General features: G+C 55.2%; 39 protein-coding genes, 1 tRNA gene and 3 pseudogenes. 22 read left to right on the top strand and 21 right to left on the bottom strand.

Annotation, left to right across the window (positions count from 1 at the left end; all coding sequences use genetic code 11):
- Nucleotides 1-82: 82 nt before the first annotated feature.
- Nucleotides 83-460 carry a winged helix-turn-helix transcriptional regulator gene (locus HPC62_RS15965; RefSeq protein ID WP_172357267.1) on the bottom strand — a complete coding sequence of 126 codons (378 nt, stop codon included), beginning with the start codon at nt 458-460 and terminating at the stop codon, nt 83-85.
- A 353-nt stretch (nt 461-813) separates the two neighbouring features.
- Between HPC62_RS15965 and HPC62_RS15960 the strand changes: the two are divergent.
- From HPC62_RS15960 to HPC62_RS15945, 4 genes and pseudogenes are all read left to right on the top strand, one after another.
- Nucleotides 814-1051: pseudogene (locus tag HPC62_RS15960) on the top strand (CDGSH iron-sulfur domain-containing protein).
- A 145-nt stretch (nt 1052-1196) separates the two neighbouring features.
- Entirely contained in the window at nt 1197-1895 is a 699-nt protein-coding gene (locus HPC62_RS15955; protein ID WP_172357265.1) for a pirin family protein, read from the top strand.
- Between the two features lie 370 nt (nt 1896-2265).
- Nucleotides 2266-2718: pseudogene (locus HPC62_RS15950) on the top strand (Uma2 family endonuclease); the annotation flags it as partial.
- Between the two features lie 89 nt (nt 2719-2807).
- Entirely contained in the window at nt 2808-4121 is a 1314-nt protein-coding gene (locus HPC62_RS15945) for an NF041680 family putative transposase (RefSeq protein ID WP_172353244.1), read from the top strand.
- A 274-nt stretch (nt 4122-4395) separates the two neighbouring features.
- Here HPC62_RS15945 and recQ read toward each other — a convergent pair whose 3' ends face one another.
- The gene (gene recQ / locus HPC62_RS15940; protein ID WP_172357261.1) at nt 4396-6687 is read right to left on the bottom strand and encodes a DNA helicase RecQ; all 2292 of its coding nucleotides are present in this window, start codon (nt 6685-6687) and stop codon (nt 4396-4398) included.
- 302 nt (nt 6688-6989) lie between these two features.
- Between recQ and HPC62_RS15935 the strand changes: the two genes are divergently transcribed.
- The 4 genes from HPC62_RS15935 to HPC62_RS15920 all read left to right on the top strand — a co-directional run bounded on the left by HPC62_RS15935 (nt 6990) and on the right by HPC62_RS15920 (nt 11000).
- On the top strand, nt 6990-7820 hold the full coding sequence (locus HPC62_RS15935; protein WP_228721764.1) for a prohibitin family protein: 831 nt from the start codon (nt 6990-6992) through the stop codon (nt 7818-7820).
- 199 nt (nt 7821-8019) lie between these two features.
- A complete protein-coding gene (gene crcB / locus HPC62_RS15930) occupies nt 8020-8436 on the top strand; it encodes a fluoride efflux transporter CrcB (RefSeq protein ID WP_172357257.1) in 417 nt (138 codons plus the stop codon).
- Between the two features lie 22 nt (nt 8437-8458).
- On the top strand, nt 8459-8872 hold the full coding sequence (gene crcB / locus HPC62_RS15925; RefSeq protein ID WP_172357255.1) for a fluoride efflux transporter CrcB: 414 nt from the start codon (nt 8459-8461) through the stop codon (nt 8870-8872).
- Between the two features lie 34 nt (nt 8873-8906).
- Nucleotides 8907-11000: a cation:proton antiporter domain-containing protein gene (locus HPC62_RS15920; protein WP_172357253.1), complete on the top strand. Its 2094-nt coding sequence runs from the start codon at nt 8907-8909 to the stop codon at nt 10998-11000.
- 74 nt (nt 11001-11074) lie between these two features.
- Here HPC62_RS15920 and HPC62_RS15915 read toward each other — a convergent pair whose 3' ends face one another.
- On the bottom strand, nt 11075-11743 hold the full coding sequence (locus HPC62_RS15915; protein ID WP_172357251.1) for a Uma2 family endonuclease: 669 nt from the start codon (nt 11741-11743) through the stop codon (nt 11075-11077).
- Nucleotides 11744-12316: 573 nt separating this feature from the next.
- On the opposite strand from HPC62_RS15915, the gene HPC62_RS15910 reads away from it, so the two are divergent.
- The 5 genes from HPC62_RS15910 to HPC62_RS15890 all read left to right on the top strand — a co-directional run bounded on the left by HPC62_RS15910 (nt 12317) and on the right by HPC62_RS15890 (nt 25410).
- Nucleotides 12317-14290, top strand: a complete 1974-nt coding sequence (locus HPC62_RS15910; RefSeq protein ID WP_225906680.1) for a PAS domain S-box protein — start codon at nt 12317-12319, stop codon at nt 14288-14290.
- Nucleotides 14291-14514: 224 nt separating this feature from the next.
- Nucleotides 14515-15957, top strand: a complete 1443-nt coding sequence (locus HPC62_RS15905; protein WP_225906679.1) for a GAF domain-containing protein — start codon at nt 14515-14517, stop codon at nt 15955-15957.
- A 454-nt stretch (nt 15958-16411) separates the two neighbouring features.
- Nucleotides 16412-22726 carry a PAS domain S-box protein gene (locus HPC62_RS15900; protein ID WP_172357249.1) on the top strand — a complete coding sequence of 2105 codons (6315 nt, stop codon included), beginning with the start codon at nt 16412-16414 and terminating at the stop codon, nt 22724-22726.
- 329 nt (nt 22727-23055) lie between these two features.
- The gene (locus tag HPC62_RS15895) at nt 23056-24690 is read left to right on the top strand and encodes a bifunctional pantoate--beta-alanine ligase/(d)CMP kinase (protein WP_172357247.1); all 1635 of its coding nucleotides are present in this window, start codon (nt 23056-23058) and stop codon (nt 24688-24690) included.
- A gap of 51 nt (nt 24691-24741) precedes the next feature.
- Nucleotides 24742-25410: a type I restriction endonuclease subunit R gene (locus tag HPC62_RS15890; protein WP_172357245.1), complete on the top strand. Its 669-nt coding sequence runs from the start codon at nt 24742-24744 to the stop codon at nt 25408-25410.
- Nucleotides 25411-25636: 226 nt separating this feature from the next.
- Here HPC62_RS15890 and HPC62_RS15885 read toward each other — a convergent pair whose 3' ends face one another.
- The 5 genes from HPC62_RS15885 to HPC62_RS15865 all read right to left on the bottom strand — a co-directional run bounded on the left by HPC62_RS15885 (nt 25637) and on the right by HPC62_RS15865 (nt 33671).
- Nucleotides 25637-25852, bottom strand: a complete 216-nt coding sequence (locus tag HPC62_RS15885; RefSeq protein WP_172357243.1) for a hypothetical protein — start codon at nt 25850-25852, stop codon at nt 25637-25639.
- A gap of 204 nt (nt 25853-26056) precedes the next feature.
- A complete protein-coding gene (locus HPC62_RS15880) occupies nt 26057-26809 on the bottom strand; it encodes a GerMN domain-containing protein (RefSeq protein ID WP_172357241.1) in 753 nt (250 codons plus the stop codon).
- Between the two features lie 541 nt (nt 26810-27350).
- Nucleotides 27351-28004 carry a Uma2 family endonuclease gene (locus HPC62_RS15875; RefSeq protein ID WP_172357239.1) on the bottom strand — a complete coding sequence of 218 codons (654 nt, stop codon included), beginning with the start codon at nt 28002-28004 and terminating at the stop codon, nt 27351-27353.
- A 30-nt stretch (nt 28005-28034) separates the two neighbouring features.
- Nucleotides 28035-29843 (bottom strand): proline--tRNA ligase, encoded by a 1809-nt coding sequence (locus HPC62_RS15870; protein ID WP_172357237.1) that lies wholly within the window; start codon nt 29841-29843, stop codon nt 28035-28037.
- 228 nt (nt 29844-30071) lie between these two features.
- The gene (locus HPC62_RS15865) at nt 30072-33671 is read right to left on the bottom strand and encodes a bifunctional diguanylate cyclase/phosphodiesterase (RefSeq protein ID WP_172357235.1); all 3600 of its coding nucleotides are present in this window, start codon (nt 33669-33671) and stop codon (nt 30072-30074) included.
- A gap of 266 nt (nt 33672-33937) precedes the next feature.
- Between HPC62_RS15865 and HPC62_RS15860 the strand changes: the two genes are divergently transcribed.
- Nucleotides 33938-34276: a hypothetical protein gene (locus HPC62_RS15860; protein ID WP_172357233.1), complete on the top strand. Its 339-nt coding sequence runs from the start codon at nt 33938-33940 to the stop codon at nt 34274-34276.
- 217 nt (nt 34277-34493) lie between these two features.
- Nucleotides 34494-34564: transfer RNA gene (locus HPC62_RS15855), tRNA-Gly, on the top strand.
- Between the two features lie 99 nt (nt 34565-34663).
- Here the strand turns inward: HPC62_RS15855 and HPC62_RS15850 are convergent.
- The 3 genes from HPC62_RS15850 to HPC62_RS15840 form a co-directional block, all read right to left on the bottom strand.
- On the bottom strand, nt 34664-35014 hold the full coding sequence (locus tag HPC62_RS15850; RefSeq protein WP_172357231.1) for a hypothetical protein: 351 nt from the start codon (nt 35012-35014) through the stop codon (nt 34664-34666).
- Nucleotides 35015-35183: 169 nt separating this feature from the next.
- Complete coding sequence (locus HPC62_RS15845; RefSeq protein WP_172357229.1) at nt 35184-36905, bottom strand: B12-binding domain-containing radical SAM protein; 1722 nt, start codon at nt 36903-36905, stop codon at nt 35184-35186.
- The gene (locus tag HPC62_RS15840; protein ID WP_172353197.1) at nt 36836-37027 is read right to left on the bottom strand and encodes a hypothetical protein; all 192 of its coding nucleotides are present in this window, start codon (nt 37025-37027) and stop codon (nt 36836-36838) included. Before HPC62_RS15840 ends, HPC62_RS15845 begins: the two co-directional genes overlap by 70 nt.
- Before the next feature lie 494 nt (nt 37028-37521).
- Between HPC62_RS15840 and HPC62_RS15835 the strand changes: the two genes are divergently transcribed.
- Nucleotides 37522-38544, top strand: coding sequence for a tetratricopeptide repeat protein (locus HPC62_RS15835; protein WP_172357227.1), 1023 nt, complete (start codon nt 37522-37524; stop codon nt 38542-38544).
- A gap of 246 nt (nt 38545-38790) precedes the next feature.
- On the opposite strand, the gene HPC62_RS15830 is transcribed toward HPC62_RS15835, so the two are convergent.
- Entirely contained in the window at nt 38791-39147 is a 357-nt protein-coding gene (locus HPC62_RS15830; protein ID WP_068511691.1) for a hypothetical protein, read from the bottom strand.
- Nucleotides 39148-39499: 352 nt separating this feature from the next.
- Between HPC62_RS15830 and HPC62_RS15825 the strand changes: the two genes are divergently transcribed.
- Nucleotides 39500-40783, top strand: a complete 1284-nt coding sequence (locus HPC62_RS15825; protein WP_172357225.1) for an endonuclease/exonuclease/phosphatase family protein — start codon at nt 39500-39502, stop codon at nt 40781-40783.
- Between the two features lie 3 nt (nt 40784-40786).
- On the opposite strand, the gene ribBA is transcribed toward HPC62_RS15825, so the two are convergent.
- Entirely contained in the window at nt 40787-42517 is a 1731-nt protein-coding gene (gene ribBA / locus HPC62_RS15820) for a bifunctional 3,4-dihydroxy-2-butanone-4-phosphate synthase/GTP cyclohydrolase II (RefSeq protein WP_172357223.1), read from the bottom strand.
- A 733-nt stretch (nt 42518-43250) separates the two neighbouring features.
- Here ribBA and argC point away from each other — a divergent pair.
- The 3 genes from argC to HPC62_RS15805 all read left to right on the top strand — a co-directional run bounded on the left by argC (nt 43251) and on the right by HPC62_RS15805 (nt 45665).
- Nucleotides 43251-44315 carry an N-acetyl-gamma-glutamyl-phosphate reductase gene (gene argC / locus HPC62_RS15815; protein ID WP_172357221.1) on the top strand — a complete coding sequence of 355 codons (1065 nt, stop codon included), beginning with the start codon at nt 43251-43253 and terminating at the stop codon, nt 44313-44315.
- A 54-nt stretch (nt 44316-44369) separates the two neighbouring features.
- Complete coding sequence (locus tag HPC62_RS15810; RefSeq protein WP_172357219.1) at nt 44370-44606, top strand: hypothetical protein; 237 nt, start codon at nt 44370-44372, stop codon at nt 44604-44606.
- Nucleotides 44607-44729: 123 nt separating this feature from the next.
- Nucleotides 44730-45665: a transposase gene (locus HPC62_RS15805; protein ID WP_172357217.1), complete on the top strand. Its 936-nt coding sequence runs from the start codon at nt 44730-44732 to the stop codon at nt 45663-45665.
- Nucleotides 45666-45704: 39 nt separating this feature from the next.
- On the opposite strand, the gene HPC62_RS15800 is transcribed toward HPC62_RS15805, so the two are convergent.
- Nucleotides 45705-47018, bottom strand: coding sequence for an NF041680 family putative transposase (locus HPC62_RS15800; RefSeq protein ID WP_172353244.1), 1314 nt, complete (start codon nt 47016-47018; stop codon nt 45705-45707).
- Between the two features lie 84 nt (nt 47019-47102).
- Between HPC62_RS15800 and HPC62_RS15795 the strand changes: the two are divergent.
- Nucleotides 47103-47567 (top strand): annotated as a pseudogene (locus HPC62_RS15795) (NF041680 family putative transposase); the annotation flags it as partial.
- Nucleotides 47568-48190: 623 nt separating this feature from the next.
- On the opposite strand, the gene pstB reads toward HPC62_RS15795, so the two are convergent.
- The 6 genes from pstB to HPC62_RS15765 all read right to left on the bottom strand — a co-directional run bounded on the left by pstB (nt 48191) and on the right by HPC62_RS15765 (nt 54915).
- Nucleotides 48191-48991 (bottom strand): phosphate ABC transporter ATP-binding protein PstB, encoded by an 801-nt coding sequence (pstB, locus tag HPC62_RS15790; RefSeq protein ID WP_172357215.1) that lies wholly within the window; start codon nt 48989-48991, stop codon nt 48191-48193.
- 88 nt (nt 48992-49079) lie between these two features.
- A complete protein-coding gene (pstA, locus tag HPC62_RS15785; protein WP_172357213.1) occupies nt 49080-50000 on the bottom strand; it encodes a phosphate ABC transporter permease PstA in 921 nt (306 codons plus the stop codon).
- Nucleotides 49997-50932, bottom strand: a complete 936-nt coding sequence (pstC, locus tag HPC62_RS15780) for a phosphate ABC transporter permease subunit PstC (RefSeq protein ID WP_172357211.1) — start codon at nt 50930-50932, stop codon at nt 49997-49999. Before pstC ends, pstA begins: the two co-directional genes overlap by 4 nt.
- Nucleotides 50933-51330: 398 nt before the next feature.
- The gene (locus HPC62_RS15775) at nt 51331-52398 is read right to left on the bottom strand and encodes a PstS family phosphate ABC transporter substrate-binding protein (protein ID WP_172357209.1); all 1068 of its coding nucleotides are present in this window, start codon (nt 52396-52398) and stop codon (nt 51331-51333) included.
- Between the two features lie 328 nt (nt 52399-52726).
- The gene (locus tag HPC62_RS15770; protein WP_172357207.1) at nt 52727-53296 is read right to left on the bottom strand and encodes a DUF4126 domain-containing protein; all 570 of its coding nucleotides are present in this window, start codon (nt 53294-53296) and stop codon (nt 52727-52729) included.
- 443 nt (nt 53297-53739) lie between these two features.
- Nucleotides 53740-54915, bottom strand: coding sequence for a bifunctional sterol desaturase/short chain dehydrogenase (locus HPC62_RS15765; RefSeq protein WP_172357205.1), 1176 nt, complete (start codon nt 54913-54915; stop codon nt 53740-53742).
- A 630-nt stretch (nt 54916-55545) separates the two neighbouring features.
- Between HPC62_RS15765 and HPC62_RS15760 the strand changes: the two genes are divergently transcribed.
- Complete coding sequence (locus HPC62_RS15760) at nt 55546-56430, top strand: SDR family oxidoreductase (protein WP_172357203.1); 885 nt, start codon at nt 55546-55548, stop codon at nt 56428-56430.
- 290 nt (nt 56431-56720) lie between these two features.
- Here the strand turns inward: HPC62_RS15760 and HPC62_RS15755 are convergent, their stop codons facing one another.
- Nucleotides 56721-57119 (bottom strand): hypothetical protein, encoded by a 399-nt coding sequence (locus HPC62_RS15755; protein ID WP_172357201.1) that lies wholly within the window; start codon nt 57117-57119, stop codon nt 56721-56723.
- Between the last annotated feature and the right edge of the window lie 552 nt (nt 57120-57671).

Raw genomic sequence — 57671 nt, 5'->3', positions numbered from 1 at the left:
GTCACCGCCACTCAAATTCTTGTAGGCAAACGGTAGCCTTCCAAATCCAAACTCCCCAATCCAAAATCCAAAATCCCCAACTCTATCGCTCTCCCTGCTCTGCCAAATATCGCTCTCCCCATTCGTGCATGATCGCCAGGATCGGCTCCAGGCTTTGTCCCAGCGGCGTAAGGGAATATTCCACCTTGGGCGGCACCTGCTGATAGACCTCGCGATGCACGATGCCGTCGTCTTCCATTTCGCGGAGTTGCTGCGTCAGCATCTTTTGGGTAATGCCCGTGAGCGATCGATGCAGTTCATTAAACCGCTTCACGCCGCCCAGCAGTTCCCGCAAGATCAGCACCTTCCAACGGCCGCCGATGATGGCGATGGTGGTTTCTACCGCGCAGCTTGGGCGCTCCAGTCCGCTGGGCGAAGGGGCAGGTTGCAGGGTTTTGGGATCGGCGTTTTGGAGTGACATTGCCTAACGAGGTTCCAATGCAGGGATATTTTCTATAGCCATATTTTCTATGGCCATACCTTCTATAGCCATACCTTCAGTCTCTCATAGTTTCCTTTTGGGAAGTACCTTACCAAAAAGTGCATACTTCCCAAACCTATTGTATCTACTATAAACTCAAAGTAGTTCCGAGTACGACTTTGAGTTTAAACCGCTCAACACCTTGATTCAAGTCTGCTCGAACGTTTCGCAAGCACTTTGAGAACACACGAGCGCCGACTAGCACGCCAGTTGATCCGTACATGGGTCAGGTCAACATACACAGGTCAACTCGTACATAGCTCGTACATAGCTCGTACATAGGGAGAACACCAATGAGCGAACCCGTAATTGCAGATACGAAACCCGTGGTAATGGAGCTAGAACCGGGCACCTACTACTGGTGTCGCTGTGGGCGATCGCAGGGGCAGCCGTTTTGCGACGGTTCCCACCAGGGCACGGACTTTACGCCCCTTGCCTTTGAAATCACCGAAACCCAGAAAGTGGCGTTCTGCCTCTGCAAGCACGGGTAATGAACCCTTCTGCGATGGGTCGCACGCCGGGTTGAAGTGATGAGGGCTGGCGTGATGGGGCTTTGGAGCAGAGCCGCGCTACCAACCTATCGCGCCGATACCCCGCCATTTCGTCTTTCTTACTCGACTGCTTATCCACATTTTGTACTCAAGTTTTCACTAGTTTTCACTCAAGGAGACTCTCCATGATTACTGTCCGTCCGTCTCAAGAGCGCGGTCACGCCAACCACGGCTGGCTGGATAGCTACCATACGTTTTCCTTTGCCAACTACTATGACCCTGACCACATGGGCTTTCGCGCCCTGCGCGTGATCAATGAAGACCGGGTTGCGCCGGGTCGCGGCTTTGGCACGCATCCGCACCGCGACATGGAAATTATTTCCTACGTGTTGTCGGGGTCGCTGGCGCACAAAGACAGCATGGGCAACGCCGCCACGATTGGCGCGGGCGAAGTGCAAAAAATTACGGCGGGTACGGGCATTGCCCACAGCGAATTCAACCCGTCGCAAACGGAGGGCGTGCATTTTCTGCAAATCTGGATTTTGCCAGAGGAAGCAGGATTAACGCCCAATTACGAAGAGAAGGTGTTTCCCACTGAGGCCAAGCAGGGGCAGTGGCGACGTATTGCCAGCCGCACGGGGGCCGATGGCGCGGTGCAAATTAATCAGGATGTGGAACTGTATGCCACGGTGCTGAAGGCCGGTGAAGGGCGATCGCTCGAATTGCGTCCTGGCCGCTATGCCTGGGTGCAGGTGGCGCAGGGCAAGATCAGCCTCAACGGGGTGTCGCTGGAAGCGGGCGACGGCGCGGCCATCAGCGACGAAACGCTGCTGGAGGTGCAAGCCATCAGCGATGCGGAAGTGCTGCTGTTTGACTTGGCGTAGATCCAGAGAAGCGGGAGGTCGCATCGATTCTCGATCTCCCGCCTGTCTCTTCCCTGCTGCTGCCGATCTGCGAAATTGCCCTTGACCCAGCAGATCGGCCAGGTGAGCCGTGATTTCTGGGAAACGAGTGTCGGGCGATCGCCATCCATTAAGGCGATCGCCCTTTTCTGCAAGCACCCGCACCTGGGCGATCGCCCTTTGCTCCATTTGATCACGCTCTCACTGTTACACTTGGGGCAGCCAATACCTACACTTAGGGCAGCCAACACCCAATTTTCAGCCCATCTGGCGCACCGTCTCGTACCATTTGGCATTGTCTATCAGATGCTTCTGGTAACTAACCATTTCAAATCTTGGAGGTAAGCCTGTCATGATGGCTCAAACTGAGACAAAACGCTATACCGCTGAAGAATATTTGGAGCTTGAAGTTGCGTCGGAAACCCGCAACGAATATCGCGATGGAGAAATTGTTCCGATGATGGGCGGCACCCCAAACCACAATGACATCGCAGGAAACTTATATATTCTGCTTAAATCTGCCCTCAAAGGAAAAGACTATCGGATCTTCTATGCTGATCAGCAGCTCTGGATTCCTGGTGCAAGTCTCTACACGTATCCTGATGTGATGGTGTTGCCAAAGCCGCTAGAGTTGCAAGCTGGGCGAAAAGACACGGTGATGAACCCCTGTTTTATTGCTGAGGTGTTGTCCAAATCAACCCGCAGCTATGACCGGAGTGATAAGTTTGCGGCTTATCGTACTATCTCTAGCTTTCAGGAATACCTGCTCATTGATCAGGATGAAATCCACGTTGAGCATCATGTCTTTAGTTTGGACTAATGGTGAAGAGGAAGGCAGTCAATGAGAAGCACCGACTGCCGTAAGGTCAATGAAGTACAACCAACATTGACCCCATGATTTTCAACGAACTTCAGCAATTTCGCCAAACGTTGTATGCCAGCTTGGGAAACGCCAGAGATGCCCTGTTTGATCTGATGGATGCCGTGTTAGTGAGTGCGTGCATCGTGTCGTTTGTGAGGCTATCGCAGAGTCCTGTCTTTCGTCGCCAGTGGTCGAGCACCTATGAAGCGTTGCGCGATAGCCGCCTACCCCGATCAAAGGTGCTGAAGCTGTTGGTGCAGCAGATACCGACTCAGCAGCAACCGTTGTTGGCAGGTGATGCGAGTCGGTGGAACCGTCCTGCTGCCAGGCGTTTGAAAGACCGCACCTTATCAGGCAGAACAGGACATGCCCCGATAGCCGGACAAAACTACAGTACCTTAGCCTGGATTGCTGAAGACAGGGGCAGTTGGGCATTACCATTGCGGCATGAGCGCATCACCAGCTTTGAAACACCCGCCAGTAAAGCGGCATTCCAACTCAAACAAGTGACTCGGCAGTTAGCGGTGCGTCCGTTGGCGATCTACGACCGAGGGTACGGCAATGCCAGTTTTGTCAACCAAACGGCAGGGATTGAGGCAGACTTGCTGCTGCGGGTTACATCCAATCGATGTGTCTATGGCGCGCCCCCAGCGTATCGAGGGCGAGGCGCACCTGCCAAGCATGGACATAAGATGAAACTCAATGACCCTGACACTTGGAGTGTCCCGGTCGAAACCGTTGAAGTCGATGATCCCAACTGGGGACGAGTGCGGGTCAGTCGTTGGAGTGCATACCATTTCCGCAAATCCCCCAAACGGGCAATGGAAGTGTTGCGCGTGGAGGTGCTGGAGACACAGAGCAGCACGCGACGCTTGGCTCCTTTGTGGTTAGTTTGGCTGGGTGAGCAGATGCCTCCGTTAGAAACCCTGTGGTTGCACTACCTCCGTCGCTTTGCCATTGAACACTGGTATCGCTTTGCCAAGCAGAGGCTATATTGGACACATCCCCAGTTCAGTTCTGTATCGGCAACCGAACAGTGGAGCAGCCTGATGCCGTTGCTCAGTTGGCAGTTGTGGTTAGCGCGAAAGGACTGTACTGACCACCCCTTGCCCTGGCAGGCACCGCAAGAAACGTTGACTCCGGGTCGGGTCGCACAAGCGTTTGCAGGCATTTTGGCAGCGATTGGCACCCCTGCTCCTGCGCCTAAACCTCGTGGTAAATCGCCAGGACGAGGCAAGGGGCACAAGCCAACTCCTCGTCCCTGCTATCCGATGGTCAAAAAACGAGCCTCGAAACGCAAGACATCCGAACAATCCCTGAACAGTCCGGTTGCAACAGCAGCTTAACTGCGAGCAGGATTGTATCCAATTCCTTAAGTTCAACTGTTATGAACGGTTGAGCAGATTCTTTATGGCATCCTGTTGAGCATTATTGTGATGCCAGTTAGTCCAAACTAAAGTCATGTAAAAGTTGCAGAAAATCAGTGGCTTTTTTCTGAATATAAAGATCCAGAATTTAACCTTTCACTTCGCACATTGGACTTGCAAATTCAAATTGCAGATCTCTACGAAAATATTGAGTTTTCTGAAAGTTAAATAGAGGCTAAATGTTCGCTGTTTTCTAGCTATCTGGGCGATTGGTATGTCGCCATTTGGCACGGACGAGGCGAATAGAGTCGTAGTCAATCGTTTCGCCCAGCGTGTTTTGGATGTGTTCGTAGATCGCCTTGAGCGACGCAGTGCCTACCGCTTCGATCGCCCGTTCAATTTTTGCCTGGCGATCGCCCTCTACCAGCTTTCCCAGATCCACCGCCTGCCCCGCTTCTAATAACTTATCCAGGTGGTTGTAAATCGTATGGATGCCGCAGCCGCGCTTTTCGGCAATCTCTGCGGGTGACAAGCCCTGCTGATGCAGTTCTAGCGTATAGAACACAGTGCGAGACACAGATTTAAGACGCAGCGCCGAACGAGATTCACTACGATCGCGCGGTGGTTTGGCATAGGCGAGTGTAGGATCAAATGAATCATCATCGGAATTGCTGGGGATGGTTCCCAGACTGGGCGATCGCAGGGGAATGTCATTCTCTGTGCAAAAGTCGCGGATTTCGGTAACGAACGTTTCACCGTATTGCTCTAGCTTGCGGCTGCCCACGCCAGAGATCCGCGCAAACTCACGCAGCGTGTGCGGCTGTTTCTCCGCCATTTGCCGCAGGCTGACATCAGAAAAGACCACGTAGGGCGGAACGTTTTGCGCGTCGGCGAGGCGCTTTCGCAACTGGCGCAGGCGCTCAAACAGGCTGTCGGCTTTGGGCCCGGTTTGTTTCAAGAAGCGATCGCCCACGGGGGCAGGTTCATCGAGCGATCGCGCAGGCAGGGCAATCATCACCGTCCGCTGACCCCGCATCACCTCCCAACTTTGGGCATTCAGCTTGGGGATGGAATAGCCATCGGTGGTTTCGTCCATCAAGCCTTGGTGCAAGAGCGATCGCCCCAGATGTTTCCAGGCTTCGGCGCTGCGGTCTTTGCCAATGCCGTAGGTGGAAAGCTGATCGTGCCCATGTTGTAGCACTTTTGGGCTGCGAGAGCCGCGCAGCACGTCGATGATGTGGTTCATGCCAAAACGCTCTTTGCAGCGGGCAATACAGGACAGCAACTTTTGCGCGTCGATGGTCCAGTCTTCCACGGGGCGCGGATGCAGGCAGTTGTCGCAGTTGCCGCACTGCCCTGCAAAGCTTTCGCCAAAGTAGGCCAACTGAATCTTGCGGCGGCACTCTGTCCCTTCGGCATAGTCCACCACGCGGCGCAACTGCTGGCGGGCGATGCGCTGCTCGTCTTCTAGCGGCGCTCCGGTCGTTGGATCGACCTTCTGGGCAATCAGAAACTCGACCGTGTTCAAATCGCCATAGCCGAAGAACAGCGTGCATTTTGCCGGATCGCCATCGCGCCCGGCCCGCCCTGCCTCCTGATAGTAGTTTTCCAGGCTGCGCGGCAGGTCATAGTGAATCACAAACCGCACGTCGGGCTTGTTGATGCCCATGCCAAAGGCGACCGTCGCCACCATCACGCGCACGTCGTCGCGAATAAAGCGCGTTTGATTCGCAGCGCGGGTTTCGTCCTCCAGTCCCGCATGATAGGGCAGCGCCTCAATGCCGTCTTGCTGGAGTCGGAAGGCGAGTTCGTCTACTTTTTTGCGGCTGAGGCAATAGACAATGCCAGCGCCGGGGGCTTGGCGAATTAGTTGCAGCAGGTGGCGATACACATCGCGCTGCTTGGGACGCACTTCGTAATACAGGTTCGTGCGGTTGAAGCTGGCGATGTGGATGCGCGGGTCGCGCAGGGCAAGCTGAGCAACGATATCTTCCTGGACGCGGTGGGTGGCGGTGGCCGTCAGCGCTGTCATGGGCACGGCGGGATAGCGCTGGCGCAGGGTTTTGAGCTGGCGATATTCAGGACGAAAGTCATGCCCCCATTCCGACAGGCAGTGGGCTTCGTCGATGGCAAAGGCGGCAATGCCCACTTCGGCATCGATGCGTTCCAAAAACGGCAAAAAGCGATCGCCCATCAGTCGCTCTGGCGCGACATACAGCAGCTTGATCTGGCCCGCCAGCACGGCCTGTTCCGTCGATCGCAGCTCCGTCGGCCCCAGGCTGCTATTCAAAAACGCCGCCCCAATGCCGTTGTCCTGCAATGCCTGAACCTGATCCTGCATCAGCGCAATCAGCGGCGACACGACGATCGTCACCCCGTCCATCAGCAGCGCCGGAAGCTGGTAGCAAATCGACTTGCCGCCGCCTGTGGGCATGATTACAAGCTGATCCCGCTGGGCGATCGCCGCTTCGACGATCTCCCGCTGTCCGGGGCGAAAGGCATCATAACCGAAGTAGAATTTGAGGGCTTCTTCGGGGGTGGGCATGGAGAGTGATGGGAGTTTTGGACGAGGGAATGATGGGGGATGCAAGATCAGCCGTCTCGGACGGTTTGCTGCATCTCTTCCAGAGTACCCAAACTAGCTAGCTGTCCTTTGCTCTGGATGCAAGACGATTTAAGTAGGGTGACATTAGAATACTCCGTCACTTGTCTTGGCTCGCCGCCTTTGACCTCTGCAAAATCTGGAATCTGTCTGGCGCATATTGAAAGCAGAGTATAAGAGCGTTTTGGAGCGTATAGGGACTCATGAAATCGATAACAGGCAATGCGTTTCGGGGACTGCTGATTATGGGGGCGATCGCCCTCTTTTTGGCATTCAATTCCTTTGTGGTGATTAATCCCGGTCAGGCCGGCGTGCTAAGCATTCTCGGCAAGGCCCAGGACGGCACACTGCTAGAGGGCATTCACCTAAAGCCGCCGTTCGTGTCCCAGGTGGATATTTACGATGTCACAGTGCAAAAGTTTGAGGTGCCTGCCCAAAGTTCCACCAAGGATTTGCAGTACCTTTCCGCCAGTTTTGCGATTAACTTCCGGCTTGACCCCATGCGAATTGTAGAGATTCGCCGCAAGCAGGGCACGCTGGCCAACATTGTGTCCAAGGTGATTGCGCCCCAAACCCAGGAAGCCTTCAAAATCGCCGCTGCCCGCCGCACGGCCGAAGAGTCCATTACCCAGCGAGAGGAGTTGAGGCAGGATTTTGACATCGCCCTCAGCCAGCGGCTAGAGAAATATGGCATTGTGCTGCTGGATACCAGCGTGGTGGATGTGAAGTTTTCCGATGAATTTGCCCATGCAGTGGAAGACAAGCAAATTGCCGAACAGCAGGCCCAGCGGGCGGTTTACATTGCCCAACAGGCACAGCAAGAGGCCCAGGCAGAAATCAACCGCGCCAAGGGCAAGGCAGAGGCCCAGCGGCTATTGGCAGAAACGCTGAAAAGCGCAGGCGGGCAACTGGTGCTGCAAAAGGAGGCGATCGAGGCGTGGCGCGAGGGAGGCGCTCAGATGCCTCGCGTGCTGGTGATGGGCAAGGATGCTGGGAGTGTGCCCTTTTTGTTTAATCTGGGAGAGCCGGATGCGGAGTCAGCTACAGAGCCAATGTCCTCGAAGGGCGCTCGATAAACTCGGCCGCAAGGCATCCGTGAGGGTAAGCGGCGAGTCCAAACAGCACAAACGAGTGGCAAAGATCTATGATGCTTCGTGATTGCTTTTGCCAGGCGATTTGTACTGCGACTGGTACTCAGTGGCTTGTGAGTGGCTTGTGAGTGACTCGTGAGTGACTCGCGCTAGGGCGATCGCCCCTCTCTCCTTCTGCAAACCCATGCTGCAAAATCCCGCTTTCCGAACCCCAATGGCGATCGCCCTGGGTGCTATCCTGGGTGCCCTCAGCCGCCATTTCCTCAGCAGTTGGATTTCCCACTGGGTCGGCTCTGACTTGCCCATCGGCACGCTGCTGATAAACCTGACGGGCTGTTTTGGCATGGGGCTATTGGCGACGCTGTTTGGCCAGCGGGTGCTGGGTCATGCGCCCGAACTCCAGCTCATGCTAACGACGGGGTTTCTCGGCTCCTACACTACCTTTTCCAGCTACGAGCTAGACTTGGCACGGCTGGCTTATCAGCGAGAACTGGCAGCCGATGGGCTGTATTGGGGCGCGAGTACCTTGCTGGGGTTTGGCAGCCTGCTGCTGGGGGTGTGGGTTGCTAGGGCGATCGCCCCGCCTGTCACCCTGGATTGATCCAAACTACCCCTCCCTCATCATGTCTGCTGGATCAGATTCGCTACCGCTAACTGTGCTGCTCATTTCTCTGGGTGCGGTGCTGGGCGCATGGAGCCGCTACTACGTCACCCGGTTTTGCTCCCGGCGGTTTGGGCTGGACTTTCCGGTGGGGACGCTGCTGGTGAACCTGTCTGGGTCGCTGCTGATGGGCATGGCAGCGGGGCTGTTTCGCATTCGCTTTTCGCTGCCCAATCTGGATCACCTGTTTATGGTTGGTTTTTTCGGCTCCTATACGACCTTTTCCACATATGCGCTGGATGTGTATTCCCTGTTCCGACGAAAGGCGATCGCCCCAGCGCTGCTCTTTTGGCTGGGCAGCCCGCTGGCGGGGTTTCTGTGCGTAGAACTGGGCATCGTGCTGGCGCTCTGGCTCACGAGAGGAATTTCCTCCTAAGAGCAGGGTGAAGAATTCCAACAGGCAGATTAGGATGATGCTGACACGTTTGCACATCCAAGGGTTGCCTGTGGTTCTTCAACCTGCCCTCGTGGCGTTCATTTTCCGGCCGATTACCGACCCAGTGGCAGTGTTTTTGGTGATCATCGCCATCATGCTGGTGTCGCCGCTGGTGTTTGAGCGGATTCGACTGCCGGGGATTGTGGGGCTGATTTTGGCTGGGCTGATTGTGGGGCCCTACGGGCTGAACATTTTGGAGCGCGACAGCACGATTGTCCTGCTGGGCACGGTGGGGCTGCTGTTTCTCATGTTTATGGCGGGGCTGGAAACCAGCCTGGATGATTTGAAAACCAATGCCAGGGGCGCAATTTCCTTCGGACTGGCCACGTTTCTGATTCCCATGCTGATGGGCACAGTGGCTATGCTGCTGTTGGGCTACTCGTTTTTGGCGGCGATCCTGGTTGCATCGTGCTTCGCGTCGCACACGCTGCTGTCTCTGCCCATTGCTAGCAAGCTAGGCATCATGCGGACGCAGACGGTCACCATTACGCTGGGCGGCACGCTGATTACCAACGTGCTGGCGCTGCTGGTGCTGGCGGTGGTGGTGAAGGCGCACCAGGGCGATTTGACGCTGAGCTTTTGGCTGTTTCTGATTCCGTCGCTGGCAATCTATACCTTCGCAACCCTGTGGGGAGTGCCGCGCATCGGGCGCTGGTTTTTTCAGCGGTTTGGACACGACGAAGGGGCCGAATTTACCTTTGTGGTGGCGGCGCTGTTTTTAGTGTCCTACGTGGCGCGGCTGATCGAGATTGAGCCGATTATTGGCGCGTTTTTGGCGGGCGTGGCGATCGCCCCCCTGATCCCCCAGTTCAGCCCGCTGATGAATCGGATTCAGTTCATCGGCAACAGCCTGTTTGTGCCGTTTTTTCTGATTTCGGTGGGGATGTTGGTGAACCCGCTGATTCTGCTTCAGGAACCCAAGTCGATTGCGGTGGCGGCGGTGATGGTGGGCGTGGCAATTGTGGCAAAGTATCTACCCGCCTGGATGACGAGCAAGTGGTTTCGCCTCAGCACCCCCAGCATGATGGTCATGTTTGGGCTGTCGGTGGCGCAGGCGGCTTCCACCCTGGCGGCGATCACTGTTGCCTACAATATCGAACTCGTGGATCAGCCGACCGTGAATGGCACGATCATGATGATTTTGGTGACCTGCATCGCGTCGCCGTGGATTACCTCGCGCTGGGGCGATCGCATCCCCCTTGCCTCCGACACCGCGACCGAACCCGCCTCGACGCTGGTTGCCGATTCGCAAAAAGAACTGAAAACTGTGCCGCTCCGAGTGCTAGTGCCTGTGGCAAATCCCGATACCGAAGCAAACCTGCTGCAACTGGCGCTGATTTTGGTCTGCTCGACGGAGGGGACGCTGCTGCCACTGCACGTCCTGCCCGATTCGCAAGACTGGCTGACAGCGGCAGATCGCAGCCAGCAAGCCATGCTATTGGGCGCGGCCGAAACCCTGGCCAACGCCGCCGCCGCAGAGGTGGAACCGATTGGACGGATCGACGACTCTATCGATCGGGGCATCTTGCGGACGGCGCAGGAGCGGGAGGCAAACCTGATCGTCTGCGGCTGGAAGGGCTTTTCCACCTACCGCGACCACCTGTTTGGCAGCGTGATCGACAACGTGGTGCGGCGGGCGGGCATTCCTGTCTTGGTGACGCGGCTGATGCAGCCGATGAACACGGTAAAGCGGGTGCTGCTGGTGGTGACGGCGGAAGACTTTGCCTCGCCCCAGTTTGCCGACGCGCTGGCGCTGGTGAAGGGGCTGGCGACGGGGCTAAAGGCGACCTTTGTGCTGGGACTGGCGATGTCGGATGAGGCGATCGCCACTAATCAACTCGATTCCCTCAAAAGCGAACTGAAGGATTCGGTCTATCCGCTGCACGGCGACATCGTTCGCAGCCTGTCGTATATCCTCGACCCAAACGATTTGCTGATACTGCTGCACGAAACGCGGTCCTACGCCCCCTACGCCTTCGGCCAGCCGACGCTGGGCGTGACTCCAGAGGCGATCGCCCGCCAATATCGCGCCGTCTCAATGGCGATCGTCAACCTGCCTAGCAGCTAAACCCGCCTGCAAACGCAGCCCGCAAACCATCCGCCAATTGCGTCACGTCAGTTCAATTGCGTCAGTTCTGAGTGTTAACGAAGCGCACTCAAAAACGCCTGGTGTTCTGGGCTGCTAATGCCAGCTTGAAGAACCTGCAGCACCAAGCTGAGATCGCCAGAGAGCAGGGCTTCGCTTGCTAACCACAGGCCCGGAAACTCCTGACTGCACAGAATACCCGACGCATTCGCGGCGAGCGATCGATATTCTCCAGCCTCCAGGCAGAACCAATCAATCTGCTGGCTGTAGGTGCGCCAGACCATGTACTCTCGAATCCCATTGCGGCGATAGACTCGAAGCTTGTCGTGTAAGTCGTAGGATGCGCTACTGGCGGCAACTTCAACAACTAATTCGGGGGAACCTTCGATATAGTCCTCTTCATTAATCCAGGAGCCTCCCCCTTCCTTGAGCCGCAATATCGCATCAGGCTGAGGTTCGTTGTCTGCATCTAGGCGCACCGTGGGATTATCGTAAAGCTCAATGCCCGGAGTAGCGGCTTTATACGTCCACAGCCAGCCCATGATGTCGCCGTGCGGCTTGCCGTGAGCTTCGGCACGCAACGGGGATGCCACGTAAACCACTCCTTCAATCAGTTCAGCTTTTTTGAGGTTGGGCATGGCCCGATAGCGCCGCTCGAACTCATCACGGGTCAGGCGATCGCCGCTCTCTAAAGGAGGAATTTTGATGAGTCGTTCCGCCGTCATGCTGGAGAGGTTAGGCTATCTCTGCAATTTACGGTTCTTCGCAACTTGCGTTCATTTTAAGCATCTTACAGTCACGTTACGGTCATTTTAGCAAAGCAACTTGGGTTAGCCGCCTCTCTTAGCGCGACGGAAGGATTCACTGCCAACCCAGCAGCAGCGAATGAGAATCTCTGACTGCGCAAGGACAACGCCACTTGAGTAAAGGACGCTTATAGAGATATAGAGAGCGTATAGAGAAATTTAGATTGTATAAATTGCAACTCCGGGGCTGTCCTCAGTGTTCAGAATTCCCTCGAATAGGGAATTTTTAAACCAGTCATAAGTAGGTGGACATTAATAAATATAAAACCCAAAGACCCTGCGCCGCCCGCGCAGCGGGCGGCGCAGGGTTCAGGATCTGTTTTTTAATCTGGTCTATCTACTTAAAAGCCAATTTCAATTTCTGTAGGACTTACGTAGTTGGACGATTTCTCGCGGGTGCAGCCCATGAGAAATCGTCCAAAACTCAAAAAACTCATCGCAAGTGCGTAAGTCCTGTTCTGGTTAGCGTTGATCGTGAATCTACCGGTAAATATGCCTGAACAAATTTATCAAGCCTCGGAGTGGGAAACCTTGCAGCAGCGGAATCAAGAGCTAGAGCAGAAGCTGCAACACCTGACGCAAGCCAATCGTGCCCTCATCCAGGAGGTTGAGCAACTCAGGCAGGCGGAAGTACGCCATCGGCAGGTCGAAGCGTCCCTCCAGCAATACGCCAATGAAATTGCCGATTTGTACAATCAAGTGCCCTGCGGCTATCACTCGATCGATCCAGACGGCATGATTATCCAGATCAACGACACAGAACTGGCGTGGCTGGGCTATCGCCGCGAGCAGGTTGTGGGTAAGATGCATGTCACCCAGTTGCTAACGCCAGAGGGGATTGCCCATTTTAAGGCGGGGTTTGAGGAGTTTAAGCAGCGGGGCGAAGCGAAAGATGTGGAGTTTGACCTGGTGTGTGCCGATGGCTCTATCTTACCTGTGCTATTGAATAGCACTGCAATCTATGACGCAGACGGCAACTACGTGATGAGCCGCTCTACGAGTGTGGATATCCGCGATCGCAAACAGTCTGAGGTGCAGTTGCGGAAGGCAAAAGCTGCGCTGGAATCAGTCGTCAGGGAACGCACACTGGAACTTCAGGCGACGGTGCTGCAACTCCGGCGAGAGCAGGAATTTACTCAGGTAGTCGTGGAAAATGTATCGGATGGCGTGGTGGCCTGCGATGCGGAGGGACGGCTGAAGTTGTTTAACCGAGCGGCCCGCGAGTGGCATGGCTGCGACCCGCGAGAGGTGCCGCCGGAACTGTGGGCGACGCTGTATGACCTGTACGAAGCAGATGGCATTACGCCGCTGGCGACCGAACGGATTCCGCTGCTGCGGGCGTTTCAGGGCGAGTCTGTGCGGCAGGCGGGCATGGCGATCGCCGCTCAGGGTCAGGAAACCCGCTACATTCTAGCCAGCGGCGATCCGCTGTTTGACGCGGCAGGGCAAAAAATTGGCGCAGTGGTGGCGATGCATGACATCACGGAGCGTCGGAAGTCAGAAGCCGCGCTGCGCCAGTCGGAAGCCCAACTGAGACAGCGAACCCAGGAGCTAGAAGCAGCGCTGAAAGAGCTACAGCGGACCCAATCGCAACTGGTGCAGAGCGAAAAAATGTCTTCCCTGGGGCAACTGGTGGCAGGCGTGGCCCATGAGATTAATAACCCCGTGAATTTTATCTACGGCAACCTGGCCCATGCCAACGCCTATATACAGGATTTGCTGAACTTGGTTTGGCTCTATCAGCAACACTATCCCAACCCGGTGCCTGCGGTTCAGCAAGAGATTCAGCACGTCGATTTAGATTTCTTACTCGCAGATTTGCCCAAGCTGCTGTCGTCGATGCGGGTGGGGGCCGAGCGGATTCAGAAGATTGTGGCTTCGCTGCGGACGTTTTCCCGCATGGACGAGGCAGAGTGCAAGGCGGTGGATATTCACGAAGGCATCGACAGCACGCTGATGATTCTGCAAAATTGCCTGAAGGCCAAGGGCGATCGCCCAGAAATTCAGGTCAATAAGCACTATGGCATCTTACCTTTGGTGGAATGCTACGCCGGTCAACTGAATCAGGTGTTTATGAACATTCTGGCGAATGCCATCGATGCGCTAGAGGAATCCTACGCGCTCGGCCGCTGGAACCCAAACATGCTGCCAAGCTTGGGCGATCGCCCCATAGACTCTCCCAGTGGGCCGATGATCACGATCCAGACTGAGCAGGTTAGCCCCAGTTCGATTGCGATTCGCATTGTCGACAACGGCATCGGCATGTCTGCTGCCGTCCAACAGCGCCTATTCGATCCGTTCTTTACCACCAAACCCGTCGGCAAGGGGACGGGCATGGGCCTCTCGATTAGCTACCAAATCATCACAGAGCGGCATCAGGGTACGCTACGTTGCTGCTCAGAAGTGGGCCAGGGCACTGAGTTTATGATTCAGATTCCGGTGATTCAGATTCCGGTGAGTCAGTAAGGGCGATCGCCACCTTCTTTTTTTGTTCAAGGGCGGCTCGATCGGGGGCGCGACAGCCTTTGGGTGAGGAGTAGGATACGGTAGCCAGTGATACAGAGCATCCGGGGCGATCGCAGGCTCAATGGTATAGAGAATTGCTAATGATATAGATAATTGATATAGGAAGAAGGTGAGCAGCCTGTTCAGGTCGTACCCCCCTTTTTTGGAGCGATTGCGAAACGTCGGTGTCCGAATCGTCTGCCAATTTTGTCGATGCAACGCGCCTGCTGATGGGCTTGCAGCAGGTCAGTTCGCTGGTGCAGCAGTTTGGGGACTGTCGAGAGCCAGAAGAAATGGTGCGCCGGGCCACAGACGGACTGGTGGAGGCGTTTGATTGTGCGTTTGCCCGCATCTGGCTGATGGAACCGGACGGGCAGTTTTTGCGGCTGGTGGCTTCGTCGGGATTATATACCCGGCTGGATGGCTCCTTTGCGCGAGTGCCCCTGGGGGCGTTTAAGGTGGGTAAAATTGCCCAAAATCGCATTCCGTTTTTGAGCAATAATCTCGCCAATGAAGCCTGGGTCAAGGATCGCGACTGGGCGATCGCCAACCAGATTACGGGCTTTGCGGGCTACCCGCTGGCGATTGGCGATCGCGTGATTGGCGTGCTGGCGGTCTTCAGCCATCGCCCACTGTCGCCAGAGTTTTTGGAGGTGCTGCAAAGCCTCTGCACCACGCTGGCCGTGATGATCAATGCGGGGCAGCGGCAGCGGCAGGAAGAAAGGGCGATCGCCGCTCTGCGTTCTGGCTCTCCCACGCCGCTGCTTTCGGAACAAATTGCCCAGTGGCTGCCGCCGACGCGCCTCAGCTTGGTGGGGACAGAGCGGGTGCTGTCTCCGGCGATCGCCTGTCTGTTTTTGCGGCTGGCGGAGGTGCTGCACGGGCTGTCTTGCACCTACTGCCGCCTCAGCTACGAGCCGCACCAGGTCATTCTAGAAGCGATGATTGCGCCGCCCAGCTTTGCAGCCCATCGCCTGCAAGACTGGAGTGAAGAAGCGTTTGGCGAGTTTCCGCTGGCGGCGGCCTGTTTGCGGGGCACGCTGCAACTCTTGCCCAACCTATCGCAGAACGTGCTGCAAGTGGTGTTGCAACTGCCCGACGCAGGGGCAGCAGCAGGGCCCGCCGTGCGCGTCGTTTGCACCCGTGCTATCGTGCAGCTTGCCCTGACGCAACTGGCTGTCCTGGCTGGACTCTCCGTCGTTCCATCTACAAGTCTGGCAGATGGCGCAGATCTGCCGCTCCTCACTGACGACCTAGCCGCCGCAGCCCAAGCCCGTCGGGTGCTGTGGCTGCAAACCCAGGCTCAGCCGTTGCCCACGCTGCCAGCCGCCGTTTTGGGACGGATTGACCTAGACATTACCCCAACGCAGTTGCGTCAGGCTGTTGAAACCGTGCTGCAAGACCGGCCCTGGCCGCCGACGCTGGGCGAAGAACTGAAGGGGCTATCGGAGCGAGAGCGCGAAATTTTGGGGCTGCTGGTGCAGGGATTGCGCGATCGCGACATTGCCGATCGGCTGATCCTCAGCGAAAGCACGATCAAGTTTCACCTCAACAACGTCCTGTCCAAGCTTCAGGTGCAGACTCGCTATCAGGCGATTTATCAGGCCACGCGCAATGGCTGGATTTAAAACCTTTGCGGAAGAGTGCAGCGATATTCGCGCCAGCAACTCTACTGAAGCAAGACTGCCATTCGGCATAGAAAATTCTCGACAATGAACATTCGATAAGTTTAATGAGATGAAGTATGGCTAATCGCAATGTTGCCGAGCCACAGCATCACCAAAATACGTAACGATAAAACAAGTAATAATCGCCCTGTATTCAGGACGCATAGGAATCGGCTCCATCCATTGATTTTTCGTAGATACAGCCCCATCAAATCCTTCCATTACAAATCAGCCTGAGTCGTTTTACGTCAGGCGAATAGGTCAATATCTTTCAATTCTTAAGGATTTCATTTTGCTAAAAGCGAAATGAAGATTTGCGTAGATTTGTCGGGTATTCTGGAACACTAGAAGCAAAAAACCATTTCTTAATAAATTCCTGTTGCCCTCGCTGCTAAACGCTCCACAGTTCATGTTTATGCATCTTTTCAAAAATCGCGCTTCGGATCAGCAAGCGGAAATGCAGGCTTGCTGTAAGTCAGTATTCCGCGAGGTTTTTCAGGCAACTCCGGCGGCGAGTCTGCTGCTGTCTTTTCCCGAAGGGCGGATTCTGGAAATCAACGAGGCGTTTTGTGAACTGGTGGGATGGAGCGCCAGCGAGATGGCGGGACGGCAGATTGCTAAGACGGGCATCTGGGCAGAGAAGGGCAGCTACACACGGCTTGTTCAGCAGATCCAGGCAGAGGGGAAAGTGAGCGCGATCGCCGATGTTTTTTGCACCCGCGCTGGCAGTCGCCGGCCGGTGCTGCTGTCGGCCCGTGCTATGTCGTTTGGCGACGAGCCGAGCCTCTGGATTACGGCGATCGCCCAGCCCACTGAACCCGTCGAATCTTCTCAGCCCGCGCCTCCGCACCTTGCCAGCCAGATTCTCGATCAGGCGGCGGCATCGATCGGGCAGATTCGCCTGTATCCCGATCGCCGCTGGCAGTATGACTATTGCTCCGCAGGCTGCGAGCGGGTGTTTGGCTTTACAAATGCAGAACTGATGGACGGCGCATGGCTGGAGCGGGTGCTGCCGGAAGATCGAGAAACGATGCCTTCTCAGGAAGTGGACACGCTTTTGGCTGGGCGATCGCAATGGAGAGAGTACCAATTTCTGCACAAAGATGGCAATCTGCGGTGGATTTCCAGCCACCTGTCGCCCCGCTGGGATGCCGCAGAAAACTGCTGGCGAGTTGTTTTTGTGGATACAGACATCACCGAGCAAAAGCGGCTAGAAGCGGAACTGCGAAACACTGCGACAGCCCTGCGCCAGAGTGAGGAACGGTTTCACCAAATTGCCAACAGCATCAAGCAATTTATCCTAATCCGCGATGCCCAGTCGAGGCAGTGTTTGTATGCCAGTCCGGGCTATGAAGCAATCTGGGGCCGCAGTTGCGAAAGCCTGTATCAAGACCGTGACTCTTGGATAGAGTCGGTGCATCCAGAGGATCGTCTAGAGGTAGAAGAAGTCGTAGAGCGCCAGTTTCAGGGCGATCGCATCCATCACGAATACCGAATCTTCCGACCCGACGGCACGCTCCGCTGGGTGCAGGCCGAGTTTTTTCCCGTCCTAGACGAAACGGGCGCATTTACTCGCTGTGCAGGCATTATCGAAGACATTACCGAGCGCAAACAGCTAGAAGCCGAGCGGCGGACCGCTGAGGAATCGCTGCGCCAGAGCGAAGAGAGATTCCAGCAAATCGCCAACCATGTCAACCAGCTTTTTCTGGTGTGCGATGCCAAAACGGGTGAATCCCTTTACGTTAGCCCGGCCTACGAGCGAATCTGGGGCCGCAGTTGCGAAAGCTTGTACCGCAATCCCCAGTCTTGGCTAGAGGCAGTGCATCCGGGCGATCGCCCCACGGTTCTCGCTTCCATTGCCAACCAACATCAGGGTGAAGCCGCGCATCGGGAATATCGCATCGTTCGCCCCGATGGAAGCATTCGCTGGGTGCGGGCAGATGTCTTCCCTGTTCGGGATGAGGCAGGCAGCATCATTCGCTTCGTGGGCTTTGCAGAAGATTTCACCGAGCGCAAACGGGCCGAACTAGCCCGCGACCTGGCCGAAGCCGCCCTGCGAGACTCAGAGAAGCGCTATGCGTCCTTTTTCCGCTGTAGCCCAGCGGCGATCGTCGTCTCCTGCCTGCCGACGGGGCAGTATATCGAGGTCAATCCCGCCTTCGAGCAATACACAGGCTATACCCGTGATGAAGTCATCGGACGCACTGCCGCCGAACTTGACCTGTGGGTAAATCTGCCCCAGCGAGAACAACTGCTGCAACAGGTGCAAACCAAGGGCGGCGCGACGGACATTGAGTTTCAACTGCGCCGCAAAGATGGCGAGATTCGCACGGTCTTGATGACGGCGGAGCGCTATGAAATCGACGGCTACGAGTATCTGATGACAGTTGGTGTGGATATTACTGACCGCAAGCAAGCCGAAGCCGCGCTGCAAGCCAGCGAGCAACACCGACGGCAGGCGCTAGAGCTAAGCCAGACGGGCAGTTGGGCGTTTGACGTGGCCACGGGCGAGGCAGTCTGGAGCGAGAGCCACTTCCGCCTAATGGGGCTGCGGCCGGGAGAGTATCCCAGCAACTACTATACCTGGCGCGATCGCGTCCATCCAGAAGATCTAGAGCGGGTAGAGCAGGCATTTCAGCAGGCGCTCGAACAGCACACGCTGCTAGAAGTCGAGTATCGCGTGGTGCATCCCGACGGCACCGAGCACTGGGTGCTGACCAAGGGCCAGGGGATTTATGACGAGCGCGGACAGCCCCTCCGCATGACGGGCGTAATGATAGACATCAGCGATCGCAAAGCGGCAAAACTTGCCCTCAAGCGGAAGGTACAGCGGGAACGGGCACTTAACCGAGTGATTCAGGCAATTCGTCAATCTCTAGACCTGGATGCGATCTTCAACACTGCAACCCAGGAAATTACACAACTGCTGGGCGCAGATCAGACCAACGTTATACAGCTTTTCTCCGAGCGCGGCTATTGGCAGATTGTAGCGAGCTACTGCGCCCACCCCGATTTGCCGGATGTGAAAGGGCTGCAAGTTCCGGATGCCGACAATCTCATCGCGGCCCGGCTCCGGCGTATGGAAATTGTCAAAATTGATGATGCTAGCCTGCTTGAAGACGACGTAAATCGCCAACTTGCAGAGCTTTTTCCAGGCTCTTGGCTGATCGCCCCAATGGCAATAGACGGCCGGGTTTGGGGCTGTCTCGCCGTAACCAAGAATCCAAGGACTGTTTGGACTGAGGAGCAATTTAGCTTAATTCATGCGCTGGTGGATCAACTGGCGATCGCCATTCAGCAGTCCGCCCTCTACCAGCGGTTGCAAGAGTCAGAGGCCAGCCTGAAGGACGTGCTAAACAATGCGATCGCCGCCGTGTGCAGCTTCCGCGTCTTTGGTGATCACGACTGGGTGTATGACTACTATTCCGCAGGGAGCCGAGCCGTCTATGGCTATGAACCCGAAGAACTCATGGCCGACAAGCATCTGTGGATGTCGCGAGTCCACCCTGATGACCTAGAACCCGTCATCCTGCCGCTTTACGACGTGATTTTTCAGGAGGGCACCTGCACCTACGAATATCGGTTCTACTGCAAAGACGGATCGCTGCGCTGGCACCTGGCCACGCTCACGGCCCGCCGAGATGCGATCGCCGACTGCTGGATTGCGACCGTGATTACTGTCGATATTACTGGGCGCAAACAGGCCGAAGAAGAATTGGTCGCCAGCCAGAAGCTATACAAATCTCTGACTGATGTGCTGCCGCTGTATCTCTATCGCAAAGATCGGCACGATCGCATTACGTTCGCCAACCCCGCCTATCTTAATTTCTTAGGCATGACCCTAGAAGAGTGCCTAGGCAAGACCACCCCCGACATTGTGCCGCATGATTTGGCCACGCATTGCCTTGCGGCAGATGAGCAAATCCTGCAAACCGGAGAACCTGTCAGCCGTGTTGAAATGTCGGAAGCCACGGGCGATCGCCAATACTTCCAAAGCATGAAAAGCCCGGTGTTTGACGCTGACGGGCAAATCGTAGAAATTCAAGGACTCTGCTGGGAGATCACCGACCGCATCAAAACTGAGAAATCTCTGGAAATGCACAGCCTGATCGTGCAGAACATGGCCGAAGGCGTGTGCTTGGTGCGGGCGAGCGACGGCATCATCGTCTACGCCAACCCCAAATTCGAGGCCATGTTTGGCTACGAAAGTGGCGGACTCAACGGCAAACACGCCTCCGTCGTGAACTACGAAGACGACACACTGGATGCCCAGGAAGTCCATCGCAACATCACCTATCACCTTGATACCTACGGCGAATATACCTACACCATCTGCAACCGCAAAAAAGACGGCACACCCTTTTGGTGCCGAGCTACCACCGTTCGGTTCGACCATCCCGACTATGGCATGGTCTATGTCGCCGTCCACGAAGACATCACCGAGCGGCGGCAGGCAGAATTGGCGCTTCAGGAAATGAGCGCCGCCATGAGCAACGCTATCGAGGGCATTGCGCGGCTCGACCCACAGGGACAATATCTGTCTGTCAACCGAGCCTACGCTCGGATCATGGGCTATGAGCCAGCAGACATGATCGGGATGAATTGGCGGCAAACCGTTCACCCCGAAGAACTGGCGACGGCGATCGCAGGCTATGAGTCTATGCTGCAACATGGCAAGGCCGAGCTAGAACTGCGGGGACTCCGCAAGGATGGCTCTATCTTCTATAAGCAGGCCATTATGGTGGCTGCCTACAACCAGGAAGGGCAGTTCACCGGACATCACTGTTTTATGAGAGATATCAGCGATCGCAAACAGGCAGAAGCCGCCCTCGCCAGAGAATTAGCCCGCAGCAAAGCCCTGTTTGAGGCATCCGTAGATGGCATCGTGGTGATGTCCCAGGGGCGAGTGATAGAAGCCAATCCCAGCTTTGCCCGGATGCTGGGCTATTCGCTAGAGGAAGTCCAGTCCCTGACGGTCGCCGATTGGGAAGCGAAGTGGACCGCAGAGGAACTGGTGCAAATCAAGGCCGAGTTTAAAGACCGGAGCCATCGGTTTGAAACGCGCCATCGCCGCAAAGATGGCTCGATCTACGAAGTTGAAATTAGCGCCAATCCGGTCAATTGGGATGGGCAAACGGTGCAGCTTTGTATTTGTCGGGATGTGAGCGATCGCAAACGCACCGAGCTAGAGCTAAAGCAGGCCAAAGAAACCGCTGAGGCTGCCAATTCTGCCAAGAGTACATTCCTGGCCAACATGAGCCACGAACTCCGCACCCCGCTCAACGCCATCCTTGGATTTAGCCAGCTTCTAGCCTACGATCCCCTGCTCAACGACAGCCAGCGAGAGCAGTTAGAAATTATTAACCACAGCGGCGAACATTTGCTGAGTTTGATCAACGACATTTTAGAAGTCTCGAAGATCGAAGCCGGTCGAATTAAGCTCAACACTAGTAGCTTTGACTTGTATCAACTGCTGGATGGACTGATGCAACTGTTGCGCTTCAAGGCATCCGAGAAAAGTATTTCACTGGTGCTAGATCGCGCCCCAAACCTGCCGCAGTATATCGTGACGGATGAAGGCAAGCTGCGACAAATCTTACTCAACTTACTCAGCAATGCCATCAAGTTTACCAAGGCGGGTAGCGTGACTTTGCGGGCTTTGGTTGCCGAAGCACCTGACCACTTGCCCAATGACTCTTCGCAGCCGAACACCCCCCAAACCCAGCGACTCCAGTTTGAAGTCATCGACACGGGCTGTGGCATTGCGGCGGAGGAAATTGAAGACTTGTTTAATGCCTTTGTCCAGGCGAAGCATAGTCAACAAGCCAGTGAGGGCACAGGGTTGGGGCTGACGATTAGCCGTCACTTTGTAAACTTGATGGGTGGCGATATCCGCGTTCAAAGCGTCTTGGGGCAGGGCAGCACTTTCGCCTTTGAAATTCAGGTGCAGGTGAAAGACGCTGCGGCTGTGTTGCTGCCTGTCGAAACTCGCCGCGTGCTGACGCTGGCGCAAGATCAGGGCCCCTGCCGGATTCTGATTGTCGAAGACCAATGGCAGAATCGGCAGTTTTTGGTGGAGATGCTTGCGTCCATTGGGTTTGAGCTAAAGGAAGCAACCAATGGCTATGAGGCGATCGCCTGCTGGTCTACCTGGCAACCCGATCTAATCCTGATGGATTTGCGAATGCCAGGAATGAATGGGTTCGACGCGGTTCGACAAATCCGCCAGGATGAACAGACACTCAGATCTCAAATTCAAACGCGAAGCAACACAGATTATCCCCCAATTAAGACCGCTAAAATTATTGCGCTGACGGCGGATGCGTTTGAAGAAACCAAGGTCACAGCGCTGGCGGCCGGTTGCGACGATTTTATTCGCAAGCCCGTACAAGAGAGCCTGCTGCTGACCAAGATTGCTGAACATTTGGGCGTTCAATATGTCTATGAAATGGCTGAAACGCGGCAACCGGAAGCGAATGAATCTGCGGAAAATTTAGACAAAAATTTAGACAACGATCTATCGTTCATGCCTGTGGAATGGATCGCCGAATTGCATCAGGCTGCAACAGAAGGATTTGACGATCGCGTTTTGCAACTGGTGCGGCAAATTCCGCCAGATTATTCCCGCTTGGCTAGCGCTTTAACCCACTGGGCAACAAACTTCCAGTTCGAGTCTATTACTCAACTGACGCAGCCGCTCATCGAATACGAGGCAGACTCAGCACCCTAGAGCCAGAGATTCAGCCCCGGAAGGGCTGTGATTGGCGTGCTGTGGATTGAAAACAGCGCCGATGCAGAATTTTTCGCAGGCTGTACTCGCGAGAAATCGTTCGATCGGGGCTGGATCGAGGCGCGACTTGGCAGCCTCCAGATTTGCCCATCGGGAAACTCTGATTAGAATCTTGAGTGTGGGGATCGGGCGCGATCGCCCCAAAAACTCCCAAACACTTATCCCAAACACTTATTAGGCACGGATTAAATTTTGCGGAACATTCCCCATGAATAGGACAGAATCATCGAAACCAGACATGCTATGCAAGAGCCTTGCAGGGGGACGGAGTGCGGCTGTTTAAGACCATTGCAGGACTGCGCTCCTATCTTGCGTCGTGTCGTCAGGGGGCAGACGGTGCAGCAACCACGCAGGCCGGGCGATCGCTCGGTCTAGTGCCCACGATGGGCGCACTGCACGAGGGACACCTCAGCCTGATTCGCCGCGCCCGCCAGGAAAACGCCGTGGTTGCTGTCAGCATTTTCGTCAACCCGCTGCAATTTGGCCCGCAAGAAGATTTTCACAAGTATCCCAAAATGCTGGAGCAAGACAGCCAGTTCTGCGAAACAGCAGGGGTAGATGTAATTTTTGCCCCCAGCGCCGAGGAACTGTATGGCGGACGCAGCGGCTCCAGAAAGGATATACTGACGCAGGTGATTCCGCCGCAGGCGATGATGGCGGTGCTGTGTGGGCCGCATCGGCCGGGGCACTTTGAAGGCGTGGCGACGGTGGTGGCAAAGTTGCTCAACATCGTGCAGCCCGATCGCGCCTATTTTGGGCAAAAAGACGCTCAGCAGCTTGCCATTTTGCGGCGGGTTGTGGCGGATTTGAACCTGCACGTAGAGCTGGTTGCCTGTCCTACGGTGCGCGAAGCTAGCGGGCTGGCCCTGAGTTCGCGCAACCAATACCTTTCGCCAGAGGAGCGATCGCACGCTGCTGCCCTTTATCGCAGCCTGCATCGGGCTGAGCAGGCGTTTCACCAGGGCATTCGCAAGAGTCAGGAGCTAATTTCAATTGTGAAGGAAGAGTTATCAACCGTCGCGGCGGTGCGGCCGCAGTATGTGGAACTGGTGCATCCAGAAACGATGGTGCCGCTGGCCGAAGTGGAGGAGCGCGGGCTAGTGGCGATCGCTGCTCATTTGGGCAGCACGCGCCTGATCGACAACATCGTGCTGAGCGCCCGCAAGCCGATTATTGCCATCGACGGCCCTGCCGGAGCCGGAAAATCTACCGTTGCCCGCCGCGTCGCGGCCGAACTGGGTCTGCTGTATCTCGACACGGGAGCCATGTATCGTGCGGTGACTTGGCTGGTGCAGCAGTCAGGCGTGGAGATTTCGGACGAAGCGGCGATCGCCGAACTGGTGAGCCAGAGCGAGATTGAGCTAGTCCAGGGGGACGTTGATGCTGGAGGAACAGCGCCTCATGCCCTTATGCCTTCACGCCTTCACTCCAGTACGCCCGCTCCGCTGACGGTTTTGATCAACGGGCAGGATGTGACCCGCGAGATTCGCACACCCCAGGTCTCGGCGCAGGTGTCGGCGATCGCCGCCCAGGGCGAAGTCCGCAGAGCGCTGGTAAAGCAGCAGAAAGAATACGGTCGGCGCGGCGGCGTGGTGATGGACGGGCGCGACATTGGCACGCAGGTCTTTCCCGATGCCGAACTCAAGATTTTTCTGACGGCTTCGGTGCAGGAGCGGGCCCGCCGCCGCCAGCTTGACTTGAAGGAGCAGGGTCAGCCAGAGGTGTCTTTGGAAACCCTGGAACGAGCCATCTTTGAACGCGACCAAAAGGACAGCAGCCGCAAAATTTCGCCGCTTCGCAAAGCCGACGATGCTATCGAACTGGTGACGGATGACCTGACGATCGAGGCGGTCGTGGAAAAGATTATTTGCCTGTACCGCGATCGCCTGTCGTCCGGCTTGTAAGCCTAAGTGGGCTTGCGTAGACCCTCAGCAGAGCAGCAGTAAACTGGAAGCATGACGCAACCCACTGCCATCACAACAGCCATCACCAACCTGAAGGAAGCTCAGGAGCGCTTTAATCTGCAACTGGCTGAGAGTGCAGATTTCTTCATCGAGTGGTTCACGGAGTTGCCAGGGCTGACCCATGCGGAAACAGCGGCTCTAGACCGCTTGAAGCAGCGCTATCAATACTACGCGGCCGATGGTTCAATCACCGAAGGAACAGTCGATGTCATTCTAGTGTCACCGCTGCTGGAATTGCTGGGTCTGTGCGATCCGCCCTACAAAATCCGGGCAGAAAAATATGTGCAGATCGAAATTGAAGATGGCGATCGGCGGCTTCAGGGGCTAATTGATGTGTTGGTGGTTCAAGACCAGCTTTGGCTAGTGCTGATTGAAAGCAAGCGGTTTGGATTTAGCGTCTTGCAGGCACTCCCGCAGACCCTTGCTTACCTATCGGCGGCTCCTCAAAGCGATCGCCCCGTCTATGGGCTAATCACCACAGGCGAAGACTATCTGTTTGTCAAGCTAGATGGGCGATCGCGCCAGTATGACTTGTCAGACAAGTTCACCCTAACGACTCGACGAGACAATCAGCTTTACACCGTTGCTCAGGTGATCAAACGCCTCATGCACGCAAGCGGCTCGCCCGCAACCGAGTCTAACGGCTACTCAAAGGGCTAATTAACTTGAAGGGCTAATTAAAAGTTAATCAAAACGCAATATGCAACTTTACCGATCTCCCTCACTCTGAATGCCTCTCCCAGAGCGGGAGAGACTTCAAGCCTCTCTTGCTCCCCTTCTCCTGATCTGGGAGAGGGGGTTGGGGGATGAGGGCAAACTGAACGTTGCACATCGCGTTAATCCATCGCGTTAATCAAAGGCTAATCAGGCTAATCATAATCAAAGGCTAATCAATCGAGATGGACTGCGGCCCGCTGCCATTGCTGCTGCTGGGCGGCGCATCACTAGCAGAAACACTGCTGCCTGCTTGCTGATCTAGCCAGCTTTTCACGGGGTCGTCGTTGAGATTTAGCCGGAATAATCCTGAGAAAAAGCCCCCCAAAAAGGCGACCGGGTGGCTGGTGATTTCTCGAACGACAGGCGTTAGCTCATCCAAAAACATGGGTTTCTCCGCTGCGGATTCTAGTCTAGGCAGAATTTTAGCCTGAGTCAGCAATCTAGTGGCGATCGCCCTCGGCAAATCCGGGGCAGATTCCCGCTTGCCCCCCGATCCTAGCGCAAATTTCTGGACCTCGCAGCGGCCAGACTGGCTCCCAGTAGCGCCCTTCACCTGCTCATCAGGCCATTCCAGTTCTACAGCAAGGTGCTACAGCGAGAAATCTTCGGCAATGTCCGCCCGCGAGGTGGGCTGGTTGACCAGAATTCCCTCGCCGCCCAGCACCTCCAGCGGCTTGCCTTCGATGGTGATCCACACCTTTGCGTTGGGGTCTAGGGTGGTTGCGGTGTAAACCACCTGCGCCAGCCGTCCAGTCATGGAGGTGCTGCCGCCGCCCTGGGTAAAGCTGTTGGATAAATCGACATGCACGCCATCGTCTTCTACCTCGACACTGCGGAGGGTCGTGTCGCGGGGAATTGTAGATCCTACTGTGTTGTCGCTGGGGCCGAGCAGCAGTGCCTCGAAGGTGGCTTTGAGGATTTCTTCAGGGCGATCGCCCGACTCAACAGACACCGAAGCCGGAACCAGCGTCGTCTTTTGACCGTCGTCCTTCAGCCAGTAAACCTGCACCGTCCGCTGTTGCACCACAGCGATCGGCTCACCCGTCGGCTCTGCGTTGGAGGGCGCATCCACTGCGGGTTCCTGCGCGATGGGTGGATTTTCGATGGGGGCTGCTAGGGGCGAGGGCGACACGGCGACGGTTGGCTCCGGCTGGGGCGCTCTGGAGGTGACCGTTTGCCAAGTGAACCAGGCCGTGGCGCTGCCCGCCGCCAGCACAACGCCTGCCAGCGCGGCAACTACGCCCACAGGCAACCGGGATGAGGAGGTAGACGATTCCGCCAGACCGGGCTGTTCGGTCGTGTTGGACGGCAGGGGCTGGTCTTGAAACGAGTGATTATCCATAGAAGCGTCCCCACGCTATAGGGGTAAGGGGTTGGGTTTGAAAAAAGTTTGGAAAACCAGTGGAGGGGAATGTCAATCTTCCTCAGAGGCGCTGCGAACAGAGTTGCTGAAAGCCCCGCAAAGGCTGATTGGGCAACCCAAAATCGCAAATCCAAAATCGACAGAACTTACGCACTTGCGATATATTCTTTGGGTTTTGGACAATTTCTCGCGGGCGCAGCCCGCGAGAAATTGTCCAACTGCGTAAGTCCTAATCGAGAATCGACATCAGTCCAAGGGCGGGGCGATTGCCTCATCTGCTGCGATCGCGGCCTTGATGCAAATACCCAGTCTAATAACGCAACGCAATTCTGGCCTAGGTTTTCAGACGGACAGACTGGATTTTTGTTCCGCTGCTGGCAGATTGGAGCAGCCTGGAGCAGCCTGGAATAGCTCCAGCACAACACCCCATCTCTTTTATTCTAGAAATCTTGCTCTGATCCGGGATGATTCGCTGAAAACTGCGCCGTGCTGCGATTCTGTCGGTGTGCTTCTGCGCGAATCAGGCTTCTCGGGAGCGCTGAAATTGGGCCATCAACTGCGCCACCACCTGGCTATTCTCTGCCTGTTTGGACTGCTCCAGTGCAGCTTGCAGCACCGACAATTCCAGCCCCGGCAAAACCTGGGAAACCGGGATGCGGCGGCTGCCTTGGTTGGCAATTTGAAAGGCAATGATTTGGCTCTGGGACACATCCACGACCCAATATTCCGCCACATCCAGTTCTTCATACAGCAGTCGCTTAGTGCCCAGGTCGTCTGCCAGCGAGGAGTCGGCAATTTCGATCGCCAAATCTGAGGGAGGAACCTCGTCTAGGTTGGCGATCGCCCGCCCCTGAGGAGCCAGTGCAGCACGGCTACCGACGTAATAGGAGATATCTGGCTGCGCTTCTTGCACGCCTGCCTTTCGATAGCTACAGTGTGTTAACCCCACAATCGGAATGCCGTTTAGCCCACAATACAAACCGATAACGAGAATCAGCAGTGTATTTTCTCTGGCGTGATCTGGCCCAACTCCCACGGTTTCAATCCTCATTTGCTGGTTGAGATAGTAGCCCTTCGCCTTGGCGTAAGCGGGATCATCCGTCAGACGCACAAATTCCTCCCAGGAGGCTGGAACCCAGGCGTTGGTGACTTGAGCGGGGGTGAGTTGAACCATTGGCGTTTCTGGGAATGAAAGGACAGAGAGCTAGGGAGCGATCGCCTCCTGTATCCACTGTTTGAGGGTGGACACGATCTGATCCAGCGCGATTTCCTGCGATTGCTTGGTGGCGCGTTGCACGACTTCGACCTTGCCCTGCTGGAGCGATCGCCCCGTCACTACGCGGAAGGGAATGCCCACTAGTTCAGAGTCTTTGAACTTCACGCCGGCTCGCTCGTCGCGGTCGTCCAGCAGGGTTTCTACGCCAGCGGCGTTGAGGTCGGCGTAGAGTTTCTCAGCAGCTTCTACTTGAGCGGCATCGGTGATGTTGGGGATGACGACGATGGCATGATAGGGGGCGATCGCCACGGGCCAGATAATGCCGTCTTTGTCGTGGTTTTGCTCCACGGCGGCCTGCGCCAGCCGAGACACGCCCACGCCATAGCAGCCCATCACCAGCGGCAGTTCTTCGCCCGTTTCGCTAGTGTAGGTCGCGCCCATTGCTTTGGAATATTTCGTGCCCAACTGGAAAATGTGCCCCACCTCGATGCCACGGGCGGTTTGCAGGATTTGGCTGGGGTCATGCATCGCGCGATCGCCCGGCCGGGCCTTGCGAATGTCCACCACGTCCCCAGGCAGCGGATACTGCTTGCCCCAGTTTGCCCCGACGACGTGATAGCCAGACTCGTTCGACCCGGTGACGAAGTTCTGCAAGTCCACGGCCGTTTTGTCCACCAGCCGCAAGAATTTGGGATGCAGCTTTTCCTGCTTGCCGATGTAGCTGTCTTCCAAGCCGGGGGAAATGTAGCCCAAGGGCAGGGGCTTGGCGGCCCACTTCGCCTGTGCCTCGGCATCGGGCACGGTCAGTGCCAGCAGCGTCTTGCCCCCAAAGCGATCGCCCAGTTTCACCAGTTCATTCGTCAGCTTTACCTCGTTTACGTCTTGGTCACCGCGAATGCTAGCCAGCACCAGCACCGTCACGCCGTTGTCGTAAACGGCCTGATACAGCACGTTTTTGACAATCTGCGTGGGAGAGCATTTGAGAAACTGGGCGAGTGTTTCAATGGTGGGCGTGTTGGGCGTGTCCAGTTTTTCAAATTTCGTAAAGGTGGAGGGCACGGCATCGGGCGGCAGCGACACGGCTTTCTCAGTATTGGCCGAATATTTGCCATCTTCGGTGTAAAGGATTTCGTCCTCCCCAGCGTCTGCCAGCACCATGAATTCCTGAGATCCCGATCCGCCGATCGCCCCGGAGTCTGCCTCCACCGGGCGGAACTTCAGCCCCGTGCGGGTAAACATATTGCGATAGGCGCGATCCATGTCGGCGTAGGTCTGCTTCAGGCTTTCTTCACTCGTATGGAAGGAATAGCCGTCCTTCATGATGAACTCGCGTCCACGCATTAGCCCAAAGCGGGGACGAATCTCGTCGCGGAATTTCGTCTGAATCTGATACAGGTGCAGCGGGAGTTGGCGGTAGGAGCGGATCATGTCGCGGGCGATCGCCGTAATCACTTCTTCATGGGTCGGGCCCAGCGCCACCTCGCGGTTTTGCCGATCCGTCAGGGTGAACATGATGCCTTCCGCCTGGGTGTAGGTGTCCCAGCGGCCCGACTCTTTCCACAGTTCCGACGGCTGCATGGCGGGCAGCAGCACTTCCTGCGCGCCGGTCGCATTCATCTCCTCACGCACAATCTGCGACACCTTTTGCAGCACTCGCCACATCAGCGGCAGATACGCGTAGACCCCGCTGCCGATGCGCCGAATATAGCCCGCCCGCAGCAGCAGCTTGTGGCTGGGAATCTCTGCCTCTGCCGGATCTTCGCGCAGGGTGACAAATAGCATCTGAGACAGGCGCATCGCTGGGTCGTCCTTCCTACTAACATTTGCGTTGGTTCTCTCAGTCTACCGAACCCACTGCCTCTCGCATCGCTTTACGGATATCGCTTATCGCTTAGCGATATTCCCCGACGAGCGATCGCCCCAAATCTCATTCCCTGGTCAAGCGGCATCCCGGAGTAGTCGTCGGCCCTTGGCTCAGAAGCAATCCCTCCCAGCGCAGACCCAGTGCCCACACGGACTGTTGCCCTAAGCATCGCCGGGCTGATTGCCCAGAAGACTCCCCTCTTGAGCAAGGAGCGCTGCGGCTGCCTCTGACGTGAGCGCACGAGAGAAGAGATAGCCTTGTCCTAACTGATAGCCAAGGCGCTGGAGTCGCTGAAGCTGAGTGTGCGTTTCAATGCCTTCGGCGATCGCCCCCAACCCAAGCTGTTGGCTCAGGGCTGCGATGGTTTCAACAATCTGATAGTTGCGCGGATCTGCTTCAATTTGGCTGACGAAGGATCGGTCTACCTTTAGGCTATCGACAGGTAGCCGATGCAGATAGCTGAGGGAAGAATAGCCTGTGCCAAAATCATCAATGCTGATGTGAATGCCGCGTGCCTTAATTTGTTCTAGCAGGCGAATTGCGGCCTCGGCATCTTCGACCAGCATACTCTCGGTAATTTCCAACATCAGACAGGTTGGATTGAGACCACTTTGCGCCAGTGCTTGGTCAATTTCATTGACTAACCCGCCGTACTTCAAGTCCTGTGCCGAGAGATTTACCCCAACTTTCATCTGGCTGCATTGGGGAAAGACCTGTTGCCAGCTTGCCAACTGCTGACAGGCCGTTTGCAGCGCCCACAGATCAATCGCTGTAATTAGCCCGATTTCTTCAGCAGTAGTAATGAAATCGGCAGGAAACTTCAAGCCTTGGGTTGGGTGCTGCCAGCGGATAAGGGACTCGAACCCGACCAGTGCCCTAGTGTTGAGATCGACGGTGGGCTGATAGTGGAGGACAAATTCTTCAGCAGCGATCGCCTGTCGCAGGTCATTTTCCAAATGCAGCCGTCGGAGCGCCTGGGCGTGCATCTGGATGTCAAAAATTTCGTAGCAAGCTTTGCCTTTTTGCTTGGCGCGATACATTGCAATGTCAGCATCCCGCAGCAAATGCGAAGCCTGGTCATAGACAGAAGTGCCCAGCACAATGCCCGCACTAGCAGTTGTGTAGATTTCGCGTCCTTCCAACAGCAGCGGCGTTTGCAGCGCCGAGAAAAGTCGTGCCGTGGCATCAATCGCTGCTTGAATTTGGGGTATCTCTTCTAGCAAAATAATGAACTCATCCCCGCCGAGCCGCGCCGCCAAGTCTGACGGTTTTAGGGTCGATTGCAGGATTTGGGCGATCGCAACTAGCAGTTGATCCCCCGCTAGATGCCCCAGGCTGTCGTTGATCACTTTAAACCGATCAAGGTCGAGAAAAATCACCGCAAACTGATAGTTCCCAGCGGATTTGGCACGGGCGATCGCCGCTTCTAGCCGTTCCATCAGCAGCTTGCGATTGGGCAACCCCGTCAGCGCATCATGAACCGCCGCATACTCTAGCTGGCGTTGAATCCGCACGCGCTCGGTCACGTCGCGGGAGGTGGTCTGGAGTTGCACGACCGTGCCCGTCCCATCAACGATTGATTTAAGCAAGGTTTCAAACCAAACGTAGTGCCCTGCCCGATGGCGCATCCGATAGGTAACGGGTCCAGCCTTGCCGCTGCTGGCAGCGATTTCCAACGCTTGGGCGAGGCGATCGCCCTCCTCAGGATGCACAAACTGCTGCGGTAAACGACCCAGCATTTGATCATAGCGATAGCCCAGCAGCCCCTCACAGGACGGGCTGACGTAGCTGTAATGGCCTGACGGCTGATGCAGACAAACAAGGTCGCTAGTGTTTTCGGCCAAAAGTCGATAGCGGGCTTCGCTGTCTCGCAGGGCCAGTTCTGACTGCTGGAGTTGCGCCAGCGCTGTCTGCCGCTCTGTCACGTCTAAAATCAGCGTGTCCCAAATAATGTCACCGTTGGCATAGCGCGTGGGTCTGCCTGCTGCTTCGAGCCACTTTTTACGTCCAGAAGGAGTCGTGATTCGCCATGCCCAAGACCAAGGTTGCAGCGTCCGCGCCGATTCCATCACCGAAGCCTGCATCGCTGGCAGATCCTCTGGATCAATCATCTGCCACAGCACGGTGGCATCTTCAACAACTGCTTGTGCATCCACCTCCCACAACCTGAGACAGCCCGGACTCATGTAAACCACTGCATCAGACCCGTCAGGACGAAGGAGATACTGAAAGATAGCGCCCGGCACATTGGCCGCCATGTTTTGAAATCTTGCTTCGCTCTCTCGCAGAGCAGTCTCGATGCGGCGGCGTTCTGTTAGTTCTATTTGCGCCTGTTGGTAAAGATTGGCTTGCTGAATGGCAATTTCAAGCTGATGGGCAACGGCTTGGGCCAGTTGCACTTGGTCTTCGGACCAAACGAGCGATCGCCCATCCGCCACAATCGTAAAGCTACCCCACAGCTTACCGTCCACTGACAGCGGAATCAGCAGCCACGCCCCAGGCACGATTTGGGCCAGATCTCGATTAATCGTGTCTTCTATAGCGCTGGCATCGTTGATCTGTACCACCTGAAACTGTTTCAGTCTGGATGCAAAGGGATTGCCTGCATCAGAAATTTCTAAACCCAGCGTTGAGGGCTGAGCAGCATCGTGACGATAGGCTGCGACGTGTTTCCAAACACCCTGCTTCGGTAGATACTGCACGACGTAACAGTCCAAATCCTGAAGCAGGCGAGCAGTTTCTGCCGTTGCTGTTGCAAAGATAGTGTCGAGGTCAAGGGAGTTGCGAATTGCTTGGAAGACGCGGTTCAGCGCCTGTTCTCGCTGAATTTGCTTCTGTAGCTCTGTGATGTCTCTTCCAACGGATTGAATTTCGACTAGCACGCCCTGTTCATCGAAAATGCCAACGTTAACCCACTGGGTCCAGCCAATCTGATGATTGGGTCGTTGGTCTCGGTTAATGTTTTCAAAGGTTGGATGTGTAGGTGTCAGAGCAGCAATTTTTCGATAGATTTCATCCAAATCTTCGGCGGGAACAAAGCTACTCCAGCGCTGACCAATAACCTCCTCCAGCGGCAGACCCAGCGTTGCACAGAGGGAGTCGTTGGCAAAAGTAATACGGGTGTCTGGCGTAGAGCGTAGAATCAGATCGGTCTGCGCCTGAATCACCTGGCGATAGCGTTGATCACTTTGTCGATCACTTTGCAGCCGCGTGTTTTCAATGATTTGCTGCTCGTGGATGTTGCGCCGCTTTTGGGGGCCGATATCTTGCAGCGTAGCAATCGCATAGGTGACGTTGCCCTGCGCGTCGAAAATAGGCGTGGCCTGCACTTCTAGAAAAATCGTGCGATCGCCCCAACGAATCTCCAAATCATCTGCCGCAGCCGCCACGCCTCTAAGCGCTTGCGTCGTAGGTAACTGCTCGACCGAGTAGGGAATCTGGGTGCCCGCACGATAAATCGGAGATGCCTCCAAAAACGGCGCTGGTGAATTTTCTAACTCGTTGGTGTCCTTGTTGGTATCATTGTCCTGCTCTAGCAATCTGCGACCCGAAGGATTGATGTAGACTAGCTGCCCCGTTGCGTCGTAGGCAGCGATGCCAATGGGTGCTGCGTCTAGACACTGAAGCAGGCGGCTTTCGCGCTCCAAACGGTTAGCGCATTCCTGCTGAAGGGCTGCTATCCACCGTTTAACAGAGGCAGGGGTGCGGTTCCAGTCTGCTGGCGAAACTTGCTCATAATCGGCGGAGGAGTGGTTTTCCATAGGTAAAACACAAACTTAAAAGTTTTCGCCTTCTGCCAGATTCGCTCTGTCTGGAGCCTGTCTGATGAAAAGTGTACCCATCTCTCTTCAAAATTTCAGGGCTGCAAGCCACCTTTCAAGCTTTGAAGCAAAAGCCCACTTCATCTCTGGGCTGCTCGTCTACCAGCAAGTGTTCAAACTTCCGGTACACTCACAACAGTGACTCAATGTTGGGTCAACGTTTCTTGTCGAAACTGCTTCATTGCGCTTCTATTTCACCTGTTACTATGCGGATTACTCGAAACCGTCTGCGCCAAGACGGGCTGTATTTTCTGCAAGGCATTGCAGGCACCTGTGTGGTTATGGGAGGGCTGGCGATCGCCCTCACCTCGTTCACGCTGCTGCTGTCTGCGTTTGCGCCGGGGCGCTTTCGGGAGATGATTCGCGACAATTTGCCCCCCGATTTGCCCCTGGTGCTAGTGGCGCTGCTGGTGGGGTTGGCGGCATTTTTGACCTTGCTGGTGTGGGCGCGGTTTACCTCGCGGCGGCTGGCGCTGTGGACGGGGGGCGTTTTAGGGGCGATCGCGCTGCTGTCGATGGTGGCGGTGGCGATCGCCAGTCCCTAGCCAGAAACCAGCCATAAAGTCAGCACTTAGGGCCGATCGCATCGAAGGCGACGTGGGAGGGCGATCGCCAAAACCGAAGTGACACTTCTAACAGTCCGCTTTTAGAGCAGTCCGCTTTTGGAAGCATACTTTTAGAATTGTGCTAACCTAGTAAAGCTTGAGAATTTCTCAACGCCTTTCACGAACACCTTTAACACGGGCTGTTGTGGAAATACTTGCGGGCATAGTTTAGTGGTAAAACTACAGTCTTCCAAACTGTTGATGCGGGTTCGATTCCCGCTGCCCGCTTCGGAAAGATTTGAACAATCTGGCAGACTATTTATCAAATTATCAAAACGGTTTGCCAAACGGTCTGCTAGATGGCTGGTAAATGGCTGGACACGCAGTTTATAAGTCCTGGTCTTCGTCCTGTTCTTTCACTTCGGGCGAAGGAGAAACCAGCGTAAAAGGCGCAAAAGAGGGCGTGGTGGCTGTGCGGCTCATGGCTGGCGGGCGCACGGGAGTCGCATTGCTGGGGCTGGCGCTATGGAGCGGACTGGTGGCCGAGTGGCAGAGCAGCGTCAGCGCACAGGAGCAAACCGCCAGCGATAGAAAATCCAGACCCTTCGTGGTCAGCACTTCTGGCTGGGGCGCAACGGCAGCAGCCACCCTGACCCGCGACCCGGTGTAGGCATGGGGCGAGCGGGCGGCGCGGCGCAGCGTTGCTCTCTGGTTCCATTCACTGGACTTTTCAATCATGACAACGGTTTGGTAAGAGGGAAGAACGAAAGGGGAAGAACGAAGAACGAAAAGGGAAACCCTAGCGTAGACTACCCAGATTGTGCCTGGTTCCAACGCAAGGATACGTAGGAATAAACTTGCAGACGGTGGAATTGGGCAAATTGTTCGCGGGTAAGCCAGAGCCGGGTTAGACCATTGCGGGGGCAAACAGGGCTATCGCGCTTGCCTGATGTTTGAGCAGGGTCGCCTTGGGCAGCGGCCCATGCAGATGCTCCCAGGGCAGCAGGTCATCTACCTGCCAGGGGTCGAAAACGTAAGCTTCCAGCGGTGGCAGGGTTCCCCGCAGTTCCTTGAAGGCGCGGCGGTAGCTGCCCAGTGTGTCGCCGTAGTGGCGCACCCTTTCTAGTAAATGGGACAAGCGGCGATCGCCCCGCGAAATTAGCGCCTGGATTACCGACCAATTATAGCTTTCGGGACGAAACTCGACTCCCAGTGCCCCCAGCCGCTTTTGCAAAATCTTTAATCGCTTGTCTGCCTGCGGGTTCACGCCAAACCACTGAAAGGGTGTGTGAGCTTTGGGGACAAAGGTGCTGCACCCCAGCGTCAGGCGCAGACCGGGCGCGGCTTTTTTCAGGGTTTTCAGCAGGTCTACGGTCGCATCTAGGTCGCTGGGCTGTTCGCCCGGAATGCCAACCATGCCATAGAGCTTGAGGCTGCTGAGGCCGCCCGCTTTGGCGTTGATGGCAGCCTGGACAATTTCTTCGGTTTCCAGCTTTTTGTTGATGATTTGCCGCAGGCGATCGCTCCCACTTTCGACTGCAATGGTAATGGAGCGGGTGTCGTGTCGCACGAGCGATCGCGCCAGTTTCTCGGTCACGGTGCCCGTCCGCACTGAGGCCAGGCTAAGCCGCACATCATCGAACTGCGGCTGGTTGAGATAATCCAGCAACTCGTCAAACTCTGGATGCTGCGTCACCGATGCGCCCAATAGCCCCAGCCGATTGGTCACCGCCAGCCCCCGCTCGATCGCAGGCATCAGCGATTGCTCCAAACTTGCTGGGCGAAAGGGCAGCGTTAGGTAGCTGGCCAGGCAAAAGCGGCACATTTCAGGACAACTCCGCACCACTTCCACCATGTAAATGTTTTCCCAGGCGGCCCGCTCGGTGACAACGGTCGAAGCCGACAGCACGTTGCCACGATAGGTCTGCTTTTCGACGACCGCAGGTGCGCCTTCCAGCGGGGCGATCGCCCGGATTTTTCCGTCTGGTGCAGTGTAGGTCACGTCATATAGCGACGGAACATAGACTCCTGGAACCTGCGCCAGGTGTCGAAGCTGCTGCGATCGCCCCTCCTGCCGCACTGCTTTGTAAGCCGTGATGAATGCATCTAGGAGCAGTTCACCGTCGCCCAGCAGCACCACGTCAAAAAAGTCGGCAAAGGGTTCGGGATTGGCCGTCAGCACAGGGCCGCCCCCGAAAATGAGCGGGTGGGCATCGGTGCGGTCGGGCGATCGCAAGGGAATCTCCAGTGACTCCAGCAGCCCCAAAATATTCACATAGTCCAGTTCCCAGGATACGGAGAACCCCAACAATTCGGGGCAGGCTGGCAGCGGCTCATGCAGATCGGTAAACAGGCGGCTGACCTGCACATCGGCCCGCGTCGCCAGCGTCGCCCAGACCACCTGATAGCCCAGGCTAGTAATGCCAACGGTATAGTCATTGGGAAACGCAAAAATCACCGGAACCGCGTCGGCATCCGGCGTTGCAGGCGTAAACAGCAGCCGCTCATCGGCGAAAACAGCAGTCACAAAGGCAGAAGCAAGAGAGGAGACATTCTCCTTCAGCCTATAGCAAAAGCCCAGAAGATGTGGGCAATGTAGCGATCGCCACCAGCAATGGACTCCAGGCATGTATATTTGGCTACTAAAAAATATGGGGATGTACGCAGATGCGGCAGGAGCAATTGAGGAATTGGAAAACTATAGGCGGTATTTTTCAGGGCATCTACCGTAGGAGTTTGCACAATCTTCATGGCAAGCTGAAGATACCGAAAAGCTCTGTTCTCATACATTGACAATTTTGTGACGAATTTTGCTGCCCTCAAGAGCAGTTATTAAGCCCCAGTTGAACTCCAGTTGAATCCCAGTTGAACCTTAGTTAAACCCCGGTTGAACCTTAGTTAAACCCCAGTTAAACCCCAGTTAAACGCTGATCAAACTCTAGTTAAAGCCCAATAGGTTAAAGGCTAAGTTACACTCAAATTTGTTAAACGCTGATTGATTTCCAAACTCAATCGAGAGAGTGGAACGAGTAGATAAGCTGGTTAAAAAGCCAGAGATAATTCATGAGGTCTAATTCATGAGGTCTGGGGCTAGATTTTGATCTACGAGGTGATCGAGTCACTAGTAACTTGCAGCTAGGACTACAGATATATTTCATTGAAGAAGATTCCATCTGAATGGACGTTTGCATCTGCAATGATCCGACGGATTGGAAGATGGACTGAATCGGGAGGCGATCGCAGTCATGGCTGATTTTTTTGATTCCTATCGGGGAACTTTTGTCCCAGAAACCGAGCGAACCACGGACGTTCGCAATTCAAAGGCAGCAAGCTTCAGCACTCGAAAAGCTGAGCTAGATCAACTGCTGGAAAAGGCGATTGAACAATATCAAATTCGGGACTATCCATCAGCCCTGAAAACATTTCGGCATGTCCTCTTTGGCTATCGAGAAGTGCATGATTTGCAGGGCGAAGGCATGACCCTCAGCGGCATGGGTCTAGCATTTTATGCGCTGGGTCAATACCAAGAGGCGATCGCCCATTCCTATCAAGCGCTGGCAATGGCCCGTCAGACGATGGATCGGCGCACCGAGCGTCAGGCCTTGGGAAATTTGGGCAATGCCTATCGCCATTTGAACAACTTTGAAAAGGCCATTGAATATAAAGGGCAAACGCTAGTCGTGGCCCGCGAAATTCAAGACCGACGGGGCGAAATGGCGGCGCTCAACAACCTCGGTATGGTGTATAAGGCAATGGGGGATTGTGAACAGGCGATTGCCTATTACGAACAAAGCCTGCGTCTGGCGAAAGAACTGCATGATTTGCAGGTAGAGGGGCAGGTTTTGCGGAACTTGGGCAATGCCTACCACGCGCTGGAAAACGGTCAGAAAACGGTGGAATGCTACGAGCAGCTTTTAGAAATTGCTCGACAGCAGTCTGACCTATCTACCGAAGGGCAAATCCTCAAAAATTTGGCGAGCGCCTGCTATTCCCTGGGAGATTGCAACAAAGCCATTACCTATCATCAACTGCGGCTGGCGATCGCCCGCACCCTCCGCGACAGGCGCAATGAAGACCAGGCGCTAGAAAGCCTTGGCGTGATTTATGACGCAATGGGAGACTATGCCAAAGCCATCGAATGCTATGAACAACGGCTAGCGATCGCCCAATCTGCTCAGGATAAGGACTTGGAGCGGCAGCTATTAACCAGCCTGCGAAACGTTTGCTACGCCGTTGGTGATTTTGCTAGAGCCAATTCGTATGAGTAGGTTTCTTGCAAGTTCTTTGCTCAGTTTTTTTTCTTACGCTCCTCTCTGAACAATAGACTTACGTTGCCAAAGCTCAGGGATTGGATTGAGAACCCGACATCCAGACCATGTTTCACATTCACAAGGACATGAGTTCTGGAACCAAACAGTCAAATTCAAAAGCCCCTGAGTCCATTGAAACTCAAGGGGCTTTCGTATAAACTATGCTCTAGATTTGCAGACTAAGAGTTTGCGCCGCCAAGTCTACTATCGATTTTGAGTTGCCTTTTCCAGAGCACGCTCAGCTTTTTCTTGAATCGTCACTGCCTGACGAGAATTGGATGGACGATTCATCTTATCTACATCAGCATTTTCCTGAACTTCATTGATTCCCTTGCGAGCGCGATCCTGCACTTCTTCCATGCTTTGCAGACCCGAATCCAGCGCTTCCTCTGCTTTTTCATAGATTCCATCTAGCTTTTCTACGCCTTCGTTGGGTGCGCTAGACTGATTGCCAAAGCCAAATGCAAGAGCAGGCGAGGCGGTAAACAGCATCAGGACGACAAACGAAAAGGCGATCGCCACTTTATAGATCGACTGCTTTAGTTGGTTCCAAGTTTTCATGGGAGTTCCTCCAAGAGTTACAATTCGTCAAGCCTGACTCAATTGAACTGCGCTAATTGAATTAGATAGTTGGACTTGGAAATCCACTTAATTCATACGCACCGCTTGACTCATTTGAATCATTTTTGTCATTTTTGAATCATTGAGTGACTCATTTATCCTGCATTTAGTTATACGCTGGATGCCCCTTGTTTCAAATCAATCCCTAGAGCGAAAGCGGTCAGGTTTTTACAGTTTTTTTCTCAGCAGAGCGACGGATTAAATCTTGCCAAATCAGATTGAACTTCCCTCTAAAGGGGGAGACAATAGAGGCGATCTGATAGCGACTAATTCCTGAAACCTAGAGGCATTCATGCTTTCTCGCCTTCTCTCAACGGTTAGAACAAACATAATTAGAACAAACATAAAAGTGAGTGCGCTTCACCAGGCAGCACGGCTGGGAATAGCCGCCTGCTTCAGCCTCGGAGTGTTGCAATCTTCTGCTGGGGCAGCGCCGATTCGCTTTGCCTCGTTCAACGCCTATCTCAACCGCGAAGCAGAGGGACAACTGCTGGCGGATTTGGCAACACCCGACAATCCGCAGGTGCGGGCCGTCGCCGAAATCATCCAGCGGGTGAACCCTGACGTGCTGCTGCTGCTGGAGTTTGACTATGACCCGACGGGTGAAGCCGTGCGCCGCTTTCAGGAAAATTATCTCGCTGTGGGACACAACGGCGCTGCGCCCATCCACTTTCCCTACGTCTATCTCGCGCCCAGCAACACGGGCATTCCGTCTGGCTTTGACCTGGATAATGACGGGCAGGTCAGCACCACACCGGGGACTCGCGCCTACGGAGGCGATGCGTTTGGGTTTGGGCTGTTTCCAGGGCAATATGGCATGGTGCTGCTGTCGAAATACCCCATTATTCAAGAGCAGGTGCGGACGTTCCAGATGTTTTTGTGGAAAGATATGCCCGGTGCGCTGCTGCCCAGCAATCCGGCGACTCCCAACGCGGGTGACTGGTATTCCCCAGAGGAACTAGCGGTGTTGCGGCTGTCGTCTAAAAATCACTGGGACGTGCCGATTCTGATTGGCGATTCGCGAAGCGATCCCGGCGGGAGTCGCACGATTCATGTCCTTGCCAGCCACCCCACGCCGCCCGTGTTCGACGGGCCCGAAGACCGCAACGGCCGCCGCAACCACGACGAACTGCGGCTGTGGGCAGATTACATCACGCCTGGCCGCGCCGACTATCTCTATGACGACCGGCGACAGCGGGGCGGTCTGAGCGACACGGCTTCGTTTGTGATTATGGGCGACCTGAACGCCGACCCCATCGATGGCGACGGAATGCCGGGGGCGATCGCCCAACTGCTCGACCATCCCCGCGTCAACGCTGACCTCACGCCCAGTAGCGCAGGCGGACAGGCAATCGCCGCCGCCAGCACCGCCACCGGCCCCACCCGCTTCCACACCGCCAGCTTCGGTCGCCAGAGCCTCCGCCTCGACTATGTGCTGCCCTCGACGGATCTCCGGGTCGTCGGTGCGGGTGTTTTCTGGCCCGCTCCGGGTGATCCGCTGTTCCGATTGGTGGGCGATGGCGATCCGATTATCAGCTCCGACCATCGCCTGGTATGGGTGGATGTAGAAATTTAGCCGCTAGTCCGTCGGCGGGTGCGTGGAAAACACATAAATCCGCTGGGTCGCCAGATTTGTAAAGACCTCCGACGGACGCACTGGCTCGGCGCTGTCGTCCCGCTTCAGTCGAAAGATTTGGCGATCCAGTTGCACCTGCAAATTGGTCATGGGGTCGCCACCCGCAGACACCAGAAACTCTAGCTGCTGCACAGTCGGCCAGGCGGCAACCTGGTCGAGAATTTGGGCGATCGCCCGTTTCGCGGGATGCTCTGGCTGCTGAAACCAGTCGGGGCTAGCGGTCTGCGATTGTCCAAAACCCAGATGCACGATCAGCGATGATTGGTTAAAGAGGGCGATCGCCACCGGCCGCGCCTCTTCCTGCACCAGCAGATCGTGGGCCTTAGCCAGATAGCGCAGTTTCTCCAGTCGGTCGTAGCGCTCCGTTACCGAGGGGTCGTCTTCCCAGCGAATCGCCAGCGTCAGCAGGTAGGTTTGCAGCAGCAGATGGCCCAGTTTCTCTGCTTTCGTCGCCAGATAATCAGCATTAAACGGAGTCGCCTCGATCAGCAGCGGCACCCGGCTCACCATCTCCAGCCCGTAGCCCTTGAGGCCAGCAATCTTGCGCGGATTGTTGGTAATTAGGCAAAACTGGCGAACGCCAATGTCGTTGAGAATCTGTGCGCCCATGCCATAGTTGCGCTGGTCGGCCGGGAACCCCAATCGCTGGTTTGCCTCCACCGTGTCTAGCCCCAAATCTTGCAGCGAGTAGGCTTTCAGCTTGTTAATCAGCCCAATGCCGCGCCCCTCCTGCCGCAGATAGACCACCACGCCCGCCCCTGCGTTCTCAATCATCTTCAGCGCCGCCTGAAGCTGCATTCGGCAATCGCACCGCAGCGACCCCAACGAATCTCCAGTGAGGCATTCTGAATGCACGCGCACTAGCACCGAGCGGTCTTTGAATGTCTCCGGATCGCCTTTCACAATTGCCACATGCTCGGAATTATCCAGCAGATTTCGATAGGCATAGATTTTGAAGTGCCCAAACTGCGTCGGCAAATCCGCCACTGCCTCACGATGCACAAACCGCTCATGCTGGAGCCGATAGCTAATTAAGTCGGCAATGCTGATCAGCTTTAGCCCGTGCCGCCGGGAATATTCCACCAACTCTGGCAGCCGCGCCATTGACCCATCAGGGTTTTGGATTTCGCAGATCACGCCCGCCGGATACAGACCCGCCAGTTGCGCCAAGTCTACGCCCGCTTCCGTGTGACCGGCCCGCTTCAGCACGCCGCCTTCCTTCGCCCGTAGAGGAAAGATGTGGCCGGGTCGGCGCAGGTCGCTTGGCTTGGTTAGCGGGTTTAGGGCAATTTGAATCGTGCGGGCGCGGTCTTCGGCGGAGATGCCTGTGGTTACGCCGAGGTGGGTTGCGCCGTCGATGCTGACGGTAAAGGCGGTCTGCTCGCTTTCGTCAGTGTAGCTGCTGACCATCAGCGGCAGGTCAAGCTGGTCGAGCCGTTCGCCGGTCATGGCCAGACAGATCAGCCCCCGCGCTTCCACGGCCATAAAGTTGATCATGTCGGGTGTAGCGAACTGGGCAGCGCAGACGAGATCGCCTTCGTTTTCGCGGTTTTCATCATCGACCACGACGATCATTCGACCCGCCTTGAGATCGGCCAGGGCAGACTCGATCGAGTCGAATTGGAATGCAGGAGCGGGTTGAGCAGGTGTAGCGGCAGGCGTAAGCGGTTCCACGAGAAAATTCCTGATTGAAGAGAGAAAAATAGAGGTTGGTAAATAGGGCCGTCTCAGCAGTGGAGTCGGGCTGAAATTAGGCTCAAATGTAAAGTTCTCTGAAGCGATCGGCTAAATCGATTGTATCTCTTTCGGCTAAACCATTGACAAGCGGGGCGCTATGATGGGGGCGGTTTGCGCTGCGGGCAGGTTTATTTGCAGCAGTTGGCAAAAAATGCTAGCGAGTATGAATCCGGTGCGGTCAAGGCAGGCTGGCTCTGCGGGGCAGCTCGATTTCCCAAAAATCTTTTGTTTTTCTGGATAGCGCAAAAGGGCAGGGTGTTTTATGGTTAACCTACTGATTTATGAATTTTAGGACTTACGCAGTTGGATAATTTTTCGCGGGCTGCGCCCGCGAAAAATTATCCAAAATCCAGAAAGCCTATCGCAAGTGCGTAAGTTCTGAATTTGTCAGCTAGTTGAACGATTTGAATTGAACGATTTGAATGATTCTCGTTTTTGGGTTGGGGCTGGGCATCACCCGATCAGGCGATGCAGGATATCGAGGTTTATCTGGAGGTTTCTCTTTTGAGATGCCTCTCAGATGCATCCATATAGGCACCCGTCGTATACACCCGTCGATCAATGACAGAATGCTGAACGATGGAATGCTAAACCTGATTTTTGCAGCCGTTGAGGCTGAACCTGTTGAAGTGAAAACTGCTGAGGCTAGCGTTGTATAAGGGCAATCATCATGGGTGATTCAGAACGTATTCCCGTCGGCATTGTGGGCGCGTCGGGCTATGGCGGCATTCAACTGGTCCGGCTGTTGCTGGATCATCCCAAGCTGGAGTTGGTCTATCTGGGCGGCGAAAGCACGGCGGGCAAGCCGTTTGCAGAACTCTATCCCCATCTGGGGCATCGAGTGAATCTGTCGGTGGAGTCGGTGGATGTAGAGGCGATTGGCGATCGCTGCCAGGTTGTCTTTCTCTCTTTACCAAATGGCCTCGCCTACAAGATGGCTCCGCGCCTGCTGGACAAGGGCTGCAAGGTGCTGGACTTGTCTGCCGACTATCGGTTCAGCGATTTGCAGACCTATAAGACCTGGTATGGGGGCGATCGCGACGATTTTGCGGTTGCGCCCAGGGCAGTGTACGGGCTGCCAGAGCTATACCGTGATCGCATCGCCGAAGCCCAACTCGTCGGCTGTCCCGGCTGCTATCCGACTGCCAGCCTGCTGGGCCTTGCGCCGCTGCTCAAGCAAGGGCTGATCATTCCCGAAACGGCCATCATCGACGCAAAATCGGGCACCTCCGGCGGCGGTCGCCAGCCCCCCAAGGTGGACATGCTGCTGGCCGAAGCCGACAGTTCCTTCCGCGCCTACAACGTCGGCGGTCGCCATCGCCACACGCCCGAAATCGAGCAGGTCTGTAGTGACTTGGCTGGGCATGAGGTGCTGGTGCAGTTTACGCCGCATCTAGTGCCGATGGTGCGCGGTATTTTGGCGACGATCTATGCCACGATGCGTGATCCGGGGCTGGTGCGCGACGACTTGCACACAATCTACTCCGCGTTTTATCGCAATGCGCCGTGGGTGCGCGTGCTGCCTAGCGGCACTTATCCCCAAACCAAGTGGGCTTGCGGCACGAACCTCTGCTACATCGGCATCGAATTAGATTCGCGCACGGGCCGCGTGATCGTCATGTCTGCCATCGACAACTTGCTGAAAGGACAGGCGGGTCAGGCGCTCCAGTGCCTTAACCTGATGATGGGCTGGGAAGAAACGCTGGGGCTGCCACAGTTGACGTTTTATCCCTGACGTTTTAGCCCGTAGCTGCTGGAAGCTCTCCCTCAGGTTGTATAGCCTATCCCCATGCGCCAGGTTCTCGCAAATTGGATTTTAGGAGTTCATCCCTACAACACCTGCTTTGCCTTCAATTGGCACAATGTTCGCCACATTCGGCGATTTTTGGAGCGCACAGTGGCCCAAATTGAGGGGTCTAATTTGCGGTTGGCGGATGTGGGGGTGGGCGATCGCCCTATTTTCCCTTTTTTGCATCCAAAACATCGGAGTACCTTGTTGTTGACTTGGCAGATGCGCTGCCGCTAGGTGAAGCGCGGCCAATCCAACAGCGAGTCGGAACTTTAGTTTGGACTAATGGTGAAGAGGAAGGCAGTCAATGAGAAGCACCGACTGCCGTAAGGTCAATGAAGTACAACCAACATTGACCCCATGATTTTCAACGAACTTCAGCAATTTCGCCAAACGTTGTATGCCAGCTTGGGAAACGCCAGAGATGCCCTGTTTGATCTGATGGATGCCGTGTTAGTGAGTGCGTGCATCGTGTCGTTTGTGAGGCTATCGCAGAGTCCTGTCTTTCGTCGCCAGTGGTCGAGCACCTATGAAGCGTTGCGCGATAGCCGCCTACCCCGATCAAAGGTGCTGAAGCTGTTGGTGCAGCAGATACCGACTCAGCAGCAACCGTTGTTGGCAGGTGATGCGAGTCGGTGGAACCGTCCTGCTGCCAGGCGTTTGAAAGACCGCACCTTATCAGGCAGAACAGGACATGCCCCGATAGCCGGACAAAACTACAGTACCTTAGCCTGGATTGCTGAAGACAGGGGCAGTTGGGCATTACCATTGCGGCATGAGCGCATCACCAGCTTTGAAACACCCGCCAGTAAAGCGGCATTCCAACTCAAACAAGTGACTCGGCAGTTAGCGGTGCGTCCGTTGGCGATCTACGACCGAGGGTACGGCAATGCCAGTTTTGTCAACCAAACGGCAGGGATTGAGGCAGACTTGCTGCTGCGGGTTACATCCAATCGATGTGTCTATGGCGCGCCCCCAGCGTATCGAGGGCGAGGCGCACCTGCCAAGCATGGACATAAGATGAAACTCAATGACCCTGACACTTGGAGTGTCCCGGTCGAAACCGTTGAAGTCGATGATCCCAACTGGGGACGAGTGCGGGTCAGTCGTTGGAGTGCATACCATTTCCGCAAATCCCCCAAACGGGCAATGGAAGTGTTGTGCGTGGAGGTGCTGGAGACACAGAGCAGCACGCGACGCTTGGCTCCTTTGTGGTTAGTTTCTTTAGTTTGGACTAACTGGCATCACAATAATGCTCAACAGGATGCCATAAAGAATCTGCTCAACCGTTCATAACAGTTGAACTTAAGGAATTGGATACAATCCTGCTCGCAGTTAAGCTGCTGTTGCAACCGGACTGTTCAGGGATTGTTCGGATGTCTTGCGTTTCGAGGCTCGTTTTTTGACCATCGGATAGCAGGGACGAGGAGTTGGCTTGTGCCCCTTGCCTCGTCCTGGCGATTTACCACGAGGTTTAGGCGCAGGAGCAGGGGTGCCAATCGCTGCCAAAATGCCTGCAAACGCTTGTGCGACCCGACCCGGAGTCAACGTTTCTTGCGGTGCCTGCCAGGGCAAGGGGTGGTCAGTACAGTCCTTTCGCGCTAACCACAACTGCCAACTGAGCAACGGCATCAGGCTGCTCCACTGTTCGGTTGCCGATACAGAACTGAACTGGGGATGTGTCCAATATAGCCTCTGCTTGGCAAAGCGATACCAGTGTTCAATGGCAAAGCGACGGAGGTAGTGCAACCACAGGGTTTCTAACGGAGGCATCTGCTCACCCAGCCAAACTAACCACAAAGGAGCCAAGCGTCGCGTGCTGCTCTGTGTCTCCAGCACCTCCACGCGCAACACTTCCATTGCCCGTTTGGGGGATTTGCGGAAATGGTATGCACTCCAACGACTGACCCGCACTCGTCCCCAGTTGGGATCATCGACTTCAACGGTTTCGACCGGGACACTCCAAGTGTCAGGGTCATTGAGTTTCATCTTATGTCCATGCTTGGCAGGTGCGCCTCGCCCTCGATACGCTGGGGGCGCGCCATAGACACATCGATTGGATGTAACCCGCAGCAGCAAGTCTGCCTCAATCCCTGCCGTTTGGTTGACAAAACTGGCATTGCCGTACCCTCGGTCGTAGATCGCCAACGGACGCACCGCTAACTGCCGAGTCACTTGTTTGAGTTGGAATGCCGCTTTACTGGCGGGTGTTTCAAAGCTGGTGATGCGCTCATGCCGCAATGGTAATGCCCAACTGCCCCTGTCTTCAGCAATCCAGGCTAAGGTACTGTAGTTTTGTCCGGCTATCGGGGCATGTCCTGTTCTGCCTGATAAGGTGCGGTCTTTCAAACGCCTGGCAGCAGGACGGTTCCACCGACTCGCATCACCTGCCAACAACGGTTGCTGCTGAGTCGGTATCTGCTGCACCAACAGCTTCAGCACCTTTGATCGGGGTAGGCGGCTATCGCGCAACGCTTCATAGGTGCTCGACCACTGGCGACGAAAGACAGGACTCTGCGATAGCCTCACAAACGACACGATGCACGCACTCACTAACACGGCATCCATCAGATCAAACAGGGCATCTCTGGCGTTTCCCAAGCTGGCATACAACGTTTGGCGAAATTGCTGAAGTTCGTTGAAAATCATGGGGTCAATGTTGGTTGTACTTCATTGACCTTACGGCAGTCGGTGCTTCTCATTGACTGCCTTCCTCTTCACCATTAGTCCAAACTAAAGTTAGTTTGGCTGGGTGAGCAGATGCCTCCGTTAGAAACCCTGTGGTTGCACTACCTCCGTCGCTTTGCCATTGAACACTGGTATCGCTTTGCCAAGCAGAGGCTATATTGGACACATCCCCAGTTCAGTTCTGTATCGGCAACCGAACAGTGGAGCAGCCTGATGCCGTTGCTCAGTTGGCAGTTGTGGTTAGCGCGAAAGGACTGTACTGACCACCCCTTGCCCTGGCAGGCACCGCAAGAAACGTTGACTCCGGGTCGGGTCGCACAAGCGTTTGCAGGCATTTTGGCAGCGATTGGCACCCCTGCTCCTGCGCCTAAACCTCGTGGTAAATCGCCAGGACGAGGCAAGGGGCACAAGCCAACTCCTCGTCCCTGCTATCCGATGGTCAAAAAACGAGCCTCGAAACGCAAGACATCCGAACAATCCCTGAACAGTCCGGTTGCAACAGCAGCTTAACTGCGAGCAGGATTGTATCCAATTCCTTAAGTTCAACTGTTATGAACGGTTGAGCAGATTCTTTATGGCATCCTGTTGAGCATTATTGTGATGCCAGTTAGTTCAAACTAAAGTTTGACCAGTTAGACGAATAGTAAAAAGACGCAAAAAGATGGGCGATCGCCCAGGTCGAGTCATCAAAACAGGATGCCGGATGACACAGACGATCCAAAGCTAAATGCTCTTTGGAGCACACTAGCAGGATGCAAACAGGATGAAAGCTCGACGCAGCCGTGAATCTTGCTGGAATCAATTATGCAAAATGCCCCTGAGTGCAAAGTTCGCATCCAGAGGCGCTTTGAAGGCAAACCTGAGAACTGTAAATCCGAGAAATGCCGTGAGAAATGCCGTGAGAAATACAGCGGCGAAACCGAACCGTGAGGACTGAAGTCGTCCAGTAAGACCTAGGGAGTGTCTTAAAATCTTCTAGGCCGTTGATTGCATTGAGTCGATCCCCCTAAATCCCCCTTACTAAGGGGGACTTCCGGAGTGGTTCGGCTCGGTTCCCCCCTTTTTAAGGGGGGCTAGGGAGGATCGCCTTTAAGGGGGGCTAAGGGGGAATCAACGGGTTTAAAGCCCGCGCCCTAGCCGAAACGACCGCTCACGTAGTCCTGCGTGGCAACCTGCTGGGGGTTGTTGAAGATTTGCTGAGTCGGTGCATATTCCACCAGGTAGCCCATCTTGCCGCCCTTTTCAGTGGCCTGCGCGTTAAAGAAGGCCGTCATATCCGACACGCGAGAAGCCTGCTGCATGTTGTGCGTCACGATGATAATCGTGTAGTCCTGCTTCAATTCTTGCATCAGTTCCTCAACCCGCAGCGTCGAAATCGGGTCCAGCGCCGAACAGGGTTCGTCCATCAGCAGCACTTCTGGCTCGATGGCGATCGCCCGCGCAATGCAAAGCCGCTGCTGCTGTCCACCCGACAGCGACAGGCCGCTTTCCTTCAGCTTGTCCTTCACCTCATCCCACAGCGCCGCCGACCGCAGAGAGCGCTCCACCAGCGTATCCATGTCCCCTTTGTAGCCATTGATCCGGGCCCCGAAGGCGATATTTTCGTAAATCGACTTCGGGAAGGGGTTGGGCTTCTGGAACACCATCCCAATCCGACGACGCAGTTCAATCGGGTCAACGCTGGGGTCGTAGATATCCACACCGTGATAGGTGATCTTGCCCTCAATGTGGGCCCCCGGAATCAGGTCATTCAAGCGATTAAAGCAGCGCAAAACTGTGCTTTTGCCGCAACCCGACGGACCAATAAACGCCGTAATCTTGCGGTCAGGAACGTCCATGTATACATCCTTCACAGCCATCACAGGGCCGTAGAAATAGGACGTTTTTTCGACCCTAAAGGCAGTGCCCGTATCGACAGAAGAACTCACTTGCATGAATAACCTACCTCAAATAACAAATGCAGCAGTTAGAGAACGACCGTTGGGGCAATAGCAACTTGGCGATCGCCCCCATCCCAAGAACCTAAAACTTGCGCTGGAACCTATTTCGCAGATAAATCGCAACAGAGTTCATCAGCAGCAATAGAACCATCAGCACGATAATCCCGGCTGCTGCGTTGATATGAAACGGCCTCTGAGGGCGAGACACCCAGTTGTAGATCTGAATCGGCAGCGCCGTAAACGGATCTTTCCAGGACTCCGGCAAGAACGAAATAAACGTCAGCGCCCCAATCGTAATTAGCGCTGCCGTTTCGCCAATCGCACGAGATAGCGCCAAAATTGTTCCTGTCAAAATCCCCGGAAACGCCAGAGGCAAAATCTGATCCCGCACCACCTGCCAGCGCGTCGCCCCCAGCGCAAAGCCCGCCAACCGGAGGCTATCGGGCACCGTCCTCAGCGCCTCACGAGTGGACACAATGATCACCGGCAGCACCAACAGCGCCAGCGTCAGCCCGCCTGACAACAAACTGCGTCCGCCCGTAATCGGCTCCATCAAGCGCACAAACGCCGCCAGACCCAACAGCCCGTAAATAATCGAAGGCACACCCGCAAGGTTGGAGATATTAATCTCGATGAAGTTTGCAAGCCAGCCATCCGAGACAAACTCTTCCAAAAAGATGCCTGCACCGATGCCAATCGGAAAAGAAAAGAGCGCAACAATAAACAGCAGGTAAATCGACCCCACCAGCGCCGATAGCAGACCTGCCTCCTCTGCACGACGCGAGGGAAAGCTAGTAAGAAACTGCCAATTCAGGCGGGGCAGACCATCTGTCAGCACATCAATCAGCAAAATCGCTAGAACCAGCAGCGAAATTATGATAGCGATCAAGGTCGCAAGCCTAAAGACCCTGTCCCAGCGATAGCGCTGTGCCATTGCGGGCCTGAACTGGCTCTCTTGCGCTGGCGAAAAGTCGCCCGAAATCTGAGGATTTTGAACTGTCATTCGTACTTCTCCCGGAAACGACGGACGACCCAGAAGCTAAGAATGTTGAGCGCTAGGGTCATCAGGAACAAGGTCATCCCAACCGCAAAAATAGACTTATAAGCCAGCGATCCCGCAGGCGTATCTCCCAAACTGACCTGCACGATAAACGCCGTCATCGTCATCACAGGTACTAGTGGGTTGAAGCCCAGCGTCGGGTTTTGTCCGGCTGCCAGCGACACGATCATCGTTTCACCAATAGCGCGGGACACCGCCAAAATGAACGATGCCACAATGCCCGACAGCGCTGCCGGAACCACGACCGACGTAATCGTCTCGCGCTTGGTCGCGCCAATCGCGTAGGCCCCCTGACGCAGGCTATCCGGCACCGAATAAATCGCGTCTTCGCTCAGCGAGGCAACCAGGGGAATAATCGAAACGCCCAGAATCAGACCTGCACTGAGTGCGTTAAAGCCCTGTAGCCCGGGAATAAATCGTTGTAAAAACGGGGTCACCGTGAGCAGCGCAAAATAACCAAACACCACGCTAGGCACACCCGCTAGAATCTCAAGCGCGGGCTTCAGCCACTTCCGAATCTTAGGATTGGCATACTCACTTAAATAAATCGCCGCCAGCAGCCCCAAGGGCAGTGCTACCAAGATCGCAATTCCTGTCGTTAGCAGCGTGGCGCTAATCAGCACCCAAATGCCGTACTGAGCATTAGAAAATAGAGGAGTCCATTGGCGATCGGTCAAAAACCGCCAAAGTGGAACCTCCTGGAAAAACTCGAAAGTTTCAAAAATAAGGGTTAGAACAATACCAAAAGTCGTCACCACAGAAATCAGCGCAAAAGCACCAAAGATAGACTTCACAATACCTTCGGTTCTTTTGCTGAGCTGGCGATTTGGCTGCCAAAGCCCGGATGATTGTTCGCTGGGTAAGCCGCTATTCATGCCAGATAGCCTGTAAAGAGAACAAAGGACACCAATCAAAAAACAGATACGCCGACAACTGCTAATAAATAGTCAGGGACACCTCAAGTAATTGCTTAATGCAAAACTACAAGCTAAATACCTCGAAAGGTACCTTGGTTAACTGCTTTGTCGCGCAATTCAATTACACACAGCATTATTCGGCAAATCACGCAGGGAGCTACAAAACCTTTGTCTTCCAAAGTGACGTGTACCTCACCACATCAGGAAATGCTGCATATCGAGATATTCTAATAAGGCCCCTTACTTTTTCGAGGTTCCCTAAACTACGTCGCAGGGTAAGAAACCTGCGGATGGCTGGGGTAGCTACTTAGAACTCTAAGCGCTACCCCAATCCAACAAGATCAAGCAAATATGACCTATTCCTTCTTCAGTAGGTCAACTAGCTTGAGACCTACAGCAGGGCTGCCGCCAAACACACTGCCAGTCTTGCGCTGCTCGATCCGTGCTTCAGCCAAATCCTCAATCTCGGCCGGCAGGGGCACGTAGCCTACTTCAGAAATGAGGTTGGCGTTGGCCGGGTCGATCTGGAAACGGGCAAAGGCCGCCACAGCAGGATTGTCCAGAGAAGTGGTCTTGATGTAGAAGAACTCAGGACGAGACAGTGGCGTATAGGTGCCATCAGCGATGGTTTCTGCGCTGGGCGCAACGCAACCGTTGCCGTTGTCAATTTCAACCAGCTTCAGTCTGTCCCTGTTTTCTTCGTAGTAGGCAAAGCCAAAGAAGCCTAATCCGCCCGGATCAGAAGCTACACCCTGCACAATCACGTTGTCGTCTTCACTGGCGGTGAAGTCACCCCGGCTTTCGCCTTCTTCGCCGACGATGGCAGCAGTGAAGTAGTCATAGGTGCCTGAGTCGGTGCCGGGGCCATAAAGACCAAGAGGAAGATCGGGGAAATCAGGGCGAATCTGGTTCCAGTTGCGGATGGTGCCCTGAGCAGCGGGTTCCCACATTTTCTTTAGATCGTCCACAGTCAAGCAGGTAGCGAACTCGTTGCTGGGATTGATCACCACCGAGAGACCGTCATAGGCGATGGGCACTTCGATGTATTCGATGCCGTTTTGCTTGCAGAGCTCAATTTCTTCTGCTTTGATCGGGCGGGAAGCGTTGGAGATGTCAGTTTCACCCGCGCAGAACTTCTTGAAGCCGCCGCCCGTGCCAGACACGCCGACCGTGACGCGAACGCCGGGGTTTGCTTTCATGAATTCTTCTGCCATCGCTTCGGAGATGGGGAAGACGGTGCTGGAGCCATCAACCAGCACGCTGCCCGTCAAATCAGAAGTGCCGCCACCTGCTGCGGGACTTTCGGCAGTGGTGGTGCCGCCGCCCGTTGTGGTGGTGCCGCCACAGGCAACTGCGAGTGCCAAAGAAGCGGCCGTCAGAGCGGCCAGAGTGGCAGAACGCTTGGAACGAAGATTAAATGCCATATCCAGAGATTCCTGTAGGGTTTGTTTCTGTCAAACGTTGGCATTCTACAGTTTCATCGTAAAGAAGAGGTTAAGTTTGCCCGAAAAAGTGTATCCCAGATGACTGAAAATCCCTGTAAAGAAGACGGATGCGGTCTGATGGTGGCGATCGCCTCTCGATAAATCCCTTACAGCATGGACGTTTCGAGGCCCCAGCCACGTCCACCTAAATTGCATTGAGAAAACTTCCTAAAGTCTTCTTGCGATAGGTCACGAAATCGCCATCAGGCTTCCAATCTCTCCTGATTGCTTCTTTACTGAGCGCTAAATGTTGCCAGAGTGTTGCCCTCTATCGGAAGCGGCGGCGACGACCAAAGAAACGCCACACTTTATAGGCTGCAAAGCACAGAAGACCCAGGATGACAATTCCGGTGAGCAGTGGAATCAGGATTGCCATCACTGAAATGACAGACGACGTGAATAGCTCCATCGTGGAAAGGGCCGGGTTGGCGATACCGCCCGTGGTGGCAGTAGACGTGAGGCGGGCCACGTCGGTCATGCCCTTGGTGAGTCCGGCGGCTCCGGCTCCGGCGATAATGGCCAGCGTCCACTGGAGAAAGGGGCTGATATCGACCAGGGTAGAGGCCGTCAGCACGGCTCCGGCGACAAGGGCGGCAGGCGTGGTGATTAGATCCAGAATTTCGTCTACCCAAGGGATGTAGTAGCCCGCAATCTCTACCCCAGTGGCTACTGCAAAGGCCGTGATGGCGGCTGGAGAGCCGATCCACTCAAAGCCCTGAGCGGGTGTCATGTGCCCGGTAGCAGTGGCAATACTCATGACCAAGAATGGGACAAATAGCCGAAACCCGGTGGCCGCGCTAAGGCTAACGCCTGCTAGCAAGCTAATCAAAGTTTCCAAAGAGTCCTCCAGCCCTGAACCAGGGAGCTTTTAAAGAGCGTTGAGTAAAGTTAATTTTTCTAAAAAGCGAATTGTTTCAGCCTTATCTTGGAAACGCAATGTGCAACTTTCAATCTGCCCTCATCCCCCAACCCCTTCGCCCAAGTCAGGAGAAGGGGAGCGAGAGAGGCTTGAAGTCCCTCTCCCGCTCTGGGGGAGGGATTGAGGGTGAGGGGGATCGGCAAAGTTGCACATCCCGTCTTAAAACCAGTCAAAAACCAGTCTGGATCACTGGATTTTTCTAACTTGATTTTTCCAAAGTATTTTAGATGATTTCCAGCTAGGCGCGACAGATCTGGCCGCATCCAGACTCTTCTGCGGCGAGGGCAAACACTCATGACTCCTAATTACTCAGGGGCCATCTCTATTACTCAGGGGCCATCTCTATTTGGGATGTGCTGAGCTTATCGAGAAAAGAGGCGAAAATAGAGCGATCGCCCCAATTCTTTGATCGGAAACGCGATATAGGTCAGCGGGTTAATCGTCACGATAATGTCGCGGAAATCGCGCTTGGCCAGCGCCACGATCGCCCCAGCCACCCAGTTCGCATCCATGACACCGATGGGATTGAGGTTGCTCTTGAACGGGCCAAGGATGAGTTTGCGAACGACGCAGGGTGCATCTAGCCGCCGCAGCGTGATCAGGTCGCCCAAAGTCCGCTTCGACAGTTCATACAGCGGGCTGAGGGCAGGGCTGACCTCTGCTTCGGAGGTGTTGATCCAGAGTTCCTTCAGGGCCCGGTGTTCTGACTTTTGCACGGTGCTGAGGAAGATTTCCGCCAGATTCCACGCTGAAAACGTGTTGACCTGAAAGGATTTTTGGATGGCTTCGGGCGTGCGATCGCCATGCACGTTGATTCCGTGGTTGATGATCAAAATATCCACCGTTTGCAGCCGTTCCTCTAACTCAAACTCGCGGCCCGCACACCAGGACAGCACCTCGACGCGATCGCCAAAGTCAGCACCCTCGCAAGTGGTGATGGCGACGGGCTTTGCGCCCTGCTTTTGCAACTGGGCAATCAGCGCCCGCCCCAGCGTCCCCGATGCGCCCGTCACTGCGACCGTTTTGCCCCTTAGCGAAAGCGCCGTGCCCAGTAGTTTATCCACGATGGTAAAGTACCCGCAATAATAAGCGTTTCCCTGGTCAAAATGATGCCGCCAGTGGTACGTTCGGTTCACCGTCCACTGCGAGGGGATGGTGTCCAAATCGCCGGGTTTGTGCGTCAGATCGGTAGCCAACAGCCAGCCGCGCGATCGCGCGTATGCCGTGATCAAAAAACCCAGCGAGTAGAGACAGCCCGCCACCAGCGCTAGGTTCCGAGTCAGCGCCAACAGCATTACCCCTGCCCCCAGCATGGCGATCGCCTCTGGTACATCATTATAAAGTTGCGCCTGTTTATAGGCTTCCAGGCTGACGATGCTGAGGTCGCGGCGATAGGCCTTGTGGTGCAGGTTGTGGCTGCGCTGGAGCGGTTGCCAATAGTGTCCCGCAATGTGGTAGCCATCGCGCACCAGTTCGGCCAGCACAACGGAGGCTGCTGCCCACAAAGTAAAGCTGAGAAGACCGCCGGGGGTAATCATTTAGAAATAATCAAATAGAAATAATCAGAACCAAAAGGTTAAAAAGACGGCGCATCAGAGGTCTAACGCAGGGGCAATGCCCGATCTCTGATTGCTGCGGTATTGTGGAAATCATAGTCAGTGTAACGTAATGTGACATCGTTTCAGAAGTGCGATCGCGCTTCAAGAGAGTGCCTGCTGTGGACACACATCTCGTCGATTTTTTGCGTAAGGATCTGAAAGATCCCCCTAAATCCCCCTTGTCAAGGGGGACCTCAGTGCGATCACGCTTCAAGAGAGTGCCTGCTGTGGACACACATCTCGTCGGTTTTTTGCGTAAGGATCTGAAAGATCCCCCTAAATCCCCCTTGAAGATCCCCCTAAATCCCCCTTGTCAAGGGGGACTTCCGATCCATCTCTCCCTGCTTCGGGTTCCTTCGGTTCCCCCCCTTACTCAAGGGGGGGCTAGGGAGGATCAAAGCAGCGCCGCTTGAGTTCAGTTCCTCCCTTACTCAAGGGGGGCTAGGGGGGATCAAAGCAGCGCTGCTCAAGCATAGAAAAGTTGTGTGGACACAGCAGCCACAGAGCGCAGGGAAGAGCGCTGGCAAGCGTACAGAGTTTAGGTAGAGTTCAGGATTCAGGACAGGCGATATGTTTTTGGTAACTGGGGCAACGGGCGGACTGGGCAAGCGAATCGTTCGGCAACTGCGCGAGCAAGAGCGACCCGTTCGGGCATTTGTGCGGCTAACGTCCCGCTACGGTGAACTGGAAAAGCGCGGCGCAGAAATCTTCATCGGAGATCTGACCCAGGAACGCGATCTGCAAAAAGCGCTCCAGGGTGTGCAGTATATCATCAGCGCCCACGGCTCGAACGAAGCCAGTGGCGGGGCCCAGGCGCTCGACTATCGGGCCAACATCGACCTGATCGACCAGGCGAAGGCAACTGGCGTGCAGCATTTCACCTTCATTTCCGTCATGGGGGCCGACCGCAACTACGAAGACGCGCCCGTGTTCAAAGCAAAGGCAGCAGTAGAGAAATATCTGCAAGCCAGCGGGCTGAACTACACAATTCTGCGGCCGTCTGGCTTTGCGTCTAATCTCTTACCTCTAGCGGAACAGTTTCGCAAGAGCGGCGTGTATCTGCTGATTGGTGACCCCAAAACGCGCACCTCTATTATTAGCACTGATGATCTGGCCAAACTGGCGATCGCCTCGGCCACCACACCCGCCGCCCACAGGCAGACTTTCAATGCAGGCGGCCCGGAAATCCTGGAGCGCGGCGAAATTCCCAATATCTTTGCCCGCATCTTCAAAAAGGAGCCGATTTTGATCAACCCGCCGCTGCTGGCAATCGACGGGCTGCGGGCGGCAATTGGTCTGGTGAATCCAGAGCTAAAAGCATCGCTGGGCACCTTCCGCACGCTGCTAGCCAATGAGTTTTACACCACGCCTGCTGAGGTGGAGAAGCTTGAGTCTGCCTATGGCATTCAGCTAGAAACGGTGGAAACTTTTGTACGGCGATATCTCAGCGCTTAGGGTTTAGCGCTTAGGGTTTAGCGCTTGGGATTAAGCAGCGTAGGGCGTGTTTTAAAACCCGTCGATCCCCTCTAGCCCCCCTTAACGGGGAACCGAGCCGAGCTACTCCGGAAGTCCCCCTTTTTTCTAGCGAAGCGGCGCGTAAGCGCGGGGATTTAGGGGGATTGACTCAGGGCAATCAACGACCTAGAAAGTCTTAAGACACTGCCTAGCAACTTATCAAGCTGCTGCGCTGTTCCTGCAATTTGCAAAAACGGCAGCCATGCAAAAACGGCAGCCATCGAGCACGTCTAGCCCGTCTCATCCTTTGCTTCTTCAATGGGGCGAGCCTCGATCTCCACGGCCTGTATATCAATCGTGCCCGGTGGCGTGAGGCGATAGAATGCGCCTTTTTCGACCCGCAGCGCCTCGCCGCAGTTGGGGCAGCGGAGTTGGGTGCCGTTGATGCCTGCGGAGCGAGTGTCGCAGACGGGGCAGGGGGCTTCTACTAGGTTGCGGCTGAGCCACCAGCGAAAGGCAAAAAAGGCAATCACGGGCGTTAGAATCAGCAGCCCAATCAGCACGATAAAAGACTTCACCAGCCAGCCCAGCCCCACCATGCCCAGCAGCCAGGCGATCGCCAGCAAGGTTATCCAAAACCCCAGTCCTGACAGGGTAAACCGCACCCCCCCATAGCCGTTTTGATTCATGGCTGTCTCCCTAAACAATCGGGATTTCTGCGAATCCACTCCTTTATTGTGATAATGCGGATCATACCAAGCCCAGATGGAAAGCTCGAATTTCCCAGGAGAGATTTCCGAATCCTGGGTTGTTTCTGGACTACATTAATGCATTTAGGACTTACGCACTTGAAATGAAATTTTCCAGGTTTTGGACGATTTCTCACGGGCACAGCCCGTGAGAAATCGTCCAACTGCGTAAGTCCTAGCATTGAAAAACCTGGCCTAAAAATCAACTTTTGAAACAGACCCACTTGTAAATGCAGATTCCGCAAGCCACCTGGGGTTATATAGAAACAGCAGCGTGCGATCGCAGATTCACTGCGTAGGCGATTAGTGCTGAGGCGATTAGTGCGTAGGCGATAATACATCGCACTCTAGGCGCACTCTAAGCACACTATAGGCGCATCGCAGGGTGCTGTTAGGCCGTAGCCGTAACACACCATTTCATAGGCTTTGATGCTTTATGCTGGCGCTCGCACATTCCCCAAAGAGCGAACTGCAAAGAAATGCTGAGTGGCG

It is taken from the genome of Thermoleptolyngbya sichuanensis A183 (assembly GCF_013177315.1).
GTDB lineage: Bacteria > Cyanobacteriota > Cyanobacteriia > Elainellales > Elainellaceae > Thermoleptolyngbya > Thermoleptolyngbya sichuanensis.
Note: the sequence above shows the minus strand (reverse complement) of the source record. Positions and strands in the feature narration are given on the sequence as shown.

What these genes read in the sequence shown, in the direction of transcription:
- HPC62_RS15965 (WP_172357267.1), bottom strand. Translation starts at nt 460, where the DNA reads ATGTCACTCCAAAACGCCGATCCCAAAACCCTGCAACCTGCCCCTTCG.
- HPC62_RS15955 (WP_172357265.1), top strand. Translation starts at nt 1,197, where the DNA reads ATGATTACTGTCCGTCCGTCTCAAGAGCGCGGTCACGCCAACCACGGC.
- HPC62_RS15945 (WP_172353244.1), top strand. Translation starts at nt 2,808, where the DNA reads ATGATTTTCAACGAACTTCAGCAATTTCGCCAAACGTTGTATGCCAGC.
- recQ (WP_172357261.1), bottom strand. Translation starts at nt 6,687, where the DNA reads ATGCCCACCCCCGAAGAAGCCCTCAAATTCTACTTCGGTTATGATGCC.
- HPC62_RS15935 (WP_228721764.1), top strand. Translation starts at nt 6,990, where the DNA reads ATGGGGGCGATCGCCCTCTTTTTGGCATTCAATTCCTTTGTGGTGATT.
- crcB (WP_172357257.1), top strand. Translation starts at nt 8,020, where the DNA reads ATGCTGCAAAATCCCGCTTTCCGAACCCCAATGGCGATCGCCCTGGGT.
- crcB (WP_172357255.1), top strand. Translation starts at nt 8,459, where the DNA reads ATGTCTGCTGGATCAGATTCGCTACCGCTAACTGTGCTGCTCATTTCT.
- HPC62_RS15920 (WP_172357253.1), top strand. Translation starts at nt 8,907, where the DNA reads ATGATGCTGACACGTTTGCACATCCAAGGGTTGCCTGTGGTTCTTCAA.
- HPC62_RS15915 (WP_172357251.1), bottom strand. Translation starts at nt 11,743, where the DNA reads ATGACGGCGGAACGACTCATCAAAATTCCTCCTTTAGAGAGCGGCGAT.
- HPC62_RS15910 (WP_225906680.1), top strand. Translation starts at nt 12,317, where the DNA reads ATGCCTGAACAAATTTATCAAGCCTCGGAGTGGGAAACCTTGCAGCAG.
- HPC62_RS15900 (WP_172357249.1), top strand. Translation starts at nt 16,412, where the DNA reads ATGCATCTTTTCAAAAATCGCGCTTCGGATCAGCAAGCGGAAATGCAG.
- HPC62_RS15890 (WP_172357245.1), top strand. Translation starts at nt 24,742, where the DNA reads ATGACGCAACCCACTGCCATCACAACAGCCATCACCAACCTGAAGGAA.
- HPC62_RS15885 (WP_172357243.1), bottom strand. Translation starts at nt 25,852, where the DNA reads ATGTTTTTGGATGAGCTAACGCCTGTCGTTCGAGAAATCACCAGCCAC.
- HPC62_RS15880 (WP_172357241.1), bottom strand. Translation starts at nt 26,809, where the DNA reads ATGGATAATCACTCGTTTCAAGACCAGCCCCTGCCGTCCAACACGACC.
- HPC62_RS15875 (WP_172357239.1), bottom strand. Translation starts at nt 28,004, where the DNA reads ATGGTTCAACTCACCCCCGCTCAAGTCACCAACGCCTGGGTTCCAGCC.
- HPC62_RS15870 (WP_172357237.1), bottom strand. Translation starts at nt 29,843, where the DNA reads ATGCGCCTGTCTCAGATGCTATTTGTCACCCTGCGCGAAGATCCGGCA.
- HPC62_RS15865 (WP_172357235.1), bottom strand. Translation starts at nt 33,671, where the DNA reads ATGGAAAACCACTCCTCCGCCGATTATGAGCAAGTTTCGCCAGCAGAC.
- HPC62_RS15860 (WP_172357233.1), top strand. Translation starts at nt 33,938, where the DNA reads ATGCGGATTACTCGAAACCGTCTGCGCCAAGACGGGCTGTATTTTCTG.
- HPC62_RS15850 (WP_172357231.1), bottom strand. Translation starts at nt 35,014, where the DNA reads ATGATTGAAAAGTCCAGTGAATGGAACCAGAGAGCAACGCTGCGCCGC.
- HPC62_RS15845 (WP_172357229.1), bottom strand. Translation starts at nt 36,905, where the DNA reads ATGCCTGGAGTCCATTGCTGGTGGCGATCGCTACATTGCCCACATCTT.
- HPC62_RS15840 (WP_172353197.1), bottom strand. Translation starts at nt 37,027, where the DNA reads ATGAAGATTGTGCAAACTCCTACGGTAGATGCCCTGAAAAATACCGCC.
- HPC62_RS15835 (WP_172357227.1), top strand. Translation starts at nt 37,522, where the DNA reads ATGGCTGATTTTTTTGATTCCTATCGGGGAACTTTTGTCCCAGAAACC.
- HPC62_RS15830 (WP_068511691.1), bottom strand. Translation starts at nt 39,147, where the DNA reads ATGAAAACTTGGAACCAACTAAAGCAGTCGATCTATAAAGTGGCGATC.
- HPC62_RS15825 (WP_172357225.1), top strand. Translation starts at nt 39,500, where the DNA reads ATGCTTTCTCGCCTTCTCTCAACGGTTAGAACAAACATAATTAGAACA.
- argC (WP_172357221.1), top strand. Translation starts at nt 43,251, where the DNA reads ATGGGTGATTCAGAACGTATTCCCGTCGGCATTGTGGGCGCGTCGGGC.
- HPC62_RS15810 (WP_172357219.1), top strand. Translation starts at nt 44,370, where the DNA reads ATGCGCCAGGTTCTCGCAAATTGGATTTTAGGAGTTCATCCCTACAAC.
- HPC62_RS15805 (WP_172357217.1), top strand. Translation starts at nt 44,730, where the DNA reads ATGATTTTCAACGAACTTCAGCAATTTCGCCAAACGTTGTATGCCAGC.
- HPC62_RS15800 (WP_172353244.1), bottom strand. Translation starts at nt 47,018, where the DNA reads ATGATTTTCAACGAACTTCAGCAATTTCGCCAAACGTTGTATGCCAGC.
- pstB (WP_172357215.1), bottom strand. Translation starts at nt 48,991, where the DNA reads ATGCAAGTGAGTTCTTCTGTCGATACGGGCACTGCCTTTAGGGTCGAA.
- pstA (WP_172357213.1), bottom strand. Translation starts at nt 50,000, where the DNA reads ATGACAGTTCAAAATCCTCAGATTTCGGGCGACTTTTCGCCAGCGCAA.
- pstC (WP_172357211.1), bottom strand. Translation starts at nt 50,932, where the DNA reads ATGAATAGCGGCTTACCCAGCGAACAATCATCCGGGCTTTGGCAGCCA.
- HPC62_RS15775 (WP_172357209.1), bottom strand. Translation starts at nt 52,398, where the DNA reads ATGGCATTTAATCTTCGTTCCAAGCGTTCTGCCACTCTGGCCGCTCTG.
- HPC62_RS15765 (WP_172357205.1), bottom strand. Translation starts at nt 54,915, where the DNA reads ATGATTACCCCCGGCGGTCTTCTCAGCTTTACTTTGTGGGCAGCAGCC.
- HPC62_RS15760 (WP_172357203.1), top strand. Translation starts at nt 55,546, where the DNA reads ATGTTTTTGGTAACTGGGGCAACGGGCGGACTGGGCAAGCGAATCGTT.
- HPC62_RS15755 (WP_172357201.1), bottom strand. Translation starts at nt 57,119, where the DNA reads ATGAATCAAAACGGCTATGGGGGGGTGCGGTTTACCCTGTCAGGACTG.